Annotated in this window: 51 protein-coding genes, 1 tRNA gene and 1 pseudogene; 23 read left to right on the top strand and 30 right to left on the bottom strand. The window is 73.7% G+C overall.

The genetic code is table 11. From position 1 onward, the window contains the following. Both KIK08_RS11330 and KIK08_RS11325 read right to left on the bottom strand, forming a co-directional pair. On the bottom strand, nt 1-439 hold a 439-nt coding region (locus KIK08_RS11330), incomplete at its 3' end, for an alanine racemase (RefSeq protein WP_214403018.1). 10 nt (nt 440-449) lie between these two features. Continuing rightward, complete coding sequence (locus KIK08_RS11325) at nt 450-1,124, bottom strand: class I SAM-dependent methyltransferase (protein WP_214403017.1); 675 nt, start codon at nt 1,122-1,124, stop codon at nt 450-452. 70 nt (nt 1,125-1,194) lie between these two features. Between KIK08_RS11325 and KIK08_RS11320 the strand changes: the two genes are divergently transcribed. Beyond that, nucleotides 1,195-2,094 carry a helix-turn-helix transcriptional regulator gene (locus KIK08_RS11320; protein ID WP_214403016.1) on the top strand — a complete coding sequence of 300 codons (900 nt, stop codon included), beginning with the start codon at nt 1,195-1,197 and terminating at the stop codon, nt 2,092-2,094. A gap of 40 nt (nt 2,095-2,134) precedes the next feature. Next, nucleotides 2,135-3,121 carry a ketopantoate reductase family protein gene (locus tag KIK08_RS11315; RefSeq protein WP_214403015.1) on the top strand — a complete coding sequence of 329 codons (987 nt, stop codon included), beginning with the start codon at nt 2,135-2,137 and terminating at the stop codon, nt 3,119-3,121. A 16-nt stretch (nt 3,122-3,137) separates the two neighbouring features. Here the strand turns inward: KIK08_RS11315 and KIK08_RS11310 are convergent, their stop codons facing one another. Beyond that, nucleotides 3,138-3,503, bottom strand: coding sequence for an STAS domain-containing protein (locus KIK08_RS11310; RefSeq protein ID WP_214403014.1), 366 nt, complete (start codon nt 3,501-3,503; stop codon nt 3,138-3,140). A gap of 389 nt (nt 3,504-3,892) precedes the next feature. On the opposite strand from KIK08_RS11310, the gene KIK08_RS11305 reads away from it, so the two are divergent. Then, nucleotides 3,893-4,711: an alpha/beta fold hydrolase gene (locus tag KIK08_RS11305; RefSeq protein WP_308257582.1), complete on the top strand. Its 819-nt coding sequence runs from the start codon at nt 3,893-3,895 to the stop codon at nt 4,709-4,711. Nucleotides 4,712-4,732: 21 nt separating this feature from the next. On the opposite strand, the gene KIK08_RS11300 is transcribed toward KIK08_RS11305, so the two are convergent. Beyond that, entirely contained in the window at nt 4,733-5,218 is a 486-nt protein-coding gene (locus tag KIK08_RS11300; protein ID WP_308257581.1) for a GNAT family N-acetyltransferase, read from the bottom strand. Nucleotides 5,219-5,275: 57 nt separating this feature from the next. Next, nucleotides 5,276-5,521, bottom strand: coding sequence for a hypothetical protein (locus KIK08_RS11295; protein WP_214403013.1), 246 nt, complete (start codon nt 5,519-5,521; stop codon nt 5,276-5,278). 112 nt (nt 5,522-5,633) lie between these two features. Here KIK08_RS11295 and KIK08_RS11290 point away from each other — a divergent pair, with 112 nt between their 5' ends. From KIK08_RS11290 to KIK08_RS11275, 4 genes are all read left to right on the top strand, one after another. Beyond that, a complete protein-coding gene (locus KIK08_RS11290; protein ID WP_214403012.1) occupies nt 5,634-5,861 on the top strand; it encodes a helix-turn-helix domain-containing protein in 228 nt (75 codons plus the stop codon). A gap of 3 nt (nt 5,862-5,864) precedes the next feature. Next, nucleotides 5,865-6,662 (top strand): endonuclease/exonuclease/phosphatase family protein, encoded by a 798-nt coding sequence (locus KIK08_RS11285; protein WP_214403011.1) that lies wholly within the window; start codon nt 5,865-5,867, stop codon nt 6,660-6,662. Next, nucleotides 6,659-7,513, top strand: coding sequence for a phosphotransferase family protein (locus tag KIK08_RS11280; protein WP_214403010.1), 855 nt, complete (start codon nt 6,659-6,661; stop codon nt 7,511-7,513). Before KIK08_RS11285 ends, KIK08_RS11280 begins: the two co-directional genes overlap by 4 nt. Nucleotides 7,514-7,715: 202 nt before the next feature. Beyond that, complete coding sequence (locus KIK08_RS11275; RefSeq protein ID WP_250556765.1) at nt 7,716-9,026, top strand: BtrH N-terminal domain-containing protein; 1,311 nt, start codon at nt 7,716-7,718, stop codon at nt 9,024-9,026. A 72-nt stretch (nt 9,027-9,098) separates the two neighbouring features. Here KIK08_RS11275 and KIK08_RS40980 read toward each other — a convergent pair whose 3' ends face one another. Continuing rightward, the gene (locus KIK08_RS40980; RefSeq protein WP_256446197.1) at nt 9,099-9,230 is read right to left on the bottom strand and encodes a hypothetical protein; all 132 of its coding nucleotides are present in this window, start codon (nt 9,228-9,230) and stop codon (nt 9,099-9,101) included. A gap of 57 nt (nt 9,231-9,287) precedes the next feature. Continuing rightward, nucleotides 9,288-9,632 carry a VOC family protein gene (locus KIK08_RS11270; RefSeq protein WP_308257580.1) on the bottom strand — a complete coding sequence of 115 codons (345 nt, stop codon included), beginning with the start codon at nt 9,630-9,632 and terminating at the stop codon, nt 9,288-9,290. 18 nt (nt 9,633-9,650) lie between these two features. Here KIK08_RS11270 and KIK08_RS11265 point away from each other — a divergent pair, with 18 nt between their 5' ends. Further along, the gene (locus tag KIK08_RS11265; RefSeq protein ID WP_308257579.1) at nt 9,651-10,208 is read left to right on the top strand and encodes a DinB family protein; all 558 of its coding nucleotides are present in this window, start codon (nt 9,651-9,653) and stop codon (nt 10,206-10,208) included. Here KIK08_RS11265 and KIK08_RS11260 read toward each other — a convergent pair. Genes KIK08_RS11260 through KIK08_RS11250 form a run of 3 tightly spaced genes read right to left on the bottom strand, consistent with a single transcriptional unit; the run spans nt 10,201 to nt 12,595 of the window. Further along, nucleotides 10,201-11,199 (bottom strand): serine hydrolase domain-containing protein, encoded by a 999-nt coding sequence (locus KIK08_RS11260; RefSeq protein ID WP_214403008.1) that lies wholly within the window; start codon nt 11,197-11,199, stop codon nt 10,201-10,203. The two genes, KIK08_RS11265 and KIK08_RS11260, sit on opposite strands and share 8 nt — an antisense overlap. 38 nt (nt 11,200-11,237) lie before the next feature. After that, nucleotides 11,238-11,837, bottom strand: coding sequence for a GNAT family N-acetyltransferase (locus KIK08_RS11255; RefSeq protein WP_214403007.1), 600 nt, complete (start codon nt 11,835-11,837; stop codon nt 11,238-11,240). After that, complete coding sequence (locus KIK08_RS11250) at nt 11,834-12,595, bottom strand: GntR family transcriptional regulator (RefSeq protein ID WP_214403006.1); 762 nt, start codon at nt 12,593-12,595, stop codon at nt 11,834-11,836. Before KIK08_RS11250 ends, KIK08_RS11255 begins: the two co-directional genes overlap by 4 nt. A gap of 190 nt (nt 12,596-12,785) precedes the next feature. On the opposite strand from KIK08_RS11250, the gene KIK08_RS11245 reads away from it, so the two are divergent. The 3 genes from KIK08_RS11245 to KIK08_RS11235 are packed head-to-tail and all read left to right on the top strand — an operon-like array spanning nt 12,786 to nt 15,476. Beyond that, complete coding sequence (locus tag KIK08_RS11245; protein ID WP_214403005.1) at nt 12,786-13,226, top strand: hypothetical protein; 441 nt, start codon at nt 12,786-12,788, stop codon at nt 13,224-13,226. Next, entirely contained in the window at nt 13,213-14,340 is a 1,128-nt protein-coding gene (locus tag KIK08_RS11240) for a hypothetical protein (RefSeq protein WP_214403004.1), read from the top strand. Before KIK08_RS11245 ends, KIK08_RS11240 begins: the two co-directional genes overlap by 14 nt. A gap of 8 nt (nt 14,341-14,348) precedes the next feature. After that, entirely contained in the window at nt 14,349-15,476 is a 1,128-nt protein-coding gene (locus KIK08_RS11235; RefSeq protein WP_214403003.1) for an OmpA family protein, read from the top strand. 151 nt (nt 15,477-15,627) lie between these two features. On the opposite strand, the gene KIK08_RS11230 is transcribed toward KIK08_RS11235, so the two are convergent. Beyond that, a tRNA-Tyr gene (locus KIK08_RS11230) sits at nt 15,628-15,709 on the bottom strand. An 80-nt stretch (nt 15,710-15,789) separates the two neighbouring features. Here KIK08_RS11230 and KIK08_RS11225 point away from each other — a divergent pair. From KIK08_RS11225 to KIK08_RS11215, 3 genes are all read left to right on the top strand, one after another. After that, nucleotides 15,790-16,281, top strand: a complete 492-nt coding sequence (locus tag KIK08_RS11225) for a YajQ family cyclic di-GMP-binding protein (RefSeq protein WP_214403002.1) — start codon at nt 15,790-15,792, stop codon at nt 16,279-16,281. A 167-nt stretch (nt 16,282-16,448) separates the two neighbouring features. Next, the gene (locus KIK08_RS11220) at nt 16,449-17,000 is read left to right on the top strand and encodes a hypothetical protein (RefSeq protein ID WP_214403001.1); all 552 of its coding nucleotides are present in this window, start codon (nt 16,449-16,451) and stop codon (nt 16,998-17,000) included. A 209-nt stretch (nt 17,001-17,209) separates the two neighbouring features. After that, nucleotides 17,210-17,905 (top strand): peptidoglycan-binding domain-containing protein, encoded by a 696-nt coding sequence (locus tag KIK08_RS11215; RefSeq protein WP_214403000.1) that lies wholly within the window; start codon nt 17,210-17,212, stop codon nt 17,903-17,905. 4 nt (nt 17,906-17,909) lie between these two features. On the opposite strand, the gene KIK08_RS11210 is transcribed toward KIK08_RS11215, so the two are convergent. Both KIK08_RS11210 and KIK08_RS11205 read right to left on the bottom strand, forming a co-directional pair. Further along, a complete protein-coding gene (locus KIK08_RS11210) occupies nt 17,910-18,329 on the bottom strand; it encodes an SgcJ/EcaC family oxidoreductase (RefSeq protein WP_214402999.1) in 420 nt (139 codons plus the stop codon). Between the two features lie 62 nt (nt 18,330-18,391). Beyond that, a pseudogene (locus KIK08_RS11205) lies at nt 18,392-19,378 on the bottom strand (AraC family transcriptional regulator); the annotation flags it as partial. A 110-nt stretch (nt 19,379-19,488) separates the two neighbouring features. Here KIK08_RS11205 and KIK08_RS11200 point away from each other — a divergent pair. The 4 genes from KIK08_RS11200 to KIK08_RS11185 all read left to right on the top strand — a co-directional run bounded on the left by KIK08_RS11200 (nt 19,489) and on the right by KIK08_RS11185 (nt 23,290). Further along, nucleotides 19,489-21,015: a flavin-containing monooxygenase gene (locus KIK08_RS11200; RefSeq protein WP_308257576.1), complete on the top strand. Its 1,527-nt coding sequence runs from the start codon at nt 19,489-19,491 to the stop codon at nt 21,013-21,015. Continuing rightward, nucleotides 21,012-21,884, top strand: a complete 873-nt coding sequence (locus KIK08_RS11195) for an SDR family NAD(P)-dependent oxidoreductase (RefSeq protein WP_214402997.1) — start codon at nt 21,012-21,014, stop codon at nt 21,882-21,884. Before KIK08_RS11200 ends, KIK08_RS11195 begins: the two co-directional genes overlap by 4 nt. Further along, complete coding sequence (locus tag KIK08_RS11190; protein ID WP_214402996.1) at nt 21,881-22,813, top strand: alpha/beta fold hydrolase; 933 nt, start codon at nt 21,881-21,883, stop codon at nt 22,811-22,813. The genes KIK08_RS11195 and KIK08_RS11190 overlap by 4 nt, the downstream gene beginning before the upstream one ends. Nucleotides 22,814-22,978: 165 nt before the next feature. Beyond that, nucleotides 22,979-23,290 (top strand): hypothetical protein, encoded by a 312-nt coding sequence (locus KIK08_RS11185; RefSeq protein WP_214402995.1) that lies wholly within the window; start codon nt 22,979-22,981, stop codon nt 23,288-23,290. Between the two features lie 152 nt (nt 23,291-23,442). On the opposite strand, the gene KIK08_RS11180 is transcribed toward KIK08_RS11185, so the two are convergent. Then, nucleotides 23,443-24,165 carry an alpha/beta fold hydrolase gene (locus KIK08_RS11180; protein WP_214402994.1) on the bottom strand — a complete coding sequence of 241 codons (723 nt, stop codon included), beginning with the start codon at nt 24,163-24,165 and terminating at the stop codon, nt 23,443-23,445. 102 nt (nt 24,166-24,267) lie between these two features. Continuing rightward, the gene (locus KIK08_RS11175) at nt 24,268-25,095 is read right to left on the bottom strand and encodes a helix-turn-helix domain-containing protein (RefSeq protein ID WP_214402993.1); all 828 of its coding nucleotides are present in this window, start codon (nt 25,093-25,095) and stop codon (nt 24,268-24,270) included. Nucleotides 25,096-25,172: 77 nt separating this feature from the next. Here KIK08_RS11175 and KIK08_RS11170 point away from each other — a divergent pair, with 77 nt between their 5' ends. Next, on the top strand, nt 25,173-25,763 hold the full coding sequence (locus KIK08_RS11170) for an ArsR/SmtB family transcription factor (protein WP_214402992.1): 591 nt from the start codon (nt 25,173-25,175) through the stop codon (nt 25,761-25,763). Beyond that, complete coding sequence (locus KIK08_RS11165; protein ID WP_214402991.1) at nt 25,760-26,515, top strand: SRPBCC family protein; 756 nt, start codon at nt 25,760-25,762, stop codon at nt 26,513-26,515. The genes KIK08_RS11170 and KIK08_RS11165 overlap by 4 nt, the downstream gene beginning before the upstream one ends. A gap of 3 nt (nt 26,516-26,518) precedes the next feature. Here the strand turns inward: KIK08_RS11165 and htpX are convergent, their stop codons facing one another. Then, on the bottom strand, nt 26,519-27,379 hold the full coding sequence (htpX, locus tag KIK08_RS11160; protein WP_214402990.1) for a zinc metalloprotease HtpX: 861 nt from the start codon (nt 27,377-27,379) through the stop codon (nt 26,519-26,521). A gap of 146 nt (nt 27,380-27,525) precedes the next feature. Here htpX and KIK08_RS11155 point away from each other — a divergent pair, with 146 nt between their 5' ends. From KIK08_RS11155 to KIK08_RS11145, 3 genes are all read left to right on the top strand, one after another. Next, nucleotides 27,526-28,275 carry an enoyl-CoA hydratase gene (locus KIK08_RS11155; RefSeq protein WP_214402989.1) on the top strand — a complete coding sequence of 250 codons (750 nt, stop codon included), beginning with the start codon at nt 27,526-27,528 and terminating at the stop codon, nt 28,273-28,275. Between the two features lie 163 nt (nt 28,276-28,438). Next, nucleotides 28,439-30,319: a 2-oxoacid:acceptor oxidoreductase subunit alpha gene (locus KIK08_RS11150; RefSeq protein WP_214402988.1), complete on the top strand. Its 1,881-nt coding sequence runs from the start codon at nt 28,439-28,441 to the stop codon at nt 30,317-30,319. A gap of 73 nt (nt 30,320-30,392) precedes the next feature. Further along, entirely contained in the window at nt 30,393-31,469 is a 1,077-nt protein-coding gene (locus KIK08_RS11145) for a 2-oxoacid:ferredoxin oxidoreductase subunit beta (RefSeq protein ID WP_214402987.1), read from the top strand. 423 nt (nt 31,470-31,892) lie between these two features. Here the strand turns inward: KIK08_RS11145 and KIK08_RS11140 are convergent, their stop codons facing one another. The 14 genes from KIK08_RS11140 to KIK08_RS11075 form a co-directional block, all read right to left on the bottom strand. Next, nucleotides 31,893-32,813 carry a zinc metalloprotease gene (locus KIK08_RS11140; protein WP_214402986.1) on the bottom strand — a complete coding sequence of 307 codons (921 nt, stop codon included), beginning with the start codon at nt 32,811-32,813 and terminating at the stop codon, nt 31,893-31,895. Between the two features lie 87 nt (nt 32,814-32,900). Next, nucleotides 32,901-33,539: a response regulator gene (locus KIK08_RS11135; RefSeq protein ID WP_214402985.1), complete on the bottom strand. Its 639-nt coding sequence runs from the start codon at nt 33,537-33,539 to the stop codon at nt 32,901-32,903. After that, on the bottom strand, nt 33,536-34,735 hold the full coding sequence (locus KIK08_RS11130) for a sensor histidine kinase (protein WP_214402984.1): 1,200 nt from the start codon (nt 34,733-34,735) through the stop codon (nt 33,536-33,538). The genes KIK08_RS11135 and KIK08_RS11130 overlap by 4 nt, the downstream gene beginning before the upstream one ends. Beyond that, entirely contained in the window at nt 34,720-35,460 is a 741-nt protein-coding gene (locus KIK08_RS11125; protein ID WP_214402983.1) for an ABC transporter permease, read from the bottom strand. Before KIK08_RS11125 ends, KIK08_RS11130 begins: the two co-directional genes overlap by 16 nt. Beyond that, nucleotides 35,460-36,182, bottom strand: coding sequence for an ABC transporter ATP-binding protein (locus tag KIK08_RS11120; protein ID WP_214402982.1), 723 nt, complete (start codon nt 36,180-36,182; stop codon nt 35,460-35,462). Before KIK08_RS11120 ends, KIK08_RS11125 begins: the two co-directional genes overlap by 1 nt. Nucleotides 36,183-36,280: 98 nt before the next feature. Continuing rightward, the gene (locus KIK08_RS11115) at nt 36,281-37,222 is read right to left on the bottom strand and encodes a polyprenyl synthetase family protein (protein ID WP_214403020.1); all 942 of its coding nucleotides are present in this window, start codon (nt 37,220-37,222) and stop codon (nt 36,281-36,283) included. Nucleotides 37,223-37,286: 64 nt separating this feature from the next. After that, nucleotides 37,287-38,894: an NADH-quinone oxidoreductase subunit NuoN gene (nuoN, locus tag KIK08_RS11110; RefSeq protein WP_214402981.1), complete on the bottom strand. Its 1,608-nt coding sequence runs from the start codon at nt 38,892-38,894 to the stop codon at nt 37,287-37,289. Further along, on the bottom strand, nt 38,891-40,540 hold the full coding sequence (locus tag KIK08_RS11105) for an NADH-quinone oxidoreductase subunit M (RefSeq protein WP_214402980.1): 1,650 nt from the start codon (nt 40,538-40,540) through the stop codon (nt 38,891-38,893). Before KIK08_RS11105 ends, nuoN begins: the two co-directional genes overlap by 4 nt. Next, the gene (nuoL, locus tag KIK08_RS11100; RefSeq protein ID WP_214403019.1) at nt 40,537-42,516 is read right to left on the bottom strand and encodes an NADH-quinone oxidoreductase subunit L; all 1,980 of its coding nucleotides are present in this window, start codon (nt 42,514-42,516) and stop codon (nt 40,537-40,539) included. The genes KIK08_RS11105 and nuoL overlap by 4 nt, the downstream gene beginning before the upstream one ends. 109 nt (nt 42,517-42,625) lie before the next feature. Then, nucleotides 42,626-42,925, bottom strand: a complete 300-nt coding sequence (gene nuoK, locus KIK08_RS11095) for an NADH-quinone oxidoreductase subunit NuoK (protein WP_214402979.1) — start codon at nt 42,923-42,925, stop codon at nt 42,626-42,628. Continuing rightward, nucleotides 42,922-43,890 carry an NADH-quinone oxidoreductase subunit J gene (locus KIK08_RS11090; RefSeq protein WP_214402978.1) on the bottom strand — a complete coding sequence of 323 codons (969 nt, stop codon included), beginning with the start codon at nt 43,888-43,890 and terminating at the stop codon, nt 42,922-42,924. Before KIK08_RS11090 ends, nuoK begins: the two co-directional genes overlap by 4 nt. Continuing rightward, nucleotides 43,887-44,429 (bottom strand): NADH-quinone oxidoreductase subunit NuoI, encoded by a 543-nt coding sequence (gene nuoI / locus KIK08_RS11085; RefSeq protein ID WP_214402977.1) that lies wholly within the window; start codon nt 44,427-44,429, stop codon nt 43,887-43,889. The genes KIK08_RS11090 and nuoI overlap by 4 nt, the downstream gene beginning before the upstream one ends. Then, complete coding sequence (gene nuoH, locus KIK08_RS11080; RefSeq protein WP_214402976.1) at nt 44,422-45,717, bottom strand: NADH-quinone oxidoreductase subunit NuoH; 1,296 nt, start codon at nt 45,715-45,717, stop codon at nt 44,422-44,424. The genes nuoI and nuoH overlap by 8 nt, the downstream gene beginning before the upstream one ends. After that, on the bottom strand, nt 45,714-46,516 hold an 803-nt coding region (locus KIK08_RS11075; protein WP_305849579.1), incomplete at its 5' end, for a molybdopterin dinucleotide binding domain-containing protein. The genes KIK08_RS11075 and nuoH, both read right to left, overlap by 4 nt.

Below are 46,516 nucleotides of genomic sequence, written 5' to 3'. Positions count from 1 at the left end.
CCTCCGCGGCACGACCCGGTTCGACGCCGCTGCGGTGCTGGCCGCTGTCGACCTCGACGACCACCTCGGCCGGCGCGCCGCGCAGCGCCGCCGCGAGCACCTCGACGGCCTGCACCGAGTCGGCGCCCACGCGCAGCGCCACCCGCCCGGCCAGTGCGCGCAGCCGGTCGGCCCGCCGCCCGACGGCCCACACGGGGTAGGCGATGAACAGGTCGATGCAGCCGGCGTCGGCGAACACCTCGGCCTCGCCCACCGTGGCCACGGTCAGCCCGACAGCCCCCGAGTCGAGCTGGCGGCGGGCGATCTCGACGCACTTGTGCGTCTTGGCGTGCGGGCGCAGCGCCAGCCCCCGTTCCCGCGCGAGGGCCGCCGTCCGCCGCAGGTTGGCCTCCAGCACGTCGAGGTCGATGGCCAGGTAGGGGGTGTCGTCGAGGTCCACCGCCCCATCCTCACCCGGCGCGGGTCGCCCGGATGACGGAGACGGCGCCGACGCGGCGCAGCGGGAACGCGACGGGCGCGTCGGGCACGAGGCCGGCGGCGGCGATCCGGTCCACCAGGCCGGAGTTCTCGTGCAGGCGCCGGCTGGACTCCATCCGCTTCCGGAAGAGCCGGCGCCCGTGGCCGTGGCCCTGCCCGGGTTCGCCGCCGTCGAAGTCGGCCAGCACCAGGACGCCGCCCGGGCGCAGCACCCGGCGCACCTCGGCCAGGGTCGCGTCCTTCACCGGCGGGTCGAGGTGGTGCAGCATCAGGCTGGAGAAGACGCGGTCGATGCTGGCGTCCGCGTGCGGCAGCGCGTCGGCGAAGCCGCGGTCGACGTGCACGTCCACCCCGGTCCGCCGCGCCTTGCGGGTGGCCCGCGCGAGCGCCTTCGGGTCGGGGTCGATGCCGGACAGGTCGAGGTCGGGTCGGCGGGCGCCCAGGGCGAGCAGCAGGTTGCCGGTGCCGCAGCCGATGTCCAGCACCCGCTGACCGCGCTGCGGGCCGGCCAGCCGGACCATCTCGGCGTGCAGCCGCCCGACCCGGAACACCCGGTGCACGGTGTCGTAGAGCGGCAGCAGCCAGTCCTTGCCCATCCCTGGGAGGTAGGGCCGTTCGGTGTCCGAATGTGCTGTTGTGGCGTCCATGCAGCCAGTCTGTCCACGTCCTGAGCTGCGATGCTGTACCGATCCTCGGGCCGAGTGGGACGATCCGCGGGTGCGCACCGCACGCCTTCCCGGCGCCCCCGGCCACCCGCCGACCTACGCACTGGCGCCCGCGCCCGGGGAGCTGCCGGTCGCCGTCTGGGGCATCACGCACGGTGTGGAGCGCGGCCCGCGCCTCGACCAGCACGCCCACGACTTCGCGATCGTCACCTACATCGAGACCGGCGGCCGGCTGCACAACGGGGGCCGGGAGGTCGAGGTCCGGTCCGGCGACGTGCTGGTGATCGCCCCGGGCGACGTCATGGGCCCGTTCGAGTTGCCGATCAGCCTGTCGGGCTGGGGTGTGTCGTTCACCCCGGACGCGCTGGGGCCCGACGTCCCCGGCTCGTACCTGGCCTGGCGCACCCACCCGCTGCTGTTCCCGTTCGTGCGCGGCGGTGCGACGGGCGCGCGGCGGCTGTCGGTGCCGGTCGCCGACCGCCCCGAGTGGGCGGCCCGCGTCCGGGCGCTGAGCCGCGAGCTGGACGAGCGGCCCGACGGCTACCGCGAGGCCGCGCTCGCCCACCTGGTGCTGCTGCTGGTCGGGGTGTCGCGGCTGGCCGCCGACGTCGTCGGCGCCCTGCGGGGCAACGCCGAGCCGCTGCTGGCCGAGGTGTTCGCGGTGATCGAGGAGCGCTACCCGCAGCCGCTGTCGCTGCGCGACGTGGCCAGGGCGGTGAACATCACACCGGGCCACCTGACCTCGACGGTGCGCAGGCGCACCGGCCGCACCGTCCAGGAGTGGATCACCGAGCGGCGGATGGTGCAGGCCAGGCGACTGCTGGCCGCCACGACGCTGCCGGTGGGCGAGGTCGGGCGGCTGGTCGGCTACCCCCACCCCGGCTACTTCGCGCGGGTGTTCGGCCGGGTCAACGGGGTGAGCCCGGCCCGGTGGCGCGACGCCGGGCGCTGATCCCCTGGACGCCGGGACGATCACCGAGCAGGCTGCGCCCGTGAGGTACGTGGTGATCGGGGCGGGCGCCATCGGCGGGGTGGTCGCGGCCCGCCTGCACGAGGCCGGCCGGGACGTGCTGGCGGTGGCCCGCGGGGCCCATCTGGCGGCGATCCGCGAGCACGGGCTGCTGCTCGACGAGCCCGACGGTTCCCGAACGGTGCGGCTGGCCGTGGCCGGAGCCGTCCGCGAGGTCGACTGGCGTCCCGACGACGTCGTGCTGCTGTGCACGAAGACCCAGGACAGCGAGGCGCTGCTCGACGAGTTGCGCGCCGCGGCCCCGGACGTGGCGGTGGCGTGCGTGCAGAACGGGGTGGCCAACGAGCGGATGGCCGCGCAGCGGTTCGAGCGGGTGCAGGGCGTCTACGTGATGGTGCCGGCCGAGCACCTGGAGCCGGGGCGGGTGATCGGGTTCTCCGCGCCCGTCGCGGGCGTGCTCGACGTCGGCCGCTACCCGGCGGGCGCCGACGAGCTGAGCACCCGGATCGCCGACGACCTGACCGCGGCCGGCTACTCCTCCCGCGCGGTCGCGGCGATCATGCCGTGGAAGTACTCGAAGCTGCTGGTCAACCTGGGCAACGCGGCCGACGCCGCATGCGGGAGCGACGACCCGGACCTGCGCGAGCTGAACGAGCGGGCCCACGCCGAGGGCGAGCGCTGCCTGGCCGCGGCCGGGATCGCCTTCACCAGCCGCGCCGATGTGCGCGAACGCCGCACCGGCAACGTGTCTGTCCGGCCGGCGGGCGGGCGCGACCGCCCCGGCGGCTCGTCCACGTGGCAGAGCCTGCACCGCGGCTCGGGCTCGGTGGAGGCCGAGCACCTCAACGGCGAGATCGTCGCGCTGGGCCGCGCGCACGGGGTGCCGACCCCGGTGAACGAGGTGCTGCTGCGGACCGTGACGGCGATGGCCCGCGACGGCGAGCCCGCGGGCAGCCGCACCGCTCGCGGCCTGCTCACCGAGGCCGATCGGGCCACTGACCGCGCCTGATCGGGACGGCGGCGGCTCAGCCGAGGGCGGCCGCCGCCGCGGCGCAGGCCCGCTTGGCCCGTTCGACGTCGGCGTGCACGGGCCAGCGCGCGCCCATGCCGGCGGCCAGCAGGACCCGTTGGACCGCCCCGCCGGGCGCGCAGACCAGGTGCAGCGGGCGCCGCGCGGCGGCCGCCTCCTCGGCGGCGTGCTCGAGGCAGTGCAGGCCGGCCGCGGAGAAGTAGTCGACGCGTTCCATGTCGACGATCACCGCTCCGGTGCCGCGGGCGGTGGCCTGCCCGAGCGTCTCGGCCAGCAGGCCGCAGTTGAACGCGTCCAGCTCGCCGCCGACCTCGACGACGACGCAGTCGTCGGCGGGACGGCAGAGTGCGACGATCAGCATGGGAACCGTTTCGCAGGGTCGACCGCGACCCGGCCGACATCGTGGGAGATGATCACTGCGCACGGTCCTCGTTCGGATACTCTCCGCGCAACCGCCGTCGCAGTGAATGCGCCGGACCAGCCATCCTTCGATCGGCCGAACGCCGCTGGCAGGTCCGGTCGCGGTGCGCGACGACGGATCCGGGCAGACATCCGAACAGCCTAGAAGATTAGACCGAGAAGCCGATAGAACGGCCGATGGCCGATCACCCGATCGGCAGCGTACCGACGTTCGAGATCGATCATCACCCGGATGTGGTGAGCTCTCGGCGGCCATCCCGCTGAGCCCGGTGACCTGCGTGGCGCCGACGGGCGTGCCGGCGCGGCGGCACCGCCTGCCATCATCGCCGGGTGCTGGACCGGGAGTTCGCCTGGAAGGGCGACCGCATCCGCTGGACCCGCTACGGCGCCGGGCCACCCGTGGTGCTCTGCCACGGCACGCCCTGGTCGTCGGCGTTGTGGCGCCCGACCGCCGACGCGCTGGCCGAGCGGTTCACCGTGCACCTGTGGGACATGCGCGGCTTCGGCGCCTCGACGATGGCCGCCGACCAGGACGTCTCGCTGGGCGAGCAGGGCCAGCTGTTCGCCGAGCTCGTCCGGCACTGGCAGCTGCCCGAGCCGCCGCGGGTCGTCGCCCACGACATCGGCGGTGCCGTCGCACTGCGCGCGCACCTGCTGCACGGGCTGGAGTACCGCTCGCTGGCGTTGGTCGACGTGGTCGCACTGGCCCCGTGGGGCTCGGAGTTCTTCCGGCTCGTGCACGACGAGTCCGACGTGTTCACCCGCCTCCCGGCGCCGCTGCACGAGGCGCTGGTGCGCGCCTACATCACCGGCGCCGCCCACCGGCCGCTGCCGCCCGCCGCCCACGACGTCCTCACCGCGCCCTGGCTGGGACCGACCGGGCAGCCCGCGTTCTACCGCCAGATCGCCCAGGCCGACCAGCGCCACACCGATGCCGTGGAGCCGCTGTACCCGTCGATCTCGCTGCCCGTCCTGGTCGTGTGGGGCACCGAGGACCAGTGGATCCCGGTCGACCGCGCGCACAAGCTCAGCCGGCTGATCCCCGGGGCGACGCTGCGACTGGTGCCCGGCGCCGGGCACCTGATCCAGCTCGACGCCCCCGACGCGCTGCTGGCGATCCTGCGGGAGTGGCTGACCACCCAGCCGTGACTACTACAGAGCCGTGACGACCTACAGAGCCGCGAAGTAGCGCACCACCGGCATCGCCGTGAAGCCCGCGCGCTCGTAGGTCCGCCGCGCCGGACCGTGCCCCGGGTCGCCGCCCGTCTCCACCATCGCGATCGACATGCCCTCCGCGCGCATCCGGTCGACGGCGAACGCGGTGAGCGCCGACCCGACGCCGCGACGCTGGTGGTCGGGGTCCACGGCGACCATGTGGATCTCACCCAGCCGCTCGGCGCGGTCGAACCGGACCGCGACGAACCCCGCGACGGCGCCGTCGACCTCGGCCACCCACACCGACATCGCCGGGTCGGTGCAGGCCGCGAGCACCGCGGCCCGCTGGGCGACGGGCCAGTCCGGGTAGAACCGCTCGAACACCCCCGACGGCCCGAGCACGACCTCCATCGAGGCGAACACCGGCGCCCACGACCGCAGGGACAGGGCGACGACGGGCTCGTGGTCGCGCTCGTCGAGTGGCCGGATCGGGGTGTCCACCCGGCGATGCTGACAGCCGGTACGCGCGCGTGCGACGGATTTGCCCGCGCTGCCGGATCAGCCGTCGAGACGGCGCCGGGCGCGCTCGCGGCGGGCGGCGTCGGCGAGCGTCCAGAGCGCGCACGGCCAGGCGAGGTCCGGGCGGGTGCCGCCGGGGATGGCGCAGGTCAGGCACGCCCCCGTGGCGTTGGGGCGGTGCAGCGCCATCAGCGAGTCGACGAGGTCGGGCCAGGTGGACAGCACCTCGACCGACGCCCGCCAGATCCTCGGACCTTCCGTGCCTGATTCATCGCTCTGCGCCACCAATCCACCGTAGAGCAGGTGGGACAAACGACTCAAGTGACTCTCGCAGCTCAGTTGACCTTTTCGACTCTGACGTAAACCAATGACGCCGCAGGTCACATACGGTGCAGGCATGCCCGAGAGCCCGCGCGAGCGGCGGGAGAAACTCCTGACGACCGCCCAGGCGGCCGAGTACTTCGGCGTCGACCGCCGGACGCTCGCGCGCTACGCGCGCACCGGGCTGGTCAAGCCCACCGTCGTCCTGCCCAGCGGGCACCTGCGGTGGAGCCTGGAGGACATCGAGCGACAGCTCGCCGAGTTCCGCGCGCGGCAGAACCATGAGGACCCGCCGGAGGACTAGCGCATGCGCCTGGTGACCTGGAACCTGTGGTGGCGCTTCGGGCCGTGGCAGGCCCGCCGTCCCGCGATCCTCGCCTCGCTGCGCGACCTCGCCCCGGACGTCGTCACCCTGCAGGAGGTCTGGGCCGACGAGCACGGGAACCAGGCCGAGGCGCTCGCCGCGGAACTGGGCCTGCACTGCACGTGGGCGCCCTCCCGGGCGCCCGAGTTCTTCCAGCGGCGCATCGACGATCCCTCGGTGCAGGTCGGCAACGCGGTGCTCAGCCGGTGGCCCGTGCTCGACCAGCGGGTCCTGCACCTGCCCGGCGACGACGGCCGCCTCGCCCTGCACGCCCGCCTCGACGCGCCCGGCCACCCGGTGCCGCTGTTCACCGCGCACCTGTCGGCGGGTCCGGCGGAGTCGGGGCGACGCCAGGAGCAGGTCCGCGCGCTCGTCGGGTTCGTCGCCGAGCACCGCCGCGGCACGGCGCACCCGGCCGTGGTCACCGGCGACCTGAACGCCTGGCCCGATTCCGACGAGGTCCGCCTGCTCGGCGGCTACATGACCGCCCCCGCCGTGCCCGGCGAGGTGCTGCTCGACGCCTGGGAGTACGCCGACCCCGCGCAGCCCGCGGCGACGTGGGACCCGGCGAACCCGTTCGTCGCCGACTGGAACCCCGCCGTCCGGATCGACTACGTGTTCGTCGGCCCACCCGCGCCCGACGGCGCCGGCCGCGTCCGGTCGGTGCGGCGGGCCACCGGCCGCCCGGTCGAGGGTGTGTGGCCGTCGGACCACTACGCCGTCGTCGCGGACCTCGCGTGACTCTGCAGGCCCGTCCGCCCGGCGCGCACGAACTCGCCGTCGCCGAGGCGCTGCTGCCCGGCACCGCCCTCGACGGCGCGACGGTCGTGAGCGGGGGTTCGCACGACGTCGTCCGCGTGCCGGGCGTGGCGGCCGTGCGGATCGCCCGCAGCGCCCCGGCGGTCGAGTCGCTCGCCCGGCGCAGCGCCCTGCTGGTCGCGCTGGCCCGGGCCGGCCTGCCGTTCGCCGTCCCGGAGCCGCTCGGCCCCGTCACGTCGACGGCCGGGTGGACCGCGGTCGCCGTCTCCTGGGTGCCGGGGCGGGAGGCTCCCCGCGGCGAGGGCGACCCCGACGTCCTGCGGGGTGTGCTCGACGCGCTGGCCGGCGTCGACCTGGCCCCGCTGGAGTGCCTGCTCGACGTCCCGCACGCCTACGCCGGGCGCGAGCGCTGGGAGGAACTGATGCTCGACGTCGCCGTCCCCCTGCTGCCCGAGCGGCTGCGGGCCTCGGCCCGGCGGCGGATCGCCGAGGCCGTCGCGCTGGAGCCGGTGCCGCCGCGGCTCGTGCACGGCGACCTCGCTGGGGAGAACATGCACTGGTCCGAGGACGGCAGGCTGCTCGGCGTCATCGACTGGGACCTCGCGCACGCGTTCGACCCCGCCGTCGACGTCGCCTGCCTGGCCTTCACGCACGGCTGGCCGGTGATCGGGCGGACGGTCGACGCGCGCACCTACGAGCGGGCCCGGGTGTGGGCGGGGACGTTCCCGATCGAGCAGCTGGTCAAGTACCGGCTCGACGGCGTCGACGACACCGAGATGGACCGGTGGGTGGCGAACGTGACCCGGTGGATGGACGTCGACGGCCACGGTTGAGCGGGTGTGCCAGAATCCCCGCACGGCGTCGGCCACGCCGGACCTCCAGACCGGGCCCCCACGCGGCCCGGCGGTGCGGGGGCGCAGGGGACTCCGAGAGCCTCGGCCACGGACCACGACCGGTGCACGACCAGCTCGAACCGGCCGGGGCGGTGCGCGGGGCGTGGTGGCCGCGCCCGCCTGCCCGGCCGTGGGAGCGGTCATGACCCGTCAGAAGCAGCTCAAGCTCCGCATCCGCGCGCGGATGGCGCGCACCGGCGAGAGCTACAGCACCGCGCGCCGCCACGTCGCCGGCGCGCCCACCCCCGTCGAGCACACCCCCGTCGAGCACGGCGGCTACCGGCTGCGCGGTGGCGCGCACCCGGAGTCGGCCGCGCTGGCCAACGTCCTGGCCCACCACGGCGTCCGCGCGGCGGGCGGCGAGCTGTCCGAAGCGCTCCTGTTCGGCGTCGCCGGCGGTCCCGGGGCCGGCTACATCCTGTGGGAGTTCGAGCGCGACGGCAGCCGGCCGGTGGTGCTCGGGTTCTTCTCGCAGTGGCAGTACCACGACCGGGCGGTGCTGGCCGGGCTCGCGCGGCTGGGCGTCCCGGCCACCGTCGAGCGCACCGGCGGCACCGTCACCGCGGCCCGCACGCTGGCCGCCGCCCTCGACGCCGGCACCCCGGCGCTGGTCTGGCCCGACCGCCGGGTCGCCGGCTACTGGCACCTGCCGGCGCACCTGGACGGCATGGGCGGGCACCCCGTCGTCGTGCACGGGCGCGACGGCGACCGCTACCGCGTCGACGACCGCGTGCTGGCCCCGCTGACCGTCCCCGTCGCGCAACTCGACGCCGCACGCGCGCGCGTCGGCTCCTACAAGAACCTGCTGGTCGTCCCCCGTCCCGAGGGCGACGTCCCGGAGGGGACGCTGCGCGACGCCGTGCTGGACGCGATCGCGGACTGCGCGACCCGCCTCGGCGGCACGTCGTCGTCGTTCGCGCTGCCGGCGTGGGCCAAGTGGGCCCGCACCATCACCGACGGCACGGCCGCGAAGGGCTGGCCGCGCGTGTTCGCCGACGGCCGCGGCCTGGTGGGGGCGCTGGCCTCGGTGTGGGAGGGTGCCTCCCCCGCCGGCATGACCGGCGGCCACCTGCGCGACCTCACCGCCGCGTTCCTGGAGGAGGTCGAGCCCCTGGTCGGCCCGACCGCTCCGGCCGCGCGGGCGTGGCGGGCCGCGGCCGCGGCGTGGCACGAGGTCGCCGAGACCGCCCTGCCCGTCGACGTCCCCGAGTTCGCCCGGCTGCGCGAGCTGACCGCCGCCGTCCAGCAGGCGGTCGTGGCCGAGGGCGACGGGGGTGCGCCGGACGCCGCCGCGGTGGCGGCCGAGCTGTGGGCGCTGCGCGCCGAGCTGGACGGCTCCCCGCCGCTCACGACGCCCGAGCGCGACGACCTGTTCGCCGCGCTGTCGGCCCGCCTGCGGGAGGCGCACGCCGCGGAGAAGGTGGCGGTCGCCGAGATGGCCGCGATCGGCTGACCCCGGACGTGGAACGGCCCCTGGCCGCGGGGGGTGCGGTCAGGGGCCGGGTACGGGATGCCGCTGCGGGCGTCAGCGCCGGCGCAGGCGGGCGAGCATGCCCCGGGCGCGCTGCTGGTTGCGCGGGTTGGTGGCGGCACGGCGGCCCTGGTCGGTGAGCCGGCGGCCCTGCGGGCTGGAGAGGAAGCCTCGGATGCGGTTCATGATGGGCATGGACCAGGACTACCCGGTGCGCCCGAACCGGACACATCACCCCCGGTATTAGCCGCTGACCAGGCAGAACTCGTTGCCCTCCGGGTCGCGCAGCACCTGGAACGAGCCCTGGTCGTCGGTCACCGGGGCGCCGACCGCGCTCGCCCCGAGCCCCACGGCCACCCGGGTGGCGTCGTCGACCGCGTCGACCGCGACATCGAGGTGCAGCCGGTTCTTCCCCGCCTTCGACTCCGGCACCGGCTGGAACGCCAGCCTCGGGAACCCGGGCGCGTCCAGGTGCGACCACCCCCGCGCCCGGTCGACCGGCTCCCCGCCGAGCAGCGCGGCCCAGAACCGGACGAGGCTCGCGGGGTCGGCGGCGTCGACGACGATCTGGCTCAACCGGGTGCGCACGCACGCACCGTAAACCCCGTGCGACCCGCACCCGGCCGCTGGAACCATCCGCCGGTGCCCACCCGCCTCGACCTGCTGCGCAACCAGCTCGACCTGACCTGGTCGCTGCTGGAGTACCACCTCGACCGCCTCGACCCCGACGACCTCCTGTGGGAGCCGGGCCCGCTGTGCTGGACGGTGCGCCCCCGACCCGACGGCACCTGGGTGCCGGACTGGTCCGACGAGGAGCCCGACCCGATCCCCGTCCCCACCGGCGCCTGGCTGACCTGGCACATCGGCTGGTGGTGGAGCACCGCGCTCGACCACGCCCGCGGCCACCCACCCCGCGACCGCGCGGACGTCACCTGGCCGGGCCACACCGCCGCCGCCGTCCACTGGCTGCGCGACCTGCACGCGGCCTGGGTCGACGTCCTCGACGGGCTCACCGACGACACCCTCGACGCCCCGGCCCCGTTCCCGTGGCCGCCCGGCTCCGACCGCACGGTGGCCGACATGGCGGCGTGGGTGACCGCGGAGCTGATGAAGAACGCCGCGGAGCTGGGGCAGCTGCGCCTGCTGCGCGCGGCCGTCAGCTGAGGCGGTCGCGGAGTGCCCGAACGACCGGCCAGGCGCCGTCGGTGGTGTTGGACATGACGGTGTAGGTGAGACCGGACGCCGGGTCGTGCACGCTCGTGAACGACACCCCCGCGTCCATCCCGACCAGCATGACGTGGTCGCGCTCCTCGCGGAGGAAGAACCCGAGCCCACACCGCAGCGGCTCCCCCGGCACGTCGTTGCGCGGCCGCACCATCTCCGCCACCCACTCCGCGGACACGATCCTCCCGGCGAACAGGGCACGCCAGAAACCGCTCATGTCGGCCGCCGTCGTGTAGGCCCCGCCGTCGCCGACCCCGCGCACCGGCAGGTGGAAGACGTTCGTGCGCCACCGGCCGTCGCCGACCGCGAGGTAGCCGGTGGCCGTCCGGTCCGGCAGCTCGTCGGAGCGCAGGAACTCGGTGTCGCCCATCTCCGCCGGCTCGCAGACCCGCGACCGCACCAGGTCGTGGTAGGGCACCCCAGCAGCCCGTTCGGCGATGAGCGCCAGCACCACGTACGCACTGTTGCAGTAGGAGAACCGCTCCCCCGGCGGGAACTTCGCCGGGAAGCCGTCCAGCACCGCCAGGTAGTCCTCGGCGTCCGCGAGCTGCTGCACCGGCACCGGGAGCAGGTAGTCGTCGACGTCCAGGTCGCCGTCCTCGTCGAGGTAGTCCCCGATCCCCGACCGGTGGGCGAGCAGGTGCTCCACCGTCACCCGGTCGTCGACGAGCGGCAGATCGTCGCGCAACACCTCACGCACCGGCATGGCGAGATCGAGCACCCCCCGCTCGATCAGGCTCACCACGACGAGGGCGGTCAACCCCTTGGCGCCGCTGGCGATCGCGAACCGGGTGTCCACAGTGTTCGGGATTCGATGGGCCCGGTGGGCCATGCCGTACGCCCGGGCGAACTCGACCTCGCCGCCCCGGTCGACCGAGACGACGCCGGAGAAGTCGTGCTCGCCGGCGACAGCGTCGATCGCGGTGGGCATCGGCGCAAGGTACTGCGGTCGGGGCGCCGCGGTGAGGGTCAGGCGGCGACCTGCCAGTCGAGCGGGGCGGTCCGAGACCGACAGAGCACGGGCGGGTCGTCGAGCCGTACGGCGGAGCGCCGCTGGAACAAGGCACCGCTGCCCCGCCACTCGAGTGGCTCGTTGCGGACCATCTCGAAGCCGAGCCCCTTGTAGTACTGGTGCAGCGCGTGGTTGGTCGACCACGCGTCGAACCGCAGCAGCGGGCGTCCGGCGCCCTCGGCCAGCCGGCTCGCCCAGTCCAGCATCGCCGAGCCCAGGCCCCGGCCGGCGTGGGATCGGGTGACGGCCATCCGATGGCAGTAGAACGCGCTGAGCACGTCGTCCTCCGGTTTCCAGAAGTCGGCGTCGGCCCACTCGTCGACGGTGATGGTGGCGACCACCCGGCCGGCGTCCTCGATCACCCACAACGTGCCGGCGACGATGTCGAGGTGCACCCAGTTGCGGCGCCAGCAGTCGTCGGTCTGCCACTGCGCCAGGCCGGGATCGAGCTGCCTGATCCATCGGGCCGCCTCGGCGATGAGCGCGACGACCTGCGTGAGGTCGGACATGACCGCCGGGCGGATGAGCACCGGCGTGGCGGGGAGTACAGGGGTCACGGTCGGCTCGCTCGCTCGTGGTCGGGGTGGACGCGGTCGAAGGTGATGACGTTGCGGTCGCCGGGCAGGATCACGCGGACCATCCGCACGGCCTGGTCATCGGCGGTGAACCCGGTGATGACGTGCTCGGCCACCGGGATCCCCGGGCCGATGTCCAGCCAGCGGGCCTCCTCCGGCTTGGGCATCCGGAACCAGATCTCGTCGAGCGCTCGCACCTGGGCGTAGCCGTGGTCGGCCAGCAACTGGTTGGCGCCGCGGACGATGTCCTGGGGCACCATCACGTCGGTGCCGCTGACGATGTCGAGCGGGTAGTAGCTCACGTTGATCTGGTAGGGCACGCCGTCCAAGGACCGGTAGCGGCGCCGGACCACCACGGAGTCGCCCTCGGCGATCCGCAGCCGCCGGGCGACGTCCTTGGGGGCCCGGACGATGCCGACCTCGATCTGCTGGGTCGGGTTGCGCTTGGCTGCGGCCTGGGTGAACGAGTCCGCGTCCTGGATCGTCGCGACGGCCCGGAAGTCGTCCTGCGGACGGTAGGAGAAGTGCTCGAACCGCCGGACGAAGTACCCGACACCGGACGCGGAGCGAAGCAGGCCTTCGTTCTGCAACTCCTTCAGCGCGGAACGCACCGTCGTCCGGGACATCGCGTGCTCTTTCATGAGCTCGGATTCGCTGGGCAGTCGACCGTCGGGGAAGTCGTCGGCGGCGATGCGGGCACGCAGCACTGCGGCCAACTGGGCGTGCTTAGGGGTCGTCACCGCACCCCTCCTGTTGCCATCGGACGTAAGAGTGTCGCCACGCTACTCCAAACGGGTTGTCGGTACTAGATCTGCAGTCATATCAGAACCAGCTGTCGCAGATGGCGTGGCATGCGTTACAGTACCACCTGTCGTAACAGGTACACCTGCCGCCGTCGCCGCCGGCACCCGTCGCAGGGAGGTCGAGGACATGACCCACCACTCCCGCAAGACGCCGCCAGGACTGCTGCCCCACCTGGTCGCCGCATGGCACGGTTGGCAGGCCGGCCGCGCAGGGCTGGGCGTCGAGGAGGTCGTCGACACCCGGTACCTGGTCCGGCTCCGCCGCGACACCGCCCTCGACCTGGTCGCCCTCGCCGACCAGCTCGACCGCGACCTGGCCGCCCTCGCCGACACCGGGCACGGCCACGCCGGGCACGACTCCGCCGACGTGCGGTCGGCGCGCCGGGACGCACTCGTGAGACGGGCCGACGCCGCGGCCGAGGTGCGGGTCGCCGACTACGAGCTGGTCTGCGCCACCTACGGGCGGAACTGGCAGCGCCACCACCGGTACCGCCGGCACGCGCACCTGGGCTGGCGCTGCCCGCCGCTCGCCGCGATCGCGGAGGTGGACACCCATGAAACCCGTTGAGTTGGTCCCGCTCGACCGCGGCCAACTGCTGCGCGAGATCGAGACCCAGGCGCTGCGGGACAGCCAGTCGGACTGGGCCGACGCGGCGGAGACGGATCTGCCGCCCGCGCCGGTGCACCGGGAGATCGACCGGTGGGCGGACCAGCGGCTGGCGCAGATCGCGGCGGCCCGCTCGGCCGACGAGCAGGAGGCGCGGGCCCGGATCCGGACGGCCGACGCGGCGGAGGCGGCGGCCGACGAACGTCGGGCGCTGGCGGACGCGGCGGCGGCCGGCGCCGAACGGCGGCAGGAGGAGATCGCTGCCGTCCTGCGCGGAGAGCGGGCCGGCGACGACGGCGGCGACTGGTCCGACCGCGACCGCATGACCGAGGACCGGAGCCGGCAGCGCCTGGTCGATTGCGCGATCTACGGGGCCGCCGGGGTGGCCGAGATCGGGCTGAACTACCTGGCCTTCCGACTGATGGGGGCCACCCCGGCGGAGACGGCGCTGCTCGCCGGGGCCGTCGTGCTGGTCACCGTGCTGCTGCCCAAGCAGCTGGGCACGCTGGTCACCACCGCGCGCCGGACCCGGCGCTGGACCGGGTGGCCGCTGGTGCTGATGGTCTGTGCGGCGGTCCTGTGGGTCGGGGTGACCGCGTTCGTGGCCGTGGTCCGCACCGCCTACCTGCTGCTGCCGCTGCCAGTGGGGACCTCGGTAGCCAGGCCGCTCCTGGCCGTCGCGGGGATCGAGCCGATGTGGCTGACCGTCGGCTGGCTGGCCGTGGCGCTGGCGGTCGGTCTTGCCGTACTGCTGCGCAGCGCCCACCGCCACAACCCCTACGCCGCGGCGTGGCACGCCGCGGCCACCGAGGTGGAGCGGCTGGCCGCGGCCCGCAGCCAGGCCCGCGACGACGCCGGGCGCGCCGCCGAGCACACCGCGCACGAGCGGGACGCCCTGCGTGCGGTCGCCGAGCGCTACGCCCCGCCGGCCGACGAGTGCCGAGCGCTCGCGGCCGAACTGAAGGACCGGTACGTGCACGCGCTGGGCCGGCGGCGCACCTCGGTGGAGCAGCGGCGGCTCCCGCCGGGCGGCCGAGCCGCGCTGGAGCCACCCGAAGGCGGGGCCGCCGCATGATCCGCCGGATGCTGGTCGGGGCGACCGCCATCGCCGTCCTGACCGGGTGCGCGGGTCCGCCCGCGCAACCTCAGGTCGCGACGGCGACGATCGTCGTGGCCGGTGCCCGGACCGGGTCGCCGCTGCCGGTCTGGAACGACGCCCTGGAGCGGCAGTTCACCGCCGACCTGGACCGCGGCGCGGCCTGGGCGTTCGTGACCCCGGACGGACGCCCGTCGGTCGGCCCGAGGCTGGATCTGACCGTCGCCGGGGACAACGATCTGGTCCGCGGTGCGGCGGTCGCCGAACTGCGCGTCGAGGCCGAAGAGCGGCTGGGATCCCTGCGCGCCGACGACCCGGAGGTCGACCTGCTGGCCGGGTTCGACCTCGCGGCCCGTGCACTGGCGGGGCAGCCCGGTCCGCGGTCCATCGTCGTGCTCGACAGCCTGTTGCAGACCGCCGGGGCGCTGCGTTTTCCCGATCACGGCGGCGCGCTGTTGAGCGCGGACCCGGTCACGGTGGCCGACCGGCTCGGCGCAGCCGGGACCCTTCCCGACCTCGCGGGGGTCACGGTCGTGCTGGTGGGTGCGGGCGACACGGTCGCACCGCAGGAGCCGTTGCCGCCCCCGGCTCGGGCCGCCCTGATCGCCCTGTGGACCGAGGTGCTGCGCCGGGCCGGGGCGAGCGTCGTCGTCATGGAGGCGCCGGTTGCGGCCACTGCGGGGACCGGACTGCCTCCAGTCAGCACGGTGCCGGTGGCCGCGCCCGAGCCGATCGACGGCCCGGTCCCGCTGCCGGACAGCGCCGTCGGCTTCCTGCCCGACCAGGCGGTGCTGCGCGATCCCGACCAAGCGGTCGCGGTACTCGCACCGTTCGTGGACCGGCTCCGGAGCGGGACGGTCCGGGCCGTGCTCACCGGGACGACATCGTCGGCCGGCACCCCGCAGGGGCGCCTCGCGCTGAGCCGCGACCGGGCCGGCGCGGTCGCCGAGTTGCTCCGCCGCGGCGGGGCGCCGGCCGGGTCGCTGGAGGTGCGCGGGGTGGGCACCGACTTTCCCGGCTTCGTCGACGACCGCGACCCGACCGGCGCCCTCGACCCGGTGCTGGCCGCGCAGAACCGGCAGGTGATCATCGATCTGCGACCGGCCTCGGGTTGACGCCGCCTGACCGCCCCGGCGCTCGCCAGAGCCTGGTCACGCATCTGCCGCAGCCACCCGGCGACGACCAGCCGGAGTCGGACGCCACCGATCACGACGAAGACGGCCCCTGACCGCGTCTCCGCTGGTCAGGGGCCGTACCCACTGGGGGTGGCAGGTGAAGGATTCGAACCTTCGTAGGCTAAGCCGACGGATTTACAGTCCGCTCCCTTTGGCCACTCGGGCAACCTGCCGGGGTGCGCCGTGGCGCGTGGATGAGGATACGACAGCCGGCTAGCGGGTTCCGCAGGGGCCCACCGGCGAGGAGGCAACGATGGCCGACCCGTCCTTCGACGTGGTGAGCAAGGTCGACCGCCAGGAGGTCGACAACGCCCTCAACCAGGCCGCGAAGGAGCTCTCGCAGCGGTTCGACTTCCGGGGTACCGGCACCTCGATCGCCTGGTCGGGCGAGGAGGCGGTGGTCGTCGAGTCGGAGACCGAGGAGCGCGCCGTCGCCGCGGTCGACGTCTTCCGGGAGAAGCTGATCAAGCGGGGGATCTCGCTGAAGGCGTTCGAGGCCGGGGAGCCGGCGATCTCGGGCAAGGTCTACAAGGTCAACGGCAAGATCCTGCAGGGCATCGCGTCGGAGAAGGCCAAGGAGATCAGCAAGGCCATCCGGGACGAGAAGCTCAAGGGCGTGCAGGCCCAGATCCAGGGCGACCAGCTGCGGGTGTCGGGCAAGAAGAAGGACGACCTGCAGGCCGTGATCGCGCTGCTCAAGAACAAGGACTTCGGGATCGCGCTCCAGTTCACCAACTACCGCTAGCGCACCCCTGCGTCCGCCCCACCGCGCATACCTACTGGTCGCCGCGCACATGTCGTGACATGTGCGTGGTGACCACGAGGTATGCGCGGGTGCCGCTGTCGGTGTGCGGGGGGCGACGGCCGCGTGGACGTCCAGGCCGTCCGGCACCGCGGGTGGGAGGGTGGGGCGTGCGCGTGGGGATCGCCCACCACCTCGGGTGGGCCGTGGCGGTGACGGCCGGGGACGACCACCGGGTCGTCGATCGCCGACGCATCGAGCTGATCGGGCCCGGGGTGCCGGTGGCGCCCGTCGAGCACGACGTGCAGCCCCTCGACGACCCCTTGGCCGCCGAACTCGTCGCCCGGGTGCGGGCGTCCGCCGCCCGGGCCACGGAGGCTGCGCTCGACGAACTCGCGGCCGCGGTGGGTGGGCCCATCGTCTCGATGTCGCTGCGGGCCTGGTCGCTCGACTTCCCCGACGACATCGCGACCCAGCGGCGGGCGCCGCACTCGGCCCGCGCCGACTCCGTCATGTACCGCCGGGTCCTCGACGACGCGGCGCGCGCCCGCGGCTGGCGGGTGCACCTCTACGCGGCCGACGTCGAGCGCCGGGCGGTCGGGGTGCTGGGGGCTCGGGCCGACGAGATCCTGCACGGTCCACGGGCGGTGCTCGGTCCGCCGTGGACGAAGGACCACCGGATGGCGCTCTCGGCGACGGTGCTGGCCGGCGTCAGCGCGTAACCAGGCGGTCTGAGGTCCCGGGAAAGCGACGACCGCACACCGAGTCCACTGCCAGCGCAGACACCTCCCAGAGGTCCGCCGACGACGATCCACAGCTGTGGACAACCGCGCGTTCCCTGTGGACAACTCCGCAACAGGGAAAATCCCGTATCACGGACGCGGCTCGCCCCGTCTTCCTGATGCGCCCTGTGCCAGGAGGAGGAAGAACCGTGACCGTCTACTCCAGCCGCATCGCCGAGCGCATCGGACCGGGCGCCACCACCGCCCCGAAGCGCATGGCCGCGCGGGCGTCCGTGATGCCAGCGCTGACGGCCGTGCGGGTGAGCGGGCACCCCGACTTCGACCGGGTCGCCATCGACGTCGACGGGGCGCTGCCCGGATTCGACGTGAGCTACGTCCCGCAGATCGCGATGGACGAGTCCGGTGAGCCGGTCGCGGTGCGCGGGCGCGCGTTCCTCGACGTGAGCATCGTCCCGGCGGGAACGTTCGCCGACGAGGACCCGGACGCCTTCCCCCTCCCCGAGATCGACGATCTCGCCGCCTTGCGCGGCATCGCCCACACCGGCGACTGGGAGGGTGTGGTCTCGCTCGGGATCGGCGTCGCCGCGCGGCTGCCGTTCCTGGTGCGGCGCCTCACCGCGCCACCGCGCATCGTCATCGACATCGCGCACGGGCTGCCCGGCGCCGGTCACCACCAGCTGCGCCGCGGCGAACGCGGCGCGGCCGTGGCCACCTGGCAGTGGCGGCTGCGGCAGGCCCTGTCCCGCGACGTCGCCGTCGACGAGGACTTCGGCCCGCACACCGAGACGGCGACGCGCGACTTCCAGCGCTCGCACGGGCTCACCGCCAACGGCGTCGTCGGGCGGCGCAGCCGGGCGGCCATGGAGCACGCGCTCGGGCTCTGACCGGTCAGGAGTCGGCGACGGCGGTGTTCTGGCAGGCCGTCAGCCACCACCGGCCGGCCTCCTTCGCCATCACGAACAGCGGGGTGCCCTCGCCCTCGTCGGCGGCGCGGCGGCCGTCCGGGCTCGTGTAGCGCTGGCGCACCTTGACCGCGGCGACGTCGGGCCGGACGAACAGCACGTGCTCCACCTCCATCGAGCAGGTCAGGTCGCTCATCGCGCCGGGCAGCACCTGCGCGGTGAACGCGGCGATCGCGTCGCGGCCGAGCAGCACGTGCCCGCCGCCCGTCGTCCAGATCGCATCGGGGCGGAACTGGGCGACGAACTCGTCCACGAGCTCGTTCGCCTGGGCGTGCTCGACGGCGGCGACCACGCGCGCGATGGCGTCCAGGTCGGCAGTGCGGGTGTCGGCCTCGATCGTGTCCATGCCGACGACCCTGCGCCCTCAACCCGGGTCGAGGTCAACACGGCCGCGCCGCGGCGCAGCTCGCGGGGCGAGCACCCGAACCACCGCCGCGCCGCCCGGCTCAGCGCCGACTGCTCCGTCAGCCCCACCATCGCCGTGACCTGGCCGAACGGCAGGCCGGTCGTGGTGATCAGGTGGTGGGCGAGGTCGCGGCGGACGCCGTCGAGCACGGCCTCGAAGGTGGTGGACTCGGCGGCGAGACGGCGCTGCAGGGTACGCGGGTGCAGCTGCAGCAGCGAGGCGATGGCCTCGATGCGCACCGGCGACGACCCCACCGCCTGCCCGAGCAGCAGCCGCACCCGGCCGGTGACCGTGCGCCCCGGCTCGGTGAAGTGGCTGGCCAGGTAGTCCAGTGCGATGTCGCGCAGCAGCCGGTCGCCGCCCGGCACCGGGGTGGCGGTGATGCCGCTGGGCACCCGCAGGACGGCGTCGGGCTGGTCGAAGCGGACGTCGGCGCCGAAGAACCCGGTGTAGCGGGCGACCGGGGCCAGCGGCGGGTGCGGGAGGTGCACCGAGCGCAGCCCGTACGCGCCGCCGCGGTGGTCGCCGTGCAGCAGCCGGATGATCCGGTGGAACAGCCCGAGGCCGAGGTCGGCGACCTGCGGGCTCAGCCGGCCGGGCCCGGTGCCGGCGTAGCGCAGGCCGATGACGCCCGGGCGGGCGTCGGGGTCGGGCACGCGGCGGACGCTCAGCGCGGGGCTGTGCACGAACAGGTAGCGGGTGACGCAGTCGAGCGCCTCGCCCACGGTCGGGGAGTTCTCGATCGCGATCGCCAGCGGGCCGAGCACGCCGGCGTCCTGCTGCTCGGCCAGCCGCAGGCCCAGGTCGGGGCAGGTCAGCTCGGCCGCCGCCACCTCCAGCACCCGCGCCGCGGCCGCCGCCCGCACGACGGCCTCGTCGCTGTCGACGGCGCCGGGTGGGATGCCGAAGCGGGCCAGCAGCCCGCGGCCGTCGCCGCCGAGGCGGTCGACCAGCGGCCCGATCCCGCGCAGCCCGGCGGCGCGCACCATCGGGTCCATGTCGTGCGAGGGTAAGGATGTGTCGCGCGGGGGCAAGTCCGCCGCCGCGATCGCGGGAAGACTGGTCCGGCGAGGACCGTCCGCTGCCGAAGGAGCCCGCTGTGACGACCGCTGCCAGCCAACCGGGGGACGACGGCGTCGAGCACCTCGACGTGCTGATCGTGGGGGCCGGCCTGTCCGGGATCGGGGCCGCGTGGCGGCTGCGTCGCGAGCACCCCGGGCGCCGCTTCGCCATCCTGGAGGCCCGCGACGCCATCGGCGGCACCTGGGACCTGTTCCGCTACCCCGGAGTGCGCTCCGACTCGGACATGTTCACCCTCAGCTACCCGTTCCGGCCGTGGCGCGAGCAGGACTCCATCGCCACCGGCGAGAGCATCCGCACCTACATCCGCGACACGGCCGCCGAGACCGGGATCGAGCGGTCGATCCGCTTCCGGACGCGGGTCGTGGGGGCGTCGTGGTCGTCGCCCGACGCGCGGTGGACCGTGCGGACGGAGGTCTCCGCCCCGGACGGCACCACCTCCTCCCGCACCTACACCTGCGGGTTCCTGTTCCTGTGCACCGGCTACTACAGCTACGACCACGGCTACCAGCCCGCCTTCGCCGGCCTGGACGACTTCGCCGGCCGGTTCGTGCACCCGCAGTTCTGGCCAGCGGACCTCGACCACGCCGGCAAGCGGGTGGTCGTGATCGGCAGCGGGGCGACGGCGGTGACCCTGGTGCCCGCCATCGCCGAGACCGCGGCGAACGTCACGATGCTGCAGCGCTCGCCGTCCTACGTGGCCGCGCTGCCCGGCGTCGACGGCTTCGCCGACCTGGCCCGCCGCCGGCTGCCGGCCGCCCTGGCCCACCGGCTCGTCCGGGCCAAGAACATCGCGCTCACCCAGGCCTTCTACCAGCTGGCCCGGCGCCGGCCGAAGCAGGTCAGGAAGGCCCTGCGCGACCTGGCGCTGCGGTTCCTGGAGCCGGCCGCGGTCGACGAGCACTTCACCCCCGCCTACGACCCCTGGGACCAGCGGCTGTGCGTGGCCCCCGACGGCGACTTCTACCGCGCGATCCGGGACGGGAAGGCCTCGGTGGTGACCCGGCGGATCGCCCGCTTCGTCGAGCGCGGCATCGAACTCGACTCCGGTGACGTCCTCGAAGCCGACATCGTCGTCTCCGCGACCGGGTTGGACATGCTGGCCTTCGGCGGCGCCGGGATCACCGTCGACGGCCGCCGCGTCGACCCCGGCGACACGGTCGCGTACCGCGGCCTGATGCTGGGCGGCGTGCCCAACCTGGCCTTCACCATCGGCTACGTGAACGCCTCCTGGACCCTGCGGTCGGACCTCGCGGCCCGCTACGTCTGCCGGCTGCTCGCCCACATGGACCGGAACGGTTGGGCGGTGGCCACCCCGACCCCGCGCGACGTCGGCCGGCTGCGCCCGCTGCTCGACCTCACCTCCGGCTACGCGCTGCGCGGCGCCGGGCGCTTCCCGAAGCAGGGCGAGCGCGGGCCGTGGGCGGTGCGCAGCAACTATCCCCTCGACCTGCTCGACCTCCCCCGCGCCGACCTGCGCCGCGACATGGCGTTCGCGCCACGACCACCCGCCCGCCGCACCGCACCCGTGGAGGTCGGAGCATGAGCCGTCGACAGCCCTACCGCTTCGCCGGGCGCACCGCCGTGCTCACCGGGGCCGCCAGCGGCATCGGCGAGCAGTTGGCGTACGGGCTGGCCGTGCGCGGCAGCGACCTCGTGCTGCTCGACCGCGACGCCGCCCGCCTCGACCAGGTGACCGAGCGGATCCGCACGGCGCACCCGGGCATCACCGTCGAGACCGCGGTCGTCGACCTGGCCGACCGGGCGGCCACCGTCGCCGAGGCCGAGCGCATCGCCGGGGCGCACCCCCGCATCGGCCTGCTGGTGAACAACGCGGGCGTCGCGCTGGGCGGGCGCTTCGAGCACCTGAGCCTGGACGAGTTCGAGTGGGTCATGGACGTCAACTTCCGGGCGCCGCTGCTGCTGACCCACCACCTCCTCCCGTCGCTGCTGGCCGAGCCGGGCAGCCACCTGGTGAACCTGTCGAGCCTGTTCGGGCTGATCGCGCCCGGCGGGCAGTCGGCGTACGCGGCCAGCAAGTTCGCGCTGCGCGGGCTCAGCCAGGCGCTGCGCGCCGAACTCGCCGTGCACGGCACCGGGGTGACCACCGTGCATCCCGGCGGGATCCGCACGCGGATCGCCGAGAGCGCCCGCATCGCCGCCGGCTCCCCCGAGGGCGAGGTCGACCAGGGGCGCGAGGCCTTCGCGAAGCTGCTCGACTACCCGCCCGAGAAGGCCGCCGAGGAGATCCTGCGCGGCGTCGAGCGGCGCAAGGCGCGAGTGCTCATCACCCCGGAGGCCCGCGTGCTGGACGTGCTGGCCCGGCTGCTGCCCGCCGGGCACATCGCGCTGCTGGCCGCGGCCACCAACCGCGGGAGCGCTCCCGCCCGCGGCGCCAGGGAACGCTCCCGATGACCCCGGCCGGGACCCGGTTCGTGGCCGTCGGCGGGGCCCGCATCCACGTCCGCGACACCGGCGACCGCGGCCTGCCGACCGTCGTCGCGCTGCACGGCATCGGGCGCACCCTGCAGGACTGGGAGCCCCAGCACGACCGGCTCGCCGTCGGGCGCCGGATGATCAGCCTGGACCTGCCGGGCTTCGGGTTCTCCGACCGGCTGCCCCGGACCGGCTCGCCGCCGCGGGATGCCGACGACGTGCTGCCCGACCTGGCCGACGGCGTGCTGGCCACCCTGGACGCGCTCGACGAGACCGGGCCGGTGCACGTGCTGGGCAACAGCTTGGGCGGTGCGGTCGCGCTGCAGGTGCTGGCCGGCCGCCCGGCGCGGGTGCGCAGCCTGACGCTGGTGAACAGCGCGGGCTTCGGCCGGGAGGTGACGGCCGCGCTGCGGCTGCTGGCGGTGCCCGGCCTCGGGAAGCTGCTGCTGCGGCCCAGCCGCGGTTCGACCCGGCGCGCGGAGCAGGCCCTGTTCGCCGACCCGGCGTTCGCCACCGAGGAACGGGTCGACCACGCGATGGCCGTGGCGCAGCGGCCCGGCACGGCGACCGCGTTCCTGGAGGCGGGGCGGGCGCTGGGCACCTTCCGCGGGGTGCGGACGGACTGGCGCACCAGGCTGCTGGAGGGCGTGGCGGCGCACCCGCGCCCGACGCTGATCCTGTGGGGCGACCGCGACCGCGTGCTGCCCCCGCACCACCTCCGGGCGGCGCTGGACCTGCTGCCGCACGCGCAGACCCACGTCTACGGCGGGGTGGGCCACATGCCGCAGGTGGAGCGGGCCGACGAGGTGGGCCGGCTCGTCGGCGCGTTCCTGGCCCGCCACGACACCGACACGGACACCGACGCCCCGCCGGCTGCTCCGGCGCACCGCTCGGGCGCCGCTTCGTGATCACCTCTGCACGGAATGTCATGGGGCGACGGTAACCGCGACCACCGACAGGAACCGGACGCTCCGCGACGTCCCGGGCCCGGACGGTGACGGGTTCCCGTCGGTCCGGGCCGGCTCCGACCCGGGTCACCCGATCGGGGTCGGCGCACCACTAGCCTCTTCGGGATGGACAGCGAACCGGACGCCCTGCAGGCCGAGCGGGACGCCTACCTGGCGTTGTCCGAGGCGTCGCTCGACGCCACCCTCGACGCCAAGCTCGTGCGCGACCGGCCCGACGAGTACCGCGCCGCGCTCGGCCGCATGATCGAACTGCAGACCGCCACCCTGGCCGCGCACGACAAGTTCGTGCGCCGGGCCGAGGCGCTCGACCTCGACCGGGAGGTCGTGGCGTCGCTGCGCGAGGGCCGCGTCGACCTGGCCATCCTGCTGCAGCGCACCATCGCCCAGCTCGACCGCCTGGAAGCCGCCGACAACTAGCGCGGTGGCCACGGGCGTTCACCGGTCGTCGCTCGCCGGCGCGCCGCGGCAAGGTCGACGCCGTCTTCGCAGAGTCCCCGTTGTCCTCGCAGGTGCTGTGGACTCTGCGCCGACCACACCGCCCCTGCGAAGACACCGCGGGGCGGGTTCCGTCAGGCCGGCAGGAGGCTCAGCACCGAGGCCGGGTCCTCCACGTGCGCGTTGTGCCCCAGCCCCGGCAGGTCGACGGGCTCGGGGACCAGCTCGGCCAGCTGCTCGGTGGTGACCATCTGGTCGCGCTCGCCGCGGGCGAGCAGCACGGGCACCGGGCTCGCGTCGACCAGCGCCGCGACCTGCGGGTCGCCGACGCCGAAGGCGCGCTGGTCGAGCACCGGGCGCCAGCGCCCGTCCAGCTCCTCGAGGACACCGGACCCGGCCTCCGGAGAGTCGGGGTGCACCAGCCCGTCCAGGCCGGCCTGGCGCAGGTGCCGGGCCACCGCCGCGGCCCGGGTGTCGAACCGGGCCGGCTCGCGGGCGGCGAGCGCGGCGGCCCGGGCCAGCTCGTCCGGGGTCCAGACGACCTTGATGCCCAGGCCCACCACGGCCAGCACGCCCGGCCGGGTGGCCAGGTGCAGGCCCACCACGCCGCCGAACGAGTGACCGAGCACCACCGTGCCGTCCGGGTCGACGAGGTCGGCGAGGACCGCGGCCACGTCGGCGAAGCTGTACTTGTCCAGCGGCGCCGAGCCGCCGTGCCCGGGGAGGTCGGGAGCGACCCAGGCCCCCGGGAGCAGGGCGGTGAGCCCGTTCCACACGTCGCCCGTGGCCCCGAGCCCGTGCAGCAGCAGCACCGTGGGTCCGCCGCGGCCACCCTGCCGCACCCGTACGTCCGTCATCGCGCCAGGATGGCCGACGTCCGGCGGCGCGAACAGTAGAGCGAATGGCGCTTTCGGTCAGACTCGACGGGCGATGCGCGGTCGGCGGCGATGTCGGGTTGGCTACGCCCGGACCGGGGCCTGCTTCCGCCGGCACGCCTGGGCGTAGGCGACCGGCGTCATCCCGACCGCCGCGGTGAAGTCGCGGATGAAGTGCGACTGGTCGAAGTAGCCGAGCTCGGCCGCCACCTCGGCCCACGGGCGGTGCTGCTCGCGGTCGAGCACAGCGGCGGCCTCGTGCAGCCGGTACCGGCGCAGCACCCACTTCGGGCTCACGCCCACGTACCGCGCGAACAGCCGCTGCAGCGTGCGCGGAGCGATGTTGAAGCGCTCGGTGACGTCGTCGACGCGGGCGATGGTGCGGTCGTGCAGCAGGGCGGCGACGATCCGGCCGACGTAGGCGACCTGCGGGTCGTCCGGCGGCCAGCGCTCGCGCAGGAACGCCTCGACGCGGCCGACGAGCTCGTCGACGCCGGGGGCGGCCGACATCCGGGCGGCGAGCGCACCGGCGGCGGGGCCCCACAGCTGCTCGGCCGGGAGCACCGCGCCGGTGATGTCGGACAGCGGGCGCCCGAGGAAGGGCAGGAAGCCCCCGGGGCGGAACTTCACGCCGAAGACGCGCCCCTGGCCCCGGTAGGCGTAGGTGAACCGGTCGCGGCCGACGCCGCAGACGGCGAGGCGGCCGGCGTCGAGCACGACGTTGACGCACGGGTGCGGCAGCAGGGTGACCGAGGCCTCGCGGCCGGGCGGCAGCTCCCACGAGACCAGCCAGTGGCGCTCGACCAGGGCCGACAGGTCGCCCGACGGGGGGTAGCGGTCGAGCGAGAAGTCGACGTCGCGGACGCCCAGCACCCCGTACTCGCTCGTCGTGGAGACGTCCGGGCCGGTCATGGGACCAGGATGCCGCTCGGCACCGACAAGCACATCCCGTCGTTGACAAATTTTCTTGTCGGTGAGACCGTCGACCCATGCAGGAACTGGGAGTGATCGACCGAGCCGCGGCCGCGGAGGTCTCGCTCGACCCGATGCGGGCCCGGCTGCTCGCCGAGCTGGCCGAGCCGGCGTCGGCGAGCGGGCTCGCCACGCGGGTCGGCATCCCCCGCCAGAAGATCAACTATCACCTCCGCGTCCTCGCCGAGCACGGCCTCGTCGAACTCGTCGAGGAACGCAGGCGCGGCAACATGACCGAGCGGGTGATGCGGGCCAGCGCGGCCAGCTACGTGATCTCACCCGCCGCGCTGGGCGCGCTCGCCCCCGACCCCGACCGCGCGCCCGACCGGCTCTCCGCCCGCTGGCTGGTCGCCGTGGCCGCGCGGACCATCCGCGAGGTCGGCGCCCTGCTGACCGGCGCCGCCGCCACCGGCAAACGGGTCGCCACGTTCGCCGCCGACGGCGAGGTCCGCTTCGCCTCGGCCGCCGACCGGGCCGCGTTCGCCGAGGAGTTGGCCGACGCCGTGACCCGACTGGTCGGCAAGTACCACGACGAGTCCGCGCCCGGCGGCCGTCCGCACCGCGTCGTCGTCGCCGTGCACCCCGTCCACCGAGAGGAACAACCGTGACCGAGCGCAAGCTGGAGAAGACCGTCGAGCTGGACGCGTCCCCCGAGCGGGTCTGGGACCTGATCGCCACCGGACCGGGCATCTCGACCTGGTTCGTCCCGCACGAGGTGGAGCAGCACGAGGGCGGCGAGGTGAGGGCGTCGTTCGGGGGCGCCTTCACCGGTACCGGCAAGGTGACCGCATGGGAGCCGGGCCGGCGCTTCGGCTACGGCGAACCCCGCCCCGGCGACGGCCCCGACATGGCCTTCGAGTTCCTGGTCGAGGGCCGCGACGGCGGCGGCACCGTGCTGCGGTTCGTGCAGAGCGGCTTCACCGCCGAGGGCTGGGAGGACGAGTACGACTCGTTCGACAAGGGCTGGACGCTGTTCTTCGGCAACCTGCGCGCCTACCTGGAGCACTTCGCGGGGCAGCCGGTGCACAACGTCCTCACGATGGCCATGGCGCCGGGCTCGAAGGAGCAGGCGTGGCCCGTGCTGCTGCGCGGTCTCGGGCTGGGCTCCGTGCCCGCGGTCGGCGAGCGGGTGACGCTGACCGGCCCGCAGGAGCTCACCGGCGTGGTCGACGTGGCCACCCCCGAGTTCCTCGGCGTGCGGTCCGCGCACGGCCTGCACCGCATCGGCGCCGAGGGGGACGCCGGCTGCGGGGTCAGCGCCTACCACTACTTCTACGGCGAACCGGTGGACACCGAGACCCTCTCCAAGGCGTGGGACGCCTGGCTCACCGGCCTGTTCCCGCCGCCCGCCGGGGACTGACGGTCAGCGCCGGCCGGCCAGCTCGCGCAGCCGGCGGATCCGCTCCTCGATGGGCGGGTGCGTGGAGAACAGCCTGGTCATCGAGTCGCCCACGCGGAACGGGCTGGCGATCATCAGGTGCGACTGGGCGGTCAGCCGGGGCTCGGGCGCGAGCGGGGCGCGCTGCGTGCCGACCTCCAGCTTGGCCAGCGCCGAGGCCAGCGCGAGCGGGTCGCCGGTGAGCTCGGCGCCGCTCGCGTCGGCCTGGAACTCCCGCGACCGGCTCACCCCCATCTGCACGATGGCCGCGGCCACCGGCCCGAGCAGCGCGATCAGCAGCACGGCGAGCGGGTTGGGGCGGTCGTCGGAGTCGCCGCCGAACAGCCCGGCGAACATCGCCAGGTTGGCCAGCAGGCCGATCATCGAGGCCAGCGCGCCGGCGACCGAGGAGATGAGGATGTCGCGGTTGTAGACGTGGGAGAGCTCGTGGCCGAGCACCGCCCGCAACTCGCGCTCGTCGAGCATCGCCAGCAGGCCCGTCGTCGCGCACACCGCGGCGTGGCGGGGGCCGCGGCCGGTGGCGAACGCGTTGGGGGCGGCGGTGGGGCTGATGTAGAGCCGCGGCATGGGCTGGCGCGCCGCCCGGGAGAGCTCGCGCACGATCCGGTACATCACCGGCGCTTCGAGCTCGGAGACCGGGCGGGCGTGCATGGCCCGCAGGGCGAGCGTGTCGGAGTTGACGTAGGCGTAGCCGTTCACGCCCACCGCGACCACCGCGGCGACCACCAGCCCGGTGCGCCCGAACAGCGAGCCCACCAGCAGCACGAGCGCCGTCATCCCGCCGAGGAGCAGCGCGGTCTTCAGCCCGTTCAGGTGCCTGTGCACTGCGCGACCCGTCCTTTCAGGGTCCTCATTCCGACCAACTCCACCGGGTGAACGAGCCACGGTCGGGCGGTGTTCCGGGGGCGTCGCGGGAGCCGCGTGACGTGCGCGACCCGCCACGACCGGGCCCGAACGGGCAGGATCACCGCATGGCCACCGACGTCCGCACCGAGATCACCGACCGCGTCGCCGTGCTCACCGTGTCCAACCCGGAACGGCGCAACGCGATGAACCTGGAGCTGTCCGGGAAGCTCGTCGCCGCGCTGGAGCGCTGCGCGGACGACGACGGCGTGGGCGGGGTCGTCATCACCGGCGAGGACCCCGCGTTCTGCGCCGGCGGCGACCTGGGCGAGCTCGCCGACGCCGACCCGGCCGTCCTGCGCCGCGTCTACTCCGGGTTCCTCGCCGTCGCCGAGTTCCCGCTGCCCACGATCGCCGCGGTCAACGGCGCCGCCGTCGGCGCCGGGCTGAACCTCGCGCTGGCCTGCGACGTCCGGCTGGCCGGGCCGAGGGCGAAGTTCGACGCCCGGTTCCTGCAACTGGGCCTGCACCCCGGCGGCGGCTACACCTGGATGGCCCAACGCGTGCTCGGCTACCAGCGCGCGGCGGCGCTGACGCTGTTCGGCGAGGTGGTCGACGCCGAGGAGGCCGTCCGGATCGGGCTGGTGCACCGGGTCGCCGAGGACGTGCGCGCCGCCGCCGTCGAGATGGCCGCGCGGGCGGCGGGGCTGCCGCGCGACCTCGCGGTGACGACCAAGTCGACGATGCGGCTGACGTCCGCGATGAGCACCCAGGAACAGGCCGTCGAGGTCGAGGTGCGGGCGCAGGCCGCATCGGTGCACTCCGCCGAGTTCCAGAAGCGGCTGGCCGCGCTGCAGGAGTCGATCCGCTCGCGCTGAACCGGTACCGGGATCGGTCCGGTGATCAGCTGGTGATCATCCGGGCACCCCCGGTAGCGCCGCGGCTGTGACCTCACTCGGGGTGAGGCGACACTCAGTCGCGCGGCGAGTTAACCTCGGGGGTACGCACATTTCCGTCCCGGAATCGAGGACCGACCGCGACATGTCCCAGTCCGACACCGCCGTCGAGCAGCGGTCGGAAGTAGTCCCCCGCGACCGCGTCGTCATCCGCTTCGCCGGCGATTCCGGCGACGGTATGCAGCTCACCGGCGACAGGTTCACCTCCGAGACCGCCGCCTTCGGCAACGACCTGTCGACCCTGCCGAACTTCCCCGCCGAGATCCGCGCGCCCGCCGGCACCCTGCCAGGCGTGTCGTCGTTCCAGCTGCACTTCGCCAACTACGACATCGTCACCCCCGGCGACCGGCCCGACGTGCTGGTCGCGATGAACCCGGCGGCGCTCAAGGCGAACGTCGGCGACCTGCCGGCCGGTGGCGTCATCATCGTCAACACCGACGAGTTCACCAAGCGCAACCTCACCAAGGTCGGCTACGACGCCAACCCGCTGGAGGACGACTCGCTGGCGCAGTTCTCGGTGTTCCCGGTGGCCATGGCCACCCTCACCAAGGGCGCGCTCGCCGAGACCGGCCTGTCCAAGAAGGACGCCGAGCGGGCCAAGAACATGTTCGCGCTGGGCCTGCTGTCCTGGATGTACCACCGGCCGCACGAGGGCACCGAGCGGTTCCTGCGGGAGAAGTTCGCCCGCCGCCCCGACCTGGCCGAGGCCAACATCCTGGCGTTCAAGGCCGGGCACGCCTACGGCGAGACGACCGAGGCCTTCGCGGTCACCTACGAGGTGGCCCCGGCCAAGCTCGACGTCGGCACGTACCGCCAGATCACCGGCAACACGGCGCTGTCCTACGGGATCGTGGCGGCCGGGCGGGTCAGCGGGCTGCCGGTGTTCCTCGGCTCGTACCCGATCACCCCGGCCTCGGACATCCTGCACGAGCTGAGCAAGCACAAGGCGTTCGGCGTCACCACGTTCCAGGCCGAGGACGAGATCTCCGGCGTCGGCTCGGCGCTGGGCGCGGCGTTCGGCGGCGCGCTCGGCGTCACCACGACGTCGGGGCCCGGGCTCGCGCTGAAGTCCGAGACGATCGGCCTGGCGGTGGCCCTGGAGCTGCCGATGCTGATCGTCGACGTGCAGCGCGGCGGCCCGTCCACCGGGCTGCCCACCAAGACCGAGCAGGCCGACCTGCTGCAGGCCATGTTCGGCCGCAACGGCGAGGCCCCGGTGCCGATCGTGGCGCCGCGGTCCCCCGGCGACTGCTTCGACGCCGCGCTGGAGGCCGTGCGCATCGCGGTCACCTACCGCACGCCGGTCCTGCTGCTGTCGGACGGTTCGCTGGCCAACGGGTCGGAGCCGTGGAAGGTCCCCGACGCCGACTCGCTGCCGAGGATCGAGCCGGGCTTCGCCACCGAGCGCAACTCGCCCGACGGCGCCGAGTTCTGGCCCTACCTGCGCGACGACGACACCCTCGCGCGTCCGTGGGCGATCCCCGGCACCCCCGGGCTGGAGCACCGGATCGGCGGCCTGGAGAAGGCCGACGGCCGCGGCTCGATCTCCTACGAGCCCGCCAACCACGACCGGATGGTCCGGCTGCGCGGGGCGAAGATCGACGGCATCGAGGTCGCCGACGTCGAGGTCGAGGACCCGACCGGCGACGCCGACGTCCTCGTCGTCGGCTGGGGCTCCACCTACGGCCCGATCATCGCCGGGGCCCGCCGCGTGCGCGGCATGGGCCACCGGATCGCCACCGCCCACCTGCGGCACCTGAACCCGCTGCCCGCCAACCTGGGCGACGTGCTCGGCCGATACCGGACGGTGCTGGTGCCCGAGATGAACCTCGGCCAGCTGTCCCTGCTGCTGCGCGCCCGCTACCTCGTGGACGTGCACAGCTACACCACTGTCTCCGGGCTGCCCTTCAAGGCCGAAGAGCTGCAGGACGTGTTCCTGGGGTACCTGACGGGAGTGCAAACATGACCGAGCTCGCGAGGTCATCATCAAACACAGCACCGAAGGTCATGTCCGCGACGAGCGCCGGCGAGGAGTGGGCATGACCGCGATCGACCTGGGCCTGCCGCTGATCGGCGGCCTGGACGACGTCCCGAAGACCGACGACAAGCAGACCGCCAAGGACTTCACCTCCGACCAGGAGGTGCGCTGGTGCCCCGGCTGCGGCGACTACGCCGTGCTGGCCGCCGTCCGCTCGTTCCTCCCGACGCTGGGCATCAAGCGGGAGAACACGGTGTTCGTGTCCGGGATCGGCTGCTCCAGCCGCTTCCCGTACTACCTCGACACCTACGGCATGCACTCCATCCATGGCCGCGCCCCGGCGATCGCCACCGGCCTGGCCGTCACCCGCCCCGACCTGTCGGTGTGGGTCGTCACCGGCGACGGCGACGCGCTGTCCATCGGCGGCAACCACCTGATCCACGCGCTGCGCCGCAACGTCAACATGACGATCCTGCTGTTCAACAACCGGATCTACGGGCTGACCAAGGGCCAGTACTCGCCGACCAGCGAGCAGGGCAAGATCACCAAGTCGACGCCGATGGGGTCGCTGGACCACCCGTTCAACCCGGTCTCGGTGGCCCTGGGCGCCGAGGCGAGCTTCGTCGGGCGCGCCATCGACTCCGACCGCAAGGGCCTCACCGAGGTCCTCAACGCGGCCGCCGCGCACCGCGGCACCGCGCTGGTGGAGATCTTCCAGGACTGCCCGATCTTCAACGACGGCTCGTTCGACCTGCTGCGCAAGCCGGAGACCAAGGACCAGCGGCTCATCCCGGTCCGCCACGGCGAGCCGATCCGCTTCGGCCCCGCCGGCGACGACGGGCTCGGCGAGTACGCCGTGGTGCAGGAGGGCTTCGGGCTCACCGTGGCCAAGGCCGACGAGATCGACCAGTCCCAGATCGTCGTGCACGACCAGGCCGACCAGAACCTGTCGTGGGCGCTGTCGCGGCTGTCGGACCAGGACCTCAACCACACGGTCACCGGCATCTTCCGCCAGGTCAGCCGCCCCACCTACGACGACCTCGCCCGCGCGCAGGTCGCCGAGGCCAAGGAGCGGACCCCGCAGGTCGACCTGCAGGGGCTGCTCAACGGCCGCGACACCTGGACCGTCGCCGGCTGATCCGCAGCTACCGCCAGGAGAGCCACGGCCCGCTCGGGTCGTGGCTCTCCTGGTGTTCGGGGCTTCGCAAAGCTGGGCTGGCGTGTCCTCGCAGGGTTGGCGGGGACGTCGCAGCGCGCCGGCGGGCTGCGACGACCGACCTGGCGCTGCGAGGACGAGGCGAACGGCCCGTGCGTGCGCTCGCTGCTGCCAGATGCAGGCCGATGACGCTCCTTGCAGGGCTGGGGTGGTCTCGCAGCGCTGGTGGGGAGTCGCAGCGCCGGTCGGGTCGCCGCAGCGCTGGTGAAGGGCGTCCCCGGGGAGCGGGCGGGGCCGCACGAGAGCGACCTTCGTCCGACCAGCGCGGCGCCCAGGCGCCCCGTCGAGAACGAAGTTGTCGTGATCCACAGGGCCTGTTGATCACGACAACTTCGTTCTCGACGGTTAGGGGAGTTGGGTGCCGAGTGTGGGTCGGTCGGTGTCCAGGCAGGCCTGCATCCGGGCGACCTGGCCTTGGGTGAACATCACCATCACCGGGTCGTCGGTGAAGTCCATGAAGTTGACGAACAGGTCGCCGTTGGGGCCGTTGTCGCAGGTGAAGTGAGGGAACTCGGGGGCGCCGACGTTCGGGCCGGCTTGCGGTGGGGTGTCCTCGACGAAGTCGGTGCCGTTGCAGCCGTCGCCGTCGTCGCCCCAGATGTGCAGCAGGTTGAGCCAGTGCCCGATCTCGTGCGTCGCCACCCGGCCGAGGTGGAACGGCGGGGAGACGGTGCCGAGGGTGCCGAACGCGATGTAGGCGATGACCACGCCGTCGGTCTCAGGTGGTCCGCCGGGCATCTGGGCGTAGCCGAACAGGCCCTCGACCAGCGGCGCCACCCACAGGTTCAGGTAGCGGTCGGTGGGCCAGGGGTCGGCGCCGCCGGTGGCCGCGGACTTCACCGCGTCGTCGTCGGCGAACAGCGCCACGTCGGTCGCGGTGCGGGTGATGCCGTCGGTCGGGTTGCCGTCGGGATCGGTGGTGGCGAGCGCGAACTCGATGCGGGCGTCGCCGACGAGCGGCGCGAACGGCTCGGGGACCTGTCCGATGTCGGCGTTGCGGGCGCGGTAGTCGGCGGTCAGCGCGGTGATCTGGGACCGCACCTGCTCGGCCGAGATGTCCTGCTCCGGGGTGTTGTGCACGACGTGCACCACGACCGGGATCCGGGTGACGCCGGGGCGCTGCGCGGCGGTACCGCGGGCGCCGGACCACGCAGCGTTCTCGCTGCGCTCCCGCGCCTCCCGGTAGCCGGGGGCCGTGCGCAGCAGGCGCTCGTGGACGATGGGAGTGGCACACCTGCGGACGCTCGGCACCGGGCTGTCAGCCATGGCTGTCACGCTAGGTGGCGAACCACTCCACGGGCAGCGGCCGACCGGGCGCCGGCGCTCGTGCGGCTGCCGCACCCCGCCCCGCGTTCAGCGGTCCAGGCTGAGCAGCCCGCGCTCCAACGCCACGGTGACCGCGGCCGTGCGGTCGTCCACGCCGAGCTTGCCGAACACGTGCACCAGGTGCGTCTTGACCGTCGCCTCGGAGATGGAGAGCGAGCGCGCGACCGCCCGGTTGGTGAGGCCGCGGGCCACCAGCGCGAGCACCTCCAACTCGCGGTCGCTCGGCACGTCCGGCAGGGGGTTGCGCAGCCGTCCGAGCAGCCGGGCGGTGACCGACGGCGCCAGCACCGACTCGCCGCGCGCGGCAGCACGCACCGCCCGGAACAACTCCTCGCGCGGGGTGTCCTTGAGCAGGTAGCCCACCGCGCCGGCCTCCAGGGCGCGCAGGATGTCCTGGTCCTCGTCGTAGGTGGTGAGCACCAGCGCCCGGACGCCGGGGTGGTCGCGGGTCAGCGCCCGGATCGTGCCCACCCCGTCCAGCCGGGGCATCCGCAGGTCCACCAGCACGACGTCCGGGTGGAGGCGGGCCACCTGGGCCAGCGCCTCCCGGCCGTCCCCCGCCTCGCCGACCACCTCCAGGTCCGGCTGGCCGGCGAGCATGCCGCGCAGCCCGTCGCGCACCACCGGGTGGTCGTCGACAACGACCAGCCGCACCGTCCCGCTCACACCGGCACCGCCGCCGCGACGGTGGTGCCCTCGCCGGGGGCGCTCTCCACGTCCAGGCGGCCGCCGAGCGCGGCGATCCGCTCGCGCATGCCGATCAGCCCGAAGCCGCCGTCCGGGCGGGTCGGTGGCGGGCCGGCGAAGCCGCGGCCGTCGTCGTCCACGTCGAGGGTCACGGTGTCCCCCAGGTAGGAGAGGGTGAGCACGGCGCGGGTGGCGCCGGCGTGGCGGGCGGTGTTGCTCAGGGCCTCCTGCGCGACGCGCAGCAGCGCGGTCTCCACGTCGGGGTGCAGCGCCACCCGCTCCCCGGTGACCCGCACCTCGGCGGGCACGCCGTGCTCGTCGGCCCACTGCCGCGCGGTGCGCCGCAGCGCCTGGTCGAGCGAGGCGCCGTGCAGCAGGTCCGGGCGCAGGGCCTGGACCGTGCTGCGCAGCTCCCCGAGGCCGTTGCGGGCGGCGCGGCGGGCCGTGTCGAGGTGGGTGCGGGCCAGTTCGGGCTGCTCGGAGACGGCCTGGTCGGCCGCTTCCAGGTGGGTGACGATGCTGGTCAGGCCCTGGGCGACGGTGTCGTGCAGCTCGCGGGCCAGCCGCTGGCGCTCCTCCAGCACGCCGGCGCGGCGGGCGGTGTCGGCCAGCTCGGCCCGGGTGCGGGCCAGCGCCTCCAGCGCCTCCCGGCGCTGGTCGCTCTGCCGGGCCACCGCGTTGACGACCACCGCGATGACCGTGGCCAGCAGCGCGGTGGCCACCACGTCGATCACGGCGCCGGGGCCGTCCGCCCAGGCGCCCGTCCGCCAGGTCACCAGCGCAGTGAGCGCGAGCAGCGGCACCATGCCCCACCAGCCGAGCGTGATGAACGCCAGCGGGTACAGCCCGTAGAGCAGGATCGTGTAGCTCTCGCCGTAGCCGGCGAGCGCGGCGGTCAGCGCCACCGCACCGGGCCAGTACACCAGCACCGCGATCCCCGGCGGAGCGCCCAGCGGGGCCCGCGTCAGCAGCAGCGCGTGCCACACCGCCAACGCGACGGCCAGGCCGCCGACGAGCAGTCGGTCGGGCGGCGCCAACCCGGCGAACACGACGGTGATGACCGTCGGCAGGGCCAGTGTGCCGGCGAACAGCAGGTGCCACAGCGCGGTCAGCCGGTCCCAGGCGTCGCGCCCGACGACCGGCTCGACCGCGTTGGCACTCAGCTCGACTCCCACCGGAAGGACTTGACCGCGACGAGGGTGGCGACCAGTGCAACCGCAGCGAGGATAGCCAGCGCGGGCCCGTCCACGACACCGTCGGTCCAGCCCGCGCGCAGGGCGCGCACCGCGTAGGTCATCGGCAGGAAGTCGCCGATCCGCTGCACGACCGCGGGCAGCGCCTCGCGGGCGAACAGCGCCCCGGAGACGAGGATGGCCGGGAAGTACAGCGCCGCCGCAACCGCCTGGGTGGTGCGCACGGTGGGCAGCAGCGCCCCCAGCAGGAAGCCGGTCGCCACCGTCGACGCCGTGGCGAGCAGCAGGGCCAGCAGCACCGCGCCCCAGGACGCCGGCAGCCGCAGGTCGAACGCCAGCACCCCGACCAGCACCAGGATGACGGCGCCGACCGCGCTCATCGCCGTGTGGGTGAGCGCGTGCGAGCCGAGGATCTGCCATGGCCGCAGCGGGCTGATCCGCATCCGGCGCAGGATGCCGCGGTCGCGGTAGTCGGCCAGGGTCTCGGCCAGCCCCATGATCCCCGAGGTGGCCATGACGTAGACCAGGTAGCCCGGCACGACCACGTCCACCACCCCGGCCCCGCCGAGCTCCGGGCGCGGCGCGTTGCCGGCCGCGCCGTTGAGCCCCAGCAGGACCAGGGGCAGGGCCAGGGTGAACAGCACCGCGGCCGGTTCGCGGAACAGCAGGGTGGTCTCGACGCGGGTCAGCACGACCAGCGGGCGCATCAGGCCACCCCCTCCGCGGTCAGCGCCAGGTAGGCGGTCTCCAGGCTGCGGTGCTCGCCGCGGACCGCTTCCGGGGTGCCTGCAGCCACCACCCGCCCGCGGTCGATCACGACCAGCCGGTCGCACAGCATCTCGGCCTCGTCCATCGCGTGGGTGACCAGCAGGACGGTCACCCGGCGCTCCCGCAGCCCGCGGACCAGCGCCCAGGTGTCGCGGCGGGCCGCGGGGTCCAGCCCGGTGGTCAGCTCGTCGAGCACGACCACCTCCGGTTCGCCGAGCAGCGCCAGCGCGATGAACAGCCGCTGCCGCTGCCCGCCCGACAGCTTCCCGAACGCGGTCCGGCGCTGCTCGCGCAGGCCCCACTCGGCCAGCAGGGCGTCCGGGTCGACGGCGCGGCGGTACGCCGAGGCGAACACGGCCATCGCCTCGCGCACGGTCATCCGCTGCGGCAGCACCGCCTGCTGCAGCTGGACCCCGACCCGCTGGCGGACGTCGTCCGGGTCGGTACCCGGGTCGAGCCCGAGCACCCGCACGGTGCCCGAGTCCGGTCGGCGCAGGCCGACCGCGCACTCGACCGTGGTGGTCTTGCCCGCGCCGTTCGGGCCCAGCACGCCGAACACCTCGCCGCGGTGCACCCGCAGCGAGACGCCGTCCACGGCGGTGACGGCTCCGTAGGCCTTGCGCAGATCGTCGATCTCGACGACCGGTTCCGTTGTGTCCACACCGGTAGCCTGCGGCGCCGGGCGGGCCGATCCATCACCCGAGCCACGCGCCGGCGGTCAACCGTTCGATTGACCGCCGGTCGATCGGTCGGGCGCGGTCAGCCGGTGCGGTCGACCACGTACGTCGTCAGCGAGGCCAGCGCGTCGGTCGCCGGGCACGGCGGCAGGTCGACGAGCTGGTGGCGGGCCGCGGCGGCCTGCTCGGCCAGGAACTCCCGGGTGCGCGCCACCCCGTCGCCCGCCCGCAGCAGCTCCAGCGCCTCGGCGATCTCGGCGTCGTCGGTGATCGGGCGCGACAGCAGCTTGCGCAGCCGCTCCGAGCCCTCGTCGGTGCCCTCGACCGCGTAGAGCATCGGCAGGGTGTGCACGCCCTCGCGCAGGTCGGTGCCCTGCGTCTTGCCCGAGCTGGCCGACGGCGAGGCGATGTCGATGACGTCGTCGGAGATCTGGAAGGCGGTGCCGATCAGGGCGCCGAAGCGCTGCAGCGACGCCACCTGCTCGGGCGGGCAGCCGGAGAACATCCCGCCGTAGCGGCCCGAGGTGGCGATCAGCGAGCCGGTCTTCTCGGCGATGACCGTCAGGTAGTGCCCGACGCGGTCCTCGCCGGGCTGCGGGCCGCGGGTCTCCCGCATCTGGCCGGTGACCAGCTCGGCGAACGTCTCGGCGATGATCCGCACGGCCTCCGGGCCGAGGTCGGCGACGAGCCGCGACGCGTGGGCGAAGAGGAAGTCGCCGGTGAGGATGGCCACCGAGTTGTCCCAGCGGGAGTTCGCGCTCTCCGCGCCCCGGCGCATGGTGGCCGCGTCCATCACGTCGTCGTGGTAGAGCGTGGCCAGGTGGATCAGCTCCACCACCACCGCCGCGCGGACCACATCGTCCGAGTCGGGGCGGGGGCCGGTCTGCGCGGCGAGCAGGGTGAACAACGGCCGGAAGCGCTTCCCGCCGGCATCGATCAGGTGCAGGGAGGTCTCGGCGACGAAGGTGAAGTCGCTCCGCACCTCGCGGTGCAGGACGTCCTCGACCCGGTCGAGACCCACCATGAGGGCATCCGCCAGTTGGGGGTCGTCGACCTCTACACCGGCGATCGCGTTAACGGACACCCCCTCAGCCTACGAAGCCGCCGGCCCCGGCCCAGCCCAGAGCGAGTGTGGGGACGATCCCAAGCACCAGGGTGATCAGGACGCCGAGGGTGATGGCGGCCGTGGTGAAGGCGCCCGGCACGGTGACCGCGGGGCCGTCCTCGGCCGGCTCGCTGAAGTACATCAGCACGATGACCCGGATGTAGAAGAACGCCGCCACCGCGCTGGCGACCAGCGCGATGACCACCAGCGGGGCCATCCCGTCCTCCAGGGCCGCCGCGAACACCGCGAACTTGGCGGTGAACCCGCTGGTCAGCGGGATACCGGCGAGTGCGAGCAGGAGGAAGGTCATCACCGCGGCGAGCACCGGAGAACGCTTGGCCAGACCCGCCCACCGGGACAGGTGCGTCGCCTCGCCGTCGGCGTCGCGGACCAGGCTGATCACGCCGAACACGGCCAGCGTGGTGAAGCCGTAGGCCAGCAGGTAGAACAGCGTGCCCGAGACGCCCTGCTCGGTGATGGACATCGCACCGATGAGCAGGAAGCCGGCGTGGGCCACCGAGGAGTAGGCGACCATCCGCTTGACGTCGGTCTGGGTGAGGCCGATGACCGCGCCGATCGCCATCGAGGCGATGGCCACGGCCCACAGCACGCCCCGCCACTCCCAGCGGGAGTCGCCGAACGCGACGTGCAGCACCCGCAGGATGCCGCCGAACGCGGCGACCTTCGTGCAGGCCGCCATGAACGCCGTGACCGGCGTCGGGGCGCCCTGGTACACGTCGGGCGTCCAGGTGTGGAACGGGCCGACCGAGCCCTTGAACATCAGCCCGACCACCAGCAGGGCGAGCCCGCCCAGCAGCAGCGCGTCGGACATCGGCGAGGCGACGACGGAGTCGGCGATCTCCGGGAAGCGGATGGTGCCCGCGTAGCCGTAGATGAGCGCCAGGCCGTAGAGGAAGAACGCCGAGGCGAACGCGCCGAGCAGGAAGTACTTGACCGCCGCCTCCTGCGACAGCAGCCGCCTGCGCCGGGCGAGCCCGCACATCAGGTACAGCGGCAGGCTCAGCACCTCGAGCGCGATGAACATCGTCAGCAGGTCGTTCGCCGCGACGAAGGTCATCATCCCGCCGAGCGCGAACAGCGTGAACGGGAAGACCTCGGTCTGCATGGTGGGCGCCTGGTCGGGCGAGCCGTAACCGCGCTCCTCGGCCGACCGGCCGACGCCACCGGCGCGCGAGCCCCCGACGCCGACCACCGCGGCCCGGCTCTCGGCCGAGGCCAGGAAGGCCCCGCCCGGCTCGACCGAGCGGTCGGCGATGAGCAGGACGCTGCCCAGCGCCAGCGCCAGCAGCGTGCCCCACAGGAACAGCGTGGGCGGGTCGACGGCGACGGCGTCGGCCAGCGTGGTGATGCCATCGGGGCCGGTGCCGGCGTACAGGCCCAGCGCCAGGCCCGCGCCGACCAGTGTGACCAGCGTCAGCGCTACCTGGACCGGCCAGCGCTGGTGGCGCGGCAGGAAGGCCTCGACCAGCACCGAGATGCAGGCCATGCCGAGCACGATGAGCAGCGGGGCGATGGCCCCGTAGTCGATCGGCGGTACCTCCAGCGGCACCGCCTGCGCGATGAAGCTCACCGCAGTCCTCCCACCGGGTCGCCGAGACCCACTTCGGTCATGGTGGCCGCCACCGACGGCTCGATCACGTCGAGCACCGGGCCGGGGAAGAAGCCGAGAACCAGGATGAGCACGATCAGCGGGGTCAGCACCGCGATCTCCCGCCCGCTCAGGTCGGGGAAGCCCACGCCGTCGCGCTTGGCCGAGACGGCCGGGTCGAGCATGGTGCCCGGTCCGCCGCCCGCCGACGTACTTCCTCCCGCGGAGGCGGCAGACGGCACAGCACGCTCCAGCGCGCCCAGCACGGCCGCGCCGCGCAGCGGGCCCTGCATGGTGCGCTGGTACATCCACAGCACGTACAGCGCGGCGAAGATGATGCCGACCGTGGCCAGGATCGTGAACACCGGCTGGCGCGGGAACGAGCCCACCAGCACCAGGAACTCGCTGACGAACGAGTTGGTGCCGGGCAGGGCCAGCGAGCTGAGACCGGCCACCAGGAACGCGCCGGCCAGCAGCGGCGCCACCTTGTGCACGCCGCCGTAGTCGTCGACCAGGCGGGAGCCGCCACGCGCGATCAGCAGGCCGACCACGATGAACAGCATGCCGGTCGAGATGCCGTGGTTGACCATGTAGAGCGCCGCGCCGGAGAGCGCCTGGCTGGAGAACGAGAAGATGCCCAGCGCGATGAACCCGAAGTGGGCGATCGAGGTGTAGGCGACGAACCGCTTCATGTCGGTCTGGCCGACGGCCAGCAGCGCGCCGTACAGGACGCCGATGACGGCCAGCGTGAGCACCAGCGGGGCCAGCGTCTGCGAGGCTGCCGGGAACAGCGGCAGGCAGTAGCGCAGGAACCCGAACGTGCCGACCTTGTCCAGCACGCCGACGAGCAGCACGCCCGCCCCGACCGGGGCCTCGGCACCGGCGTCGGGCAGCCACGTGTGCAGCGGCACCAGCGGCGCCTTGATCGCGAAGGCCGCGAAGAACCCGAGGAACAGCCAGATCTGGGTGGACTCGGGCACCGACTCCGCCATGCGCTGCAGGTCGGCCCAGGTGAACGTGCCCTGGCCCAGCCGCTCGCCGCTGACCACGAACAGCCCGATCACCGACGCCAGCATGATGAGGCCGCCGAGCAGCGAGAACAGGAAGAACTTGACCGCCGCGTACTGCCTGCGCGGGCCGCCGAAGCGCCCGATCAGGAAGTACATCGGGATCAGCATGGCCTCGAAGAACACGTAGAACAGGAACACGTCGGTGGCCGCGAAGACCCCGACCAGCGTGCCCTGGGTGGCCAGCAGCAGCGAGAAGAACCCGGCCGCGGTGCGACCCTCCGGCAGCTTCTCGGCCCAGGAGAAGCCCATCACGATCGGCACCAGCACGGCGATCAGCGCCAGCATCACCAGCGCGATGCCGTCGACGCCGAACGCGAACCGGGTGCCGAAGGCGGGGATCCAGTCGACGCCGAACTCCAGCTGGAACCGGGTGCCGTCGGCGGCGTCGGCCACCGAGTAGCTGGACCAGGTGAGCGCGGTCAGCACCAGCGAGACCGCGGCGAAGCCCATGGCGACCTGCTTGGCCAGCGCGTCGTTGGCCCGCAGCGGGGCGACCGCCACCGCGCCGACGAACGGCACCAGCAGCAGGAGGAGCAGCAGCACGTTGCCTCCGTTCATGCGAACCGCACCGCCAGCATCGCCGCGATCACCAGGACCGAGCCGCCGAGCATGGACAGCGCGTAGGACCGGACGAACCCGGTCTGGAACCGGCGCAACCGCCCGGAGCTGCCGCCCAGCAGGGCGGCGGTGCCGTTGACCACGCCGTCGACCCCGCGGTTGTCCACGAAGACCAGCGCCCGGGAGAGCCAGGTGCCGGGGCGGGCGATGAAGGTCTCGTTGATGGCGTTGGCGTAGAGGTCGCGGCGGGCCGCGCGGACCGGCAGCGAGACCCGCTCCGGGCGCTCGACCGGCGTGGGCCGCCGGCCGACGACCAGGTAGGCGATCAGCACCCCGAGTGCGGAGATCCCGACGACCAGCCACGGGATGACCGCGTGCGGCAGCACCCCGTGCTCGGACTCCCGCAGCTCGCCCAGCGAGGGCGCCAGCCACTCGGTGAGCCCGATGCCGGACAGGATCGCGCCCGCCCCGACCGACCCGATCGCCAGCACGATCATCGGCGCGGTCATGGTGACCGGCGACTCGTGCGGGTGGTAGTCGTGCCCGTCCGCCGACTTCAGGTTCTGCCAGCGCTTCTCGCCGAAGAACGTCATCAGCACCAGCCGGGTCATGTAGAAGGCGGTGAGCCCGGCGGCCAGCGTGGCCGCGCCGCCGTACACCCAGCCCTGCCAGCCCTCCTGGCCGAACGCCGCCTCGATGATGGCGTCCTTGGAGAAGTAGCCCGACAGCAGCGGGAAGCCGATCAGCGCCAGGTAGCCCAGGCCGAACGTGACGAAGGTGATCGGCATGTGCCGGGCCAGCCCGCCGTAGCGGCGCATGTCGACGTCGTCGTTCATGGCGTGCATGACCGAACCGGCGCCGAGGAACAGCCCGGCCTTGAAGAAGCCGTGCGTGAGCAGGTGGAAGATGCCCAGCGCGTAGCCGGCCGGGCCGAGCCCGACGGCCAGGAACATGTAGCCGATCTGGCTGACCGTGGAGTAGGCCAGCACCTTCTTGATGTCGTCGTAGGCGCAGCCGATGATCGCCCCGATGAGCAGGGTGACCACGCCGACCAGGGTGACGACCAGCCGGCCGGTCTCGGTCAGGTTGTAGATCGGGCCGGACCGGGCGATCAGGTAGACCCCCGCGGTGACCATCGTCGCCGCGTGGATCAGGGCCGAGACCGGGGTCGGGCCCTCCATCGCGTCGGGCAGCCACGCCTGCAGCGGGAACTGGCCGGACTTGCCGCACGCGCCGAGCAGCAGCATGACGGTGATGGCGACCAGGGTGGGCGCGCCGACCTCGCCGATGCGCTCGAAGACCTCGCTGTACTGCACGGTGCCCAGTTCGAGCCAGAGCAGGAAGATCGCGATGGCCAGGCCGACGTCGCCGACCCGGTTCATCAGGAACGCCTTCTTGGCCGCCGTGGCCGCGGACGGGCGGTCCTGGTAGAAGCCGATCAGCAGGTAGGACGCCAGGCCGACGCCCTCCCAGCCGAGGTAGAGCAGCACGAAGTTGTTGCCGAGGACGAGCACCAGCATCGCCGCGACGAACAGGTTGAGCTGGGCGAAGAACCGCCGCCGCGACGAGTCGCCGCCGGGCTCGGCGTGGTCGTCGTCGCCGTCGCCGCCGGCGTGGGGGGCCATGTAGCCGACCGAGTAGATGTGGATCAGCGACCCGACACCGGTGATCAGCAGCACGAACGTCAGCGAGAGCGGGTCGAGCCGGACGCCGAAGTCGACGGTGAACGAGCCGACCGACATCCAGTCGAACAGGTGCAGCTCGCGGGTGCGCTGCTCGGGGCTCAGGCCCAGGGTCTCGAAGAAGATCGCCAGCCCGATCGCGAACGACGCCAGCACCGTCGCGACGCCGAGCCAGTGCCCCCACGCGTTGGCCCGGCGGCCGGTCACGAACAGCACCAGCGCGCCCAGCGCGGGCAGCACGAACAGCAGCCAGGCCAGCGACGCGGCGCCGGAGGCGGCCCCGATCTCGGGCAGCTCGACCGGCGGGACCGCGGTCAGCACGGGCTCGTACCGGCGGTCCGGCGGACCGCGCGGGAGGTGGGGACGGGGGGCACCGGGGAGCTCCTCAGTGGTTCAGTACGGCTCAGTACTTGAGCAGGTTGGCGTCGTCGACCGACGCCGTCCGGCGGGTGCGGAAGATCGACATGATGATGGCCAGGCCGACCACGACCTCGGCCGCGGCCACGACCATGACGAAGAACGCCATCACCTGGCCGTCGAGCTGGCCGTTGATCCGGGCGAAGGTCACCAGGGTCAGGTTGACCGCGTTCAGCATCAGCTCGATGCACATGAACACCACGATCGCGTTGCGGCGCACGAGCACGCCCACGGCGCCGATGGAGAACAGCAGCGCCGAGAGCAGCAGGTAGTACGTCGGGGTCACGGCTGGTTCTCCTCGGTCCCGCTGGGACGGCCGTCGCCGCGACCGCCGACGCTCGCGTCGCCGCGACCGCCGGTCGTGCCGGCCAGTGCGCCGGCGACGCCCTCGCGGTCGTCGCCGGGGGCGTCCACGACGGCCTGCTGGCCGCCCCCCGTGGACGGGGTGCCGGTGATGGAGTGGGCGTCGACCGCCCGGGGCTCCGCCTCCTGCACCGGGGTGGCGTCGATGATCGCCGAGATGGACTCCGGGGCGATCGAGCCGTCGGGCAGCAGGGCGGGCACGGCCACCGAGTTGCCGGTGGCGAACACGCCGGGGCCGGGCAGCGGGGAGATCCGGTCGTGCTCGCCGCGCAGCCGCGCCTCGACCGTCTCGCGCTGGGTGCGCTTGGCGTGCGCCCTGGTCTGGGCGTAGGCCAGCACCATCGCGCCGAGCGCCGCGGTGATCAGCAGCGCCGAGGTGAGCTCGAAGGCGAACAGGTACTCGGTGAAGACGAGCGTCCCGATGCCGGTGACGTTGCCGTTGGAGCCCGCGTCGCCAGCGGCCAGGCCGACCGGCTGCACGGAGGTGAGCGACGGGCCGATGGTGGCGACCAGCAGCACCGCCAGGCCGAGGCCGAGCAGGAGCGCGGCCAGCCGCTGCCCGCGCAGCACCTCGACGACCGAGTCGGAGCTGTCGCGCCCGACCAGCATCAGCACGAACAGGAACAGCATCATGATCGCGCCGGTGTAGACGATGATCTGCACGAAGCCCAGGAACGGGGCCTGCTGGACGATGTAGAACACCGCCAGCGAGAACATCGTGCCGACCAGGCACAGCGCCGAGTGCACCGCGTTGCGGGCCAGCACCATGCCCAGCGCGCCGAGCAGGGCCAGCGGACCGAGCACCCAGAAGGTGATCGCCTCGCCGGTGGTGACCGTGTCGACCGCGGGCGGTGGCGGGGCTTGCGCGAGGAACTCCAGCACGTTCACCTGACCTGCTCCCCCACCGGGTCGCCCTTGGCGCCGGTCCTGGCCAGCCTCGGGCCCTGGACGTAGTAGTCCTGCTCGTGCTCGCCCAGGCGCATCGGGTGCGGCGGCTGCTCCATGCCCTCCAGCAGCGGCGCGAGCAGCTGCTCCTTGGTGTAGATCAGGTCCTGCCGGTTGTCGTCGGCCAGCTCGTAGAAGTTGGTCATCGTCAGCGAGCGGGTCGGGCAGGCCTCGATGCACAGGCCGCAGCCGATGCAGCGCAGGTAGTTGATCTGGTAGACCGCGCCGTAGCGCTCACCGGGCGAGTAGCGCTCCTCCTCGGTGTTGTCACCGCCCTCGACGTAGATCGCGTCGGCCGGGCAGGCCCAGGCGCACAGCTCGCAGCCCACGCACTTCTCCAGCCCGTCCGGGTGGCGGTTGAGCTGGTGGCGGCCGTGGTAGCGGGGCGCGGCCGGCGGGAAGTTCTCCGGGTACTCCTCGGTGACGACCTTCTTGAACATCGTCCCGAAGGTCACGCCGAAGCCCTTGAAGAACTCAAACATCGTCGTCCTCCTTGGCGGGGGCGCCGCTGGCGAGGGCGGGCTCGCGCGTGCGGCCGGTGCCGACGGAGCGGTCGCGGCGCTTGCGGCGCGCGGGCTTGGTCGGGACCTTGAGGTCGAGCGGTGGCACCGGGAAGTCCGAGGCCAGCTCGATCGTCTGTTCCTTCTGCTTGCGCTCGGGCACCAGGAAGGCGATCACCAGCACCGCCACCAGCAGGATGCCCACGGTCACCAGCAGCGCGGTGGTCGAACCGCCGGTGGAGCGCCAGGCCCGGATCGCGAAGATCGTCAGGATCCACAGCAGGCTGCCCGGCACCAGTACCTTCCAGCCCAGGCGCATGAACTGGTCGTAGCGGAACCGCGGCAGCGTGCCGCGCAGCCAGATGAACACGAACAGGAAGATCAGCGTCTTGATCAGGAACGCGATCATCTGCAGCCAGCCGTTGGCGTTGAGCGCCGACAGCGGCCACGGCCACATCCCGCCGCCGAGGAACAGCGTGGTGGCCATCGCCGAGACCGTCACCATGTTCACGTACTCGGCCAGGAAGAACAGCGCGAACTTCAGCGACGAGTACTCGGTGTGGAACCCGCCGACCAGCTCCGACTCCGCCTCCGGCAGGTCGAACGGCGCTCGGTTCGTCTCGCCGACCATGGCGATCGTGAACACCACGAACGACGGGATGAGCAGCAGCACGAACCACGAACTCGCCTGCGCGGCCACGATGTCGGCGGTGGACAGCGACCCGGCGTAGAGGACGACCCCGACGATCGACAGGCCCAGCGCGATCTCGTAGGAGATCACCTGGGCCGCCGAGCGCAGCGCCGCCAGCAGCGGGTACGGCGAGCCGGACGACCAGCCGCCGAGCACGATGCCGTAGACCCCGATCGAGGAGCAGGCCAGCACCACCAGCACGCCGACCGGCAGGTCGACCAGCTGCAGCACCGTCTCCTCGCCGAAGATCGTGACCTTCCCGCCGAACGGGATCACCGAGAAGGCCACGAACGCCGGGACGGTGGAGATGACCGGGGCGATGAAGTACACCCGCTTGTCGGCCGCCGCCGGCATGATGTCTTCCTTGAAGGCCAGCTTGAGGCCGTCGGCCAGCGACTGCAGCCAACCGCCGGGGCCGGTGCGGTTGGGGCCCGGGCGCTGCTGCATCCGCCCGACGACCTTGCGCTCCCAGTTGATCATGAACAGGGTCAGCACGACCCCGATCGCGAACAGCGCGACGACCTTGATCAGGACGAGCCAGATCGGGTCGTCGGCCAGCAGCATCTGGGTTTCGGTCATGCTGTCACCCCCACCAGATCGCCGTGCCCGGCGCCCAGCCGGGACCGGACGTGCGAGTCGCCGGAGCGGCCCGGCAGCCAGACCACGCCGTCGGGCAGGTCGGCCAGGGCCAGCGGCAGCGTCACCGCGCCGCGGTCGGTGCTCACCGTCACCGGCTCGCCCGGGGTGAGCCCGAGGCGCTCGGCGGTGGCGGCGTTCGTCCGCGCGTACGCCGGGCGGGCGGTGCCGGCCAGCGCAGGCTCGTCCACCAGCAGCGCCGCGTCGTCGATCAGCTGCCGCCAGGTGGCCAGCACGGCCTGCCCGTAGCCCAGCCGGGGCAGCGGGCGAGCGGACCCGGTCGGCGGGGCCGGCGCGGGGCCCGTGGCGTAGCCCAGGCGCTCCAGGTCGCCCAGTGCGGCGGCCGGGGTCTGGGTGAACAGGTCGACGTCCATCTCGACGGCCAGCGTGTCCAGGACGCGGCAGTCGGGCAGGACACCGGTGGCGTCCAGGGCCGGGCCGAACTCGCGGCGCCGCCCCTCCCAGTTCAGGTAGCTGCCGGCGCGCTGCGCGTCGGGCGCGACCGGGAGGACCACGTCGGCCAGCTCGGTGACCGGCGAGGCCTGCAGCTCCAGGCTGACCAGGAAGCCCACCTCGGCCAGCGCGGCCAGCGCGGCGGCCGGGTCGGCCAGGTCGGTCGGGTCGACCCCGCCGACCACCAGCGCGCCCAGCTCGCCGGACGCGGCGGCGGCCAGGATGGCCGCCGTGTCGCGGCCCGGCGCGGACGGCAGCGCGCCCTCGGCCAGCCCCCACACCCGCTCGA

It is taken from the genome of Pseudonocardia lacus, assembly GCF_018531445.1.
In the GTDB taxonomy this organism is placed as follows: domain Bacteria; phylum Actinomycetota; class Actinomycetes; order Mycobacteriales; family Pseudonocardiaceae; genus Pseudonocardia; species Pseudonocardia lacus.
The sequence above is the reverse complement of the archived record's forward strand: the minus strand, read 5'-3'. Positions and strand labels throughout refer to the sequence as shown.

Bases quoted from the DNA above. Each gene is read 5' to 3' on its own strand.
- KIK08_RS11325 (WP_214403017.1), bottom strand. From the start codon at position 1,124: ATGGACGCCACAACAGCACATTCGGACACCGAACGGCCCTACCTCCCA.
- KIK08_RS11310 (WP_214403014.1), bottom strand. From the start codon at position 3,503: ATGCTGATCGTCGCACTCTGCCGTCCCGCCGACGACTGCGTCGTCGTC.
- KIK08_RS11290 (WP_214403012.1), top strand. From the start codon at position 5,634: ATGCCCGAGAGCCCGCGCGAGCGGCGGGAGAAACTCCTGACGACCGCC.
- KIK08_RS11285 (WP_214403011.1), top strand. From the start codon at position 5,865: ATGCGCCTGGTGACCTGGAACCTGTGGTGGCGCTTCGGGCCGTGGCAG.
- KIK08_RS11275 (WP_250556765.1), top strand. From the start codon at position 7,716: ATGACCCGTCAGAAGCAGCTCAAGCTCCGCATCCGCGCGCGGATGGCG.
- KIK08_RS40980 (WP_256446197.1), bottom strand. From the start codon at position 9,230: ATGAACCGCATCCGAGGCTTCCTCTCCAGCCCGCAGGGCCGCCGGCTC.
- KIK08_RS11260 (WP_214403008.1), bottom strand. From the start codon at position 11,199: ATGCCCACCGCGATCGACGCTGTCGCCGGCGAGCACGACTTCTCCGGC.
- KIK08_RS11245 (WP_214403005.1), top strand. From the start codon at position 12,786: ATGACCCACCACTCCCGCAAGACGCCGCCAGGACTGCTGCCCCACCTG.
- KIK08_RS11240 (WP_214403004.1), top strand. From the start codon at position 13,213: ATGAAACCCGTTGAGTTGGTCCCGCTCGACCGCGGCCAACTGCTGCGC.
- KIK08_RS11235 (WP_214403003.1), top strand. From the start codon at position 14,349: ATGCTGGTCGGGGCGACCGCCATCGCCGTCCTGACCGGGTGCGCGGGT.
- KIK08_RS11225 (WP_214403002.1), top strand. From the start codon at position 15,790: ATGGCCGACCCGTCCTTCGACGTGGTGAGCAAGGTCGACCGCCAGGAG.
- KIK08_RS11210 (WP_214402999.1), bottom strand. From the start codon at position 18,329: ATGGACACGATCGAGGCCGACACCCGCACTGCCGACCTGGACGCCATC.
- KIK08_RS11195 (WP_214402997.1), top strand. From the start codon at position 21,012: ATGAGCCGTCGACAGCCCTACCGCTTCGCCGGGCGCACCGCCGTGCTC.
- KIK08_RS11190 (WP_214402996.1), top strand. From the start codon at position 21,881: ATGACCCCGGCCGGGACCCGGTTCGTGGCCGTCGGCGGGGCCCGCATC.
- KIK08_RS11185 (WP_214402995.1), top strand. From the start codon at position 22,979: ATGGACAGCGAACCGGACGCCCTGCAGGCCGAGCGGGACGCCTACCTG.
- KIK08_RS11180 (WP_214402994.1), bottom strand. From the start codon at position 24,165: ATGACGGACGTACGGGTGCGGCAGGGTGGCCGCGGCGGACCCACGGTG.
- KIK08_RS11175 (WP_214402993.1), bottom strand. From the start codon at position 25,095: ATGACCGGCCCGGACGTCTCCACGACGAGCGAGTACGGGGTGCTGGGC.
- KIK08_RS11170 (WP_214402992.1), top strand. From the start codon at position 25,173: ATGCAGGAACTGGGAGTGATCGACCGAGCCGCGGCCGCGGAGGTCTCG.
- KIK08_RS11155 (WP_214402989.1), top strand. From the start codon at position 27,526: ATGGCCACCGACGTCCGCACCGAGATCACCGACCGCGTCGCCGTGCTC.
- KIK08_RS11150 (WP_214402988.1), top strand. From the start codon at position 28,439: ATGTCCCAGTCCGACACCGCCGTCGAGCAGCGGTCGGAAGTAGTCCCC.
- KIK08_RS11145 (WP_214402987.1), top strand. From the start codon at position 30,393: ATGACCGCGATCGACCTGGGCCTGCCGCTGATCGGCGGCCTGGACGAC.
- KIK08_RS11140 (WP_214402986.1), bottom strand. From the start codon at position 32,813: ATGGCTGACAGCCCGGTGCCGAGCGTCCGCAGGTGTGCCACTCCCATC.
- KIK08_RS11125 (WP_214402983.1), bottom strand. From the start codon at position 35,460: ATGCGCCCGCTGGTCGTGCTGACCCGCGTCGAGACCACCCTGCTGTTC.
- KIK08_RS11115 (WP_214403020.1), bottom strand. From the start codon at position 37,222: ATGGTGGGTCTCGACCGGGTCGAGGACGTCCTGCACCGCGAGGTGCGG.
- KIK08_RS11105 (WP_214402980.1), bottom strand. From the start codon at position 40,540: ATGAACGGAGGCAACGTGCTGCTGCTCCTCCTGCTGCTGGTGCCGTTC.
- nuoI (WP_214402977.1), bottom strand. From the start codon at position 44,429: ATGTTTGAGTTCTTCAAGGGCTTCGGCGTGACCTTCGGGACGATGTTC.
- nuoH (WP_214402976.1), bottom strand. From the start codon at position 45,717: ATGACCGAAACCCAGATGCTGCTGGCCGACGACCCGATCTGGCTCGTC.